The following is a 57,671-nucleotide window of genomic DNA, read 5'->3' on the forward strand; positions in this document are numbered from 1 at the left end:
CCTGGCCGCTCAGCGTCACCGCCGCCGATTGCAGCCAGTAGATGCCGATCGGCTTTTGGTAGCGCGACGCGTCCTGGAAGCGGATGTCGACATAGTCGCCGGTCTCCGTCATCTGCTTGGTCGCCTGGACGAAGCGCGGCTCGTCGCGGTCGAGCGGCGGCAAAGAGGCCAGTCCCGACGCCGTCATCATCAGGCTGAACAGGAAGAGAAAGATGTAGTTCCTGCTCATTTCGACACCGGACAGACTGAATTTGGCGGGACTGGTGGCTCAGTCGACCTTGGTCATCGCCGCCTTGCGCTCATTGGCGATGAGCCATAAATTTCTGACATAGATCACCATGCCCATGGCCTGGCCGGCGATGAACACCGGATCCTCACGCTGGATGGCGTAGACGAGCAGCAGCCCGCCGCCGAACAGCGAGAAGAACCAGAAAGCGATCGGCACGACGCTGCGCTTGGCCTTTTCCGAAGCGATCCACTGCACCAGGAAGCGCATGGTGAAGAAGAACTGGGCAACGAAGCCGAGCAGAACCCAGGCGTCGAACTGCTTGACGAAAACCTGGTGCAGCCAGGTCGCCAATTCCTGAAACACGTTAGCCATGCGTGATTTCCTCTACCTTTGGCATTCTGCGGCGCCGGCGCCGAAGCCACCAGACGCCGGCGAGATCGAGCGCGCCCTGCAGGCCGCGATCGAAGATGCCGTAATTCGACTTGCCGTGGCGGCGGGAGCGGTCGACGACGTCGCAATGGACGACGCGGTAGCCTTCCTGGATGACCAGCGCCGGAACGAAACGATGCGTGCCGTCGAAAAACGGCAGTTTGCGCAAAATATCGGTGTGGATGGCCTTCAGGCCGCAACCGGTGTCGCGGGTGTCGTCATGCAGGATCGCGCCGCGCAGCCAGTTGGCGAAACGCGATGCCAATTGCTTGATCTTGCTGTCGCGGCGCTTCAACCGCTGCCCCTGCGCGGCGCCGAAATCGGGCCCTGCCCGACGCAGCGCATCGACCAGCACGGGGATATATTGCGGGTCGTTCTGGCCGTCGCCGTCGATGGTGGCGACGATCGAGCCGCGCGCCGCCCAAGCGCCCGAGCGCACCGAAAGCGACTGGCCGGCGGATTTTTCGTGCCGAAGCTGCCGAAGCGGAAACGGACGTTTGGCGGCTTCAGCGGCAAGCACCGAAGCGGTGTCGTCAGTCGAACCGTCATTGACGACGATGATTTCGAAGTCGCGCCCGGTCATCGCCGCCTCGATCTCGTCGATCAGCAGCGGCAGGTTCGCCGCCTCGTTGCGGCAGGGAATGACGATGGATATCAATGCGTCCGGCATATCGCGTCGGGCTCTGTCACAAGATATGGCATTCGGTGGATGCCGTGCGGTGCCGTTCCAGCGGATCGAACCCGTTGGCGCGGCGCCTCATTACGCCAGCCGACAGGATGAAGCAAGCATGCGCGGCAGTGCAGAATAGGCTGTCCATGCCGGCGCAAAATCGGAAACCACTTTTGCTTGACGCGCTTGGATGCTAAACGCCCGCGTTCAGGCCATGCCGGGCCGTTCGGACCCGGCGCTTTCAGGAAGAAACAATGCCCGCCTTCAAGTCCGATTTCCTGCGCGTCATGAGCGAGCGCGGCTTCATCCACCAGATTTCGGATGAGACCGGGCTGGATCAACTTTTCGCGAAGGAAACCGTGACCGCCTATGTCGGCTACGACGCCACGGCGACCAGCCTGCACATCGGCAATCTGATATCGGCGACCATGCTCTACTGGATGCAGGAGACCGGCCACCGGCCGATCGCACTGATGGGCGGCGGCACCTCGATGATCGGCGACCCGTCCTTCCGTGACGACCAGCGCAGCCTTTTGACGCCCGAGGCGATCGCCACCAACATCGAAGGCATCAAGCGAATTTTTGGCCGCATCCTGCGCTTCGGCGACACTGGCAATGACGCCATCATGGTCAACAATGCCGACTGGCTGATGAAGCTCAACTATGTCGAGTTCCTGCGCGATGTCGGCCGCCACTTTTCGGTCAACCGGATGCTGACCTTCGACAGCGTCAGGCTGCGGCTCGAGCGCGAACAGTCGCTGTCCTTCCTCGAATTCAACTACATGATCCTGCAAGGCTATGATTTCGTCGAGCTCAGCCGCCGCCACGACTGCCGGCTGCAGATGGGCGGTTCGGACCAGTGGGGCAACATCATCAACGGCGTCGATCTCGGCCACCGCATGGGCACGCCGCAGCTTTATGCGCTGACCACGCCGCTGCTGACGACATCGTCGGGCGCCAAGATGGGCAAATCGGCCAAGGGCGCGGTGTGGCTGAACGGCGACCTCTTCTCGCCCTATGATTTCTGGCAGTACTGGCGCAACACCGAGGATGCCGACGTCGAGCGCTTCCTGAAGATCTTCACCCGGCTGCCGCTGTCGGAGATCGCGCGGCTGGCCGCCCTTGGCGGCTCGGAGATCAACGAGGCCAAGAAGGTGCTGGCCACCGAAACCACGGCCATCGTGCACGGCCCCGAGGCGGCGCTCGCGGCCGAGGAAACTGCGCGCAAGACATTCGAGGAAGGCGTGACGGCCGAAACGCTGCCGACCGTGGAAGTGGACGACGCCGCGCTGGAAGCCGGCATCGGCATCCTGTCGCTGCTGGTCAGCGCGGGCCTTGCCGGGTCAAACGGCGAGGCAAGGCGTCACATACAGGGTGGCGCCGTGCGCCTCAACGACCAGCCGGTGGCGGACGACCGGCGGATGGTGACGCCTCTTGATTTGAGTCCGGAAAACGTCGCAAAGCTTTCAGTGGGCAAGAAAAAACACGTTCTGGTGCGGCCGGTCTGACCCGTCTTCTGGGATCCTCAGCGATATTCGAAGATCGAGCGGAAAATGCCCGGCGCGATTACCGATAGCGGGTTGATGTCCAGCACCGGCTTGTTGGCGTTGCCCTTAAGCCGGTAGGTGACGCCGATCAGCCCGCGGTCGCGGCCATTGCCGAGCAGCGCGCCGACCAGCGGCAGTTCGCCAAAGATGCGGTTGAGGCCATAGGCCGGCATGAAGGTTCCGGTCATGTCCATATTGTTGTTCTGGTCGTAGAGCGTGCCTTGGAAGGTGGTGCCGATGCGCGGGCCGCGCAGCACGCCATTCGCCAATTTCAAATAGCCCGACCCCTTGTCGATCTCGGTAAAGCCGCGCTCGAACTTTACCCGCGAAGTGTCGATCTTGCCCTTGACCGCTTCGTTCAGGCTGCGGCTGTCGCCGGTTGGCGTGGTCGAGACGATCGAGGCGAGCTTCGGTTCATTGACGATGAAGAAGTTGCTCGAATCGACCTGTCCACGCATCGGGCCGTCGGCTGCGCCGCTGAGCGCCAGCGTGATCGATCCGCCTTCCATATGCTCGTAGATGTTGAGGAAGCGCAATATGGCGCCTGCGTCGGCCGACTTCATGGTGAGCGCGCGAGCACCATTGCCTGCCGTATTGCTGATGGTGATGGCGGCGCCGGAACTTGCCGCGGCGCTGACCTTGAGCCTGTTCACCCTGGAGCCGGCGGCACTGTAGTCGAGCTTCAAATTGGACAGGACCTCGTCATGGAACCCGGTTAGCGAATTGACGTCGGCGCTGACCGAAACCGCGTCCGTGCCGGTGGTTTTGGTGGCGGTATCGACATCGGAGGTGAACTGCTTGATCAGCGAGCGGGCATCGAGCGCGTTGCCGCTGACATCGACTGCGAAGCCCTTGCCCGACCGCTTCACCGTCACGGCGACATCGTCGCCCCGGTTCAAGGCGACTTTGCTGAAGCGGGCCGACGACAGCGCGCCCTTGACCAGGACGACATTGCCTTCGACCGAAAAGCTCTTTCCGTCGAGGTCGAAGTCGGACAGCGTCGTGGTATCGCCGGACTTGGTCATGGTAAAAGTGGCATTGGCGGCAATGCCCGGCCCCTTGCTCCAGCCTGCCCAGGGAATGTCCAGCCTGGCGCTCGTCAGGTCGACGTCGACGTTCTGGCTGCCGCCTTCGCCGCTCTTGTCGATTGCCACCTTGATGGTGCCGGAAATCAGCGGCGACAGGCCAGGCATGGCCATGGCGCGCGTCTTTTCGTCGAGCACAAGCGCCACCTTGCGGCTGCGCGGCGGCCCGTCATCCCTGAGCGGCTCGACCAGATCGAGCTCGGCTGGAATGCCGTTCAGCCGCGCCTTGGCAGAGATCACCGCCTTGTCGGGCCCGACTTCGATCGAGCCGTCGGCATCGGTCACCATCTGGCCTTCGAACGGCTTGGCGAGCGACAGGTCCTTGTAGTCGAGCGATACCAGCCAATCGAGCTTCGACGTGTCGACGCCGGATTGCAACGGAATGTCGGCCTTGACGTGGCCGGTCACCGTGCCCGACAGGTCGTCCGGCAAGATGCCGACATGGCGCATGGCGTTGATCGGTTCGTAGGAGGCAAGTTCGGCGATGGCCGGCGCCTCACCGGCGACGTCGATGTCGAGCGCGCCGATCACCGGCGGGTGGTTTGCCGCCTTTACCGACAGTGTGCCATTGCTTGCCGCCACGGTGCGGCCGCTCGGCATATAGACGCTGCCCGAGGACAGCGCGACGTCGACATCGTTGCCGTGGAAGGAAACGACGCCGACGGCATCGCGTATCGGCGGGATGCGGCCGGCGGTGTCGAAACGCGAGCCCTCGACCTGGAAGCGGCCGAACACCTCGTCGGCCGAAAGCGGCACGCCGTTGCCGAGACGCCCCGGCACGACCTGGAACTGCAGGCTGGCATCGACGACGCGGCCGCCAAACAGGTTCTGCAGCACCCACAGCCGCGCGTTCTTGGCCGAGAACCAGGGCCACAATTGCTTGACGTGCGAGACCGCCATGTCGTGGACGTTGAGCGACACCGAGATACCCGGCGGTCCGTTGTCGATGAAGGAAACCGCAGCGGTTCCCAGCACTTCGCTCCCCGATCCCGACCTGATGCCGATCTGGTCGGCGACAAGCTTGCGGCTCTTGACCTGATAGACGCCGGCGATGCGGGCGAAGAAATTCAGCGCCGGCTCGGGCGATTCCGAAGGCGCCAGCGTCGAGCCGTCGCTGGTCAGGTCGTAACGATAGGAAGGCTCCTCGCCGGCCGCGCCGGTCGACGGCTTTGGCCCGATCGAGCCGGCGAAATTGAACGCCGAGCGCCCGGTCTTTAGAACCAGCCTGCCGACATCGATCTTGTTGGAGCCGGAGACGAGGGCGGCGTCGACATCGACATCGGCCGGCAACAGCCCGCGTGTGCCGAGGTCGAGCACCGAGCCGGTTAGCGACAGCGAGCCCGTCAGCCGCGAATCGGTCTCGCCCGAGCCTTCGGATCCGGTGAGCTTCAAAGCAATCGCGCCGGTTTTCCCGCCGGCCCCCGGCGTTGTCTCCGCGACATCCGCCATGTCGATGACGGCGTTCAAGGCGGTGACGCGCATCGAGCTCGTATCGCGGGTGGCGGTGGCGGTGACGGTGAGCGCGCGGCCATCGACATCCGCCTCGGACGAGAACTCCATGCTGCCGGGGCCCGACTGCAGCACCGTGGCGTTGGCGATCGTGACCAGCTTGACCGATCCGGCCTCGGGCAGCTCGAACGCGACATTTCTAAGATCGATGCGGCGCATCGAATCCTCGCGCACGGCATCGAGTGCACGATTGACGTCACTGAAGACGGCGGCGGCCAGTTTTTCCGGATCGATGAGACCGTCTTGATTGCGCAGGCGCGCTGTCCAGTCACCACCCGACGGCATCGCCGCGGTGACGATATGAGCGTCGGAAATCCTGGCGCTGGTCAGCCGAACCTCGCCCGAAAGCAGCGGGACCAGCCGGATGCCGAAGCGGACGCGCCCGGCATCGGCCATCGGCTTTCCGTCGGCGGTCTCCACGCTGACATCCTTGACCTGCAGCGCAATGAAGCTCGATCCGTCAAGTGTCAGGCTGGCAGGACCGACGGCGACTTTGACGTCGAAACCGGCCAGTTTCTCGATCGCCGTTTCGGCTTCCAACCGCAGCCGTTCACTGCCGATGCCGGTGGCGCCGATGACGTAGACGGCGGCGGCGGCCAGCAGCACCAGGGCCGCAACGCCGGCAAACAGCCGCGCAAGGATGCGAAAGCCGCGGCCGATCCGTGCCTTGCCGAGCGGCGGCACGCGGCAAGCAGACGGGAAAGCCCCCAGGTCGGTGATCTCGTCACGCCTGAACCGGATTTTCTCGTGCTGCGGTTCTTCCTGATCCACGCAATTTTCCGTTGTGCGAATTCGATCGTGGACGAATCCCCGCCCGACACTATAACGACGCAGGCTAGAGCATGATGCCGAAAAGTGTGAGGCGGTTTTCTGGGACAAACGGTTTCCGTTTGTCCAGGCATCATGCTCTATCTCTTTGACTTAGGGCCGCGTAACCTCAAACAAGGGCATCGATATGGCTGATCTCGACGTTGGCGACGTTGCGCCGCAATTCGATCTTCCGCGCGACGGCGGCGGCTCACTCAGCCTTGCCTCGATGCGGGGGAAGCCTGTTGTACTTTATTTCTATCCGCAGGACGACACCACAAGTTGTACCAATGAGGCGATCAGCTTTTCGCAGCTGAAGCCGGAGTTCGAAAAGGCCGGCGCCGTGGTGATCGGCCTGTCGCCGGACAGCGTGAAGAAGCACGACAAGTTCAAAACCAAATACGATCTCACCGTCGACCTGGTTGCCGACGAGGAGCGCAAGGTGATCGAGGCCTACAATCTGTGGGTCGAGAAGACGATGTATGGCCGCAACTATATGGGCGTCGAGCGGGCGACGTTCCTGATCGGCAAGGACGGGCGGATCGCCGGGATCTGGCGCAAGGTCCGGGTGAAAGGCCATGCCGAAGCAGTGCTGGAGGCGGTGCGCGCGCTTTGAGGCGCCACCGATCTGGCCAACGCCGCGCAGTGCATTGGGGCATAAGACATATGCGGGTGGCTGACACCGTTGGTCACTAGCGCGCCCGCGACGGCAAAACTTTGTTAACCCTAATAATGTGTAATCGGGCTTCGTTGGTGTCGTAACGAAAGCTTGGTCCCGTGAACCTAACCGGTCAGTCAGCGGTCTTCGGCAGGCGCAAGGAGCCGCATACGGTCATCATTGCGCGGGGCAATGAAATACGACATTTCACCATCCGGCCGTGGCTCGTCGCCTTTCTCGGCTCGGCACTGGCGGCGATCGCCATCGGCTATCTCTTGGCGACCTCCTATCTCGTGCTGCGCGACGATCTGATCGGCGCCACCGCGGCCCGGCAGGCGCGCATGCAGCAGGCCTATGAGGATCGCATCTCGGCGCTTCGCGCGCAGGTCGACCGCATCACCAGCCGCCAGCTTCTCGACCAGAAACTGATGGAGACCAAGGTCAGCGAATTGATCGAGCGGCAGAGCCAGCTCAGCCAGCGCCATGGCCGCCTCGGCCCGATCCTCGAACGGGCGGAAAACGAGGTCGGCACGCCGGCCGCCGCGGATGTGGCGGCAAAACCCGACGAACATGCCGAACTGACTGGCGGCGAGCCACTCGCCTATTCGGTCGCCAGCCTTGGTTCGGGCGACACCAGGCCATTCTCGCTGTGGTCGACACGTTCCGATCCGCTGCCCAGCGAAACGGCTGCGGACCGCGCCGACAAATTGTTCGTCTCGATCAATGATTCACTGAAGGCTATCGAGAGCCAGCAACTCACCCGCATCGAAACCCTGGCCGACAACGCCTACAAGAACGCCGATGCCATCACCCAGGCGCTGGAAGCGGCCGGTCTGCCGGTCGACAGTGATTTCGGCAAAAACGAAAGCGATGTCGGCGGACCGCTGATCCCGCTTGACAGCTCGATGATGTTCGACAGCAAGGTCAAGGAACTGGACGAGGCGCTGGATACGCTCGACCAGTTGAAGAAAGAGGCGCGGCGGCTGCCGCTCGCCAACCCGGCGCCGGGCCACTCCGTCACCAGCCCGTTCGGCGTGCGCACTGACCCCATCCTCGGCACCGCTGCCCTGCACTCGGGCATGGATTTCCGCGCGCCGGTCGGCATGGCAGCCAAGGTCACGGCGGCCGGAATCGTTACCAAGGCCGGCTGGAACGGCGGCTATGGCCGCATGGTCGAGGTCGATCACGGCAACGGCTTTGCCACGCGCTACGGCCATCTGAGCGAGATCGACGTTGCCGTCGGCCAAAAACTCGCGGCCGGCGACATCATTGGCAAAACCGGCAGCAGCGGCCGTTCGACCGGCCCGCACCTGCACTACGAAGTCCGCCACAATGGCGAGGCCATCGACCCGCTGCGCTTCCTGACCGTCGGCAAGAAGGTCGAGCAGTATCTGTAGGGTCAAGCCAGGCGGCTGGTTGCACGCCCCCGCCTCCTTCACCCGTTGTACCATCCTGTTGTTTGGCAATCCGACATCGCGTGCTCCGGCGTCACGTTCTGGAGCCTGCGGCTGCCGCGCGCTTTGCCGATGCCGTTCTCATCGCTGAGGATTGCCTCGGCCACTGCCGTGATCGGCGCCATTGTCGGCGAATGGATCGGCTCCGACCAAGGACTTGGCGCGCTGATCATCCAGGCGTCCTTCAACTACCAGTCGGACCGCCTCTACGCGGCGATCGTGCTGTCATCGGGCCTGTCGATCGTCCTGTTTTGTCTTGTGGTGCTGATCGAGCGCCGGACGATCCAATATTGAGCAGATGCGTCAGGCGGGTCGCGGTGGCGTCCGTCGTGGCTGACCGGTCAGGATTTGACATGGATGTCTCGCGGGAATTTGGTCAGCGTCTCATGGCCGGTCTCGGTCACCAGAATGGTCTCGCTGATCTCGATGCCCCAGCCATCCATCCACATGCCAAGAATGGAGTGCAGGACGTTGCCGGGTTGCAGCGCGGTCTTGTCGCCGGGCCGCAGGCTGATCGTGTGCTCGCCCCAATCCGGGGGATAAGCGACGCCGATGGAGTAGCCGATGCGCGATTCCTTCTTCAGCCCGTAGCGCTGGATAACCTTGCGCCATGCGGCCTCGACCGCTTCGGCTGTGGTCCCCGGCCTGACCGCGTCGAGCACCGCATCCATGCCTTCGATCACCGCCTTTGCGGTGTCGGCGACACGGGCCGGCGTCTTGCCGAGCTGCATCGTTCGGGCGAGGCCTGCGGCATAGCGGCGGCAGACACCGGCAAGTTCGAGCGCAATCGTTTCGTCCTTGCCGAAGCGCCGATCGCTCCACATGATGTGCGGAGCCGATGCATTCTCGCCGCCGAGGATGGTCGGCGGCAGTGCCGTGATGTCGCCGGCGAAGTCTGGACTGCCGGCAATCTGCGCCGCCTGGATCGCGGCAATCGCATCGCATTCGCGCACGCCTGGCGCGATGACTTCGAAGGCCCGCGAAACCGCCGATTCGGCAAGTGTCGACGCCTTGCGCAGATAAGCAATTTCGGGCGCGGATTTGACGGCGCGGATCCAGTTCACCAGCAGATCGGCGTCGTGCCATTTCGCATTGGGCAGGCCGGCGACGAGCCGGGCATGCGCCTTCGGTGAGAAATAATAGGCTTCGAGCTCGATGCCGATATGTCTCGCGCCCCAGCCCTTGGCGACGATCCAGGCCGCCATCCAGTCCATCGGATGGCGATCGGCTCGCTGCACGTGGTCTTCGGGGAAGCCGACCACATTCTCCGGCTTCATCCAGGCCGTCAGCAAGCCGCCTGCCGCATCCATGGCGCGGCCGATCCAGACCGGCTCGGCCTCGTATTCGATCGGGACCAGCACGACCTGCGGCGTGTAGAACGACCAGCCGTCATAGCCGGTGATGTAATGCTGGTTGGCGACATCGTTGACGACCAGCAGTTCCAGCCCACGCGCCGCCATCTCGGCGCGGATCTTCTTGAGCCGCCGCTGGTACTCATCGCGCGCAAAAGGCAATTCGATCATCGGTTTTCCTGCTGGATTGTTGGCCGGCGAGCCCCGCGCCCGCCTGACGTCATTCACCATTGCGGTGGTTTCAGCCCGGCTGCAATCGGCCAGCGCGGCGCATGGGACAGGTCCTGCACCGCGTCCGGGAACCATTCCGAATTATTTTTGAATTCCATTTGACTGAATAAATTGCCTGTGCAAGTCTTGGTCTTCCTAAGGGGCGCGGGACATGGCACTGCGGGGAACCAATCAGGAGTTCGGACGGCCCTACAACCGGCGCATCGTGCTGGAGTCCATCCGTCTTCACGGTCCCATCGCCCGCGGCGACATTGCCGGCCGCGTTGGCCTCACCGTCCAGACCGTATCGACCATCGTTCGCGAACTCGAAGAGCACGGCTATGTGCTGTCGCTGCGCGAAGAGCCGCGCGGACGCGGGCTGCCGCCGGCGACGCTCAGGATCAACCCCGAGGGCGGCTATGCCGTCGGCGTCCACCTCACCCCGCTAGGGATCGACGCGGCGCTCATCAATCTCAGCGGCGATGTCATCGAGAGCATGCATCGCGAGGCGCCGCATGCGACGCCCAACCATGCCTTCGAGCTGATCGGCGCGATGGTGCCGGAGTTGACGGCGCTGCGGCCCGGCGGGCGCGTGCTCGGCATCGGCATGGCGCTGCCTGGACCGTTCGGCGTGGAGTCGATGAGCTTCGTCGGCCCGACGACCATGGCCGGCTGGAAGGATGTCGCGCTGCCGGAACGGCTGGCGGCGTCGACCGGGCTGCCGGCCTTCTTCGAAACCGACATGGCGGCGGCCGCCATGGGGGAACGGCTTTACGGTCTCGGCTCCGGTTATTCCGAATACTACTACCTCTATTTCGGCGTCGGCCTCGGCGGCGTCATCGTGCATGACGGCGCGGTGATGCGCGGCGCCTGGGGCAATGCCGGCGAAATCGGACACATCCCTGCCGTTCCCGGCGGCGAGCCTTGCCCATGCGGCAACAGCGGCTGCCTCGAACGGTATCTCTCGCTGGAAGCACGTCGCCGCCGCAACATCAGCGACGCCGCCTGGGTGGCCGAGATCGCGCCGATCTTCCGCAACGCCATCGTCACAATCGAGAATATATTCGACCCCGAAACCGTGATCCTCGGCGGGCTTGCGCCCACAGACCTGCTGGAAAAGCTGGTCAGCGCGGCCGGACAGTTCCCCAATTCGGTCTCGGCGCGGCGCGACCGCAAGACACCGCGCGTGACGGTGGCGACCGGCGGCAAGCATTCGGTGCTGCGGGGCGCTGCCGCATTAGCCGTTTCGGGCGTGCTGTCGCCGCGCTTCGGCCAGATGTTCATTGCCGAGCGCGAGCGCCGGTCCGACCTCATGCACAGCAAGGGAGTGGCGGCATGACCGAACCGCTGCTGGTACTCGAAAACGTCACCAAGAATTACGGCGCCATTCATGCGCTGAGGGGCATCAGCTTCTCGATCGGCAAGGGCGAAGTCGTGGCGCTGCTCGGCGACAACGGCGCCGGCAAGTCGACACTGGTCAAGATCATCGCCGGCGGCCTCGAGCCGAGCTCCGGCCGCATGCTGTTCGAGGGCAAGGAATTCCTGGCGAAAACGCCGGCCGAGGCCAAGGCTGCCGGCATCGAGACCGTCTACCAGGACCTGTCGCTCTGCACCAATGTCGACGTCGTCGCCAATTTCTTCATGGGCCGCGAAATCACCCGCAAGGTTCTCGGTGTCCCCATCCTCGACGAGCGCGCCATGGAGGCCGTGGTCGGCAAGGCGCTGGCAAGTGCCGGCACCCGCATCCCGTCGCTGCGCACCAATGTCGAGCATCTCTCGGGCGGCCAGCGCCAGGCCATCGAGCTCAACCGCTTCGTCCATTGGGGCGGCAAGCTGGTGCTGCTGGACGAGCCGTTCGCGGCACTCGGCGTCGAGCAGACCAGGCGCGGCCTCGAGATGATCCGCCAGGTGGCCAACCAGGGCATCGGCGTCGTCATCATCACCCACATCATGCAACAGGCCTTCCAGGTCGCCGACCGGATCGTGGTGATCCGGCAAGGCGTCGTGGCCGGCGATGTCGCACGCAACAAAACAAGTCCCGATGCGGTGATCAACATGATCACCGGTGAGACGCTTGCCGGTGCCGGACCGGCAGGTTGAGGGACAAAAGAGGGGTCCGGTATAAAAGAGGAGCGAACGACATGAAGCGAATACTGGTTCTTGTCTTCGGTATCCTGGCACTGGCTCTTGCCTCGCTCACGCCGGCAATGTCCCAGACCAAGGGCACCGTCTATTATATGGTCCCGACCCTGCTCGATGAATTCCAGACCGGCTCGGTGAGCGCGCTGGAGCTGTTCCTCAAGCAGGTCGGCTATGAGGTGAAAACACTCAACGCCGATAACAAGACTGACGCGCAGCAATCGCAGATGAACGACGTCATTGCGCTGAAGCCGGCGGCGATCATCCTGGCCGCCGTCGATTTCAACGCGCTGAAGCCGTCCATCGAAGCGGCGCGTGCAGCCGGCATCCCGGTGGTCGAGTTCGACCGCCAGATCACCTCGACCCCGTCCGATTTCACCTCGGTGGCGGGCACGGTCGAGATCGGCTACGTCGCCGCCGAGCAGGCGCAAAAGCTTCTGACCGCCAAGAACGGTTCTGTGAAGGGCAAGATCCTGCAGGTGCTCGGCGATCCCGGCGATCCCTACACGCTCGACATCCAGAAGGGTTTCGAGGAGAAGTTGAAGGCGTTTCCTGACGTCAAGATCATCTCGCTGCCGGCCATGCAATGGGAAGCCAGCAACGCCGGCACGATCGTTGCCGACCAGATGCTCGCCAACCCCGACATCGACCTGATCTTCAGCCATGCCGCGCACCTGTCGGTCGCAGCCGTCGCCTCGCTCGAGGCCGCCGGCAAGAAGCCGGGCGACGTCATGCTGATGAGCTCGAACGGCGCTCCGGTCGGTCTCGACCTGATCCGCAAGGGCTGGCTCAATGTCGAAGTCGAGCAGCCGCTCTACGCGCAGGCCGCGGCCGTGGCGATGTTCATGGACAAGATCGCCGGCAAGCAGGAAATCAAGCCTGGCGAGTATGACGTGCTCGGCTTGAAGTCGACCGTGACCAAGGAGAGCTGGGGCCCCAACATCAAGATCCCGGGCGCCGCCATCACCAAGGAAAACGTCGACAATCCGGCCTTCTGGGGCAACCAGAAGCCGCCGACGGACACGATCAAGTCTGTCGAATAGTCGCCTAGCGAAGCGCTCCGGGCCATTGCGGCCCGGAGCCTGCCCATTCACGACGCCGCGTCCCAGGACACCGTGGCGAACCTAAACCCGCGCCTGAACCCGACGAAATCGAGTTGATTTCTCAGCCTGATTTTCTCGGGGGCGCCAACCGGATCAGCCCATGAACCCGCGCAGCCGCAAAGCCCTGGAGTTCGTCCTCGACAACCTCGTCTGGTTCATGCTGATCTTTGTGCTGGTTGTCTTTTCCGTCTTCGTCCCCAACTACTTCCAGCTCGGCATCTTCGCCAACATCATCGAGGCCTCGAGCGTTCTCGGCGTGATGTCGATCGGCCTGTCGCTGGTCATCATTGCCGGCCATATGGACCTGTCGGTGGAATCGGTGGCCGCACTCAGCGCCATGGCGGTCGGCATCCTGTTCTGCTCATCGGGCATCGGCATGGGCATACAGCTCAATCCGCAATGGCTGATGGTTCCGGTTTCGCTGCTGGTTGCGCTGGCCGTCGGCGGCCTCATCGGCGCCTTCAACGGCTATCTCGTGGTCAAGGTGAAGATGAGCGCCTTTATCATTACGCTGGCGTCCTACATCTGGGTGCGCGGCCTGGTGCTGGTGATTTCCGGCGGCCGCTCGGCACAGGATCTGGCGCCGGCCATCCGCTGGTTCGGCATCCAGCGAATGGCCGGCCTGCCGCTGACCGCCTGGATCGCCGTCGCCTTTTTCGTCCTGTTCTCGCTGATCATGGCCAAGACGCCGTTCGGCCGCCACCTCGTGATGATCGGCGGCAACGAGACCGCGACCTTCCGCGCCGGCATCCGCGTCAACCGCAATCTGATCATCGCCTTCGTACTTGCCGGCGCCATTGCCGGCCTCGCCGGCTGGCTGCTCGCCATCCGCACCTCGGGCGCCACCGCCAATCTCGGCACCGGGCTGTTGTTCAACGCCTTTGCCGCGGTCGTCATCGGCGGCGTCAGCCTGAAAGGCGGTGTCGGCACCTTGCCCGGCGTCTATGCCGGCGTGCTGCTGCTCTCCTCCATCAACACGGCGATCAATCTGATGGGCCTGCCGGCGAATTTCACCCAGGTGATCCACGGCCTTTTGGTGCTCGCCGCCGTGCTGCTCGACGCCTTCAAGCAAACCATTCGCCAAAGACTGGCATAGGAGACGGCTGGCATGACAGGACGGCTCGAAAGCAAGGTCGCGCTGATCGTCGGCAGCGCGCGCGGCATCGGCAAGGGCATCGCCCAGCGCTTTGCCGAAGAAGGCGCAAGGCTGGTCCTGGCCGACAGCGAGGCCGAAGCCGGCCAGGCGACCGCGGACGAGCTCGGCGCGGATTTCATTCGCACCGACATCTCGCAAATGGCCGATGCAGAAGCTGCGGTGGCGCTGGCGCTGAGCCGCCATGGCCGCCTCGACATCATCGTGCAGAATGCCGGCATCTATCCCTGGCAGCTGATCGAAAACACCAGCCCGGACGACTGGGACCGGGTGATGGCGGTCAATCTGCGCGGCACGTTCAACGCCACGCTGGCGGCGCTGGCGCCGATGAAGGCGCAAGGTTACGGGCGCATGCTCTACACCTCGTCGATCACCGGTCCGCACGTCACCAGCCCCGGCCACGGCCACTATGCCGCCAGCAAGGCCGGCATCAACGGCTTCATCCGCTCGGCGGCGCTGGAATTTTCGGGCTACGGCATCACCGTCAACGGCGTCGAGCCCGGCAACATCCTGACCGAAGCGATCGAGCTGCATCGCGGCGCCGCCTACATCAAGAACATGGAGGATTCGATCCCGCTCGGACGCCTCGGCAGTCCGCGCGACGTCGCCAACGCCTTCCTGTTCCTCGCCTCCGACGATGCCAGCTACATCACCGGCACCACCATCGTCGTCGACGGCGGCCAGTTGCTGCCCGAAGGCAAGGATTTCCGGCTGCTGCCGCCGTGATCAGCCGGATTTCTTGTACAGCAGCAACTCAGGCCGGTACTCGAAGTGCATGGTGTCGTAGTGATACCAGCGCCCGCCCCAGATGAAGCCGTTTTTCTCGAAAAATTCCACGATTTCCAGCGGAATCCGGTTCTTGAAGGGAATGTGGGCCTTCGGGTTGGTTTTGTTCCTGTTGTTGTACCAATAGTCGGAGAAGCCGACATTGATATCGAAGGCCGCTCCGAACGAGTGAACGCTCAACCGGTCGGTGCCGGCGATCGGCCGCCAGACAAAGCCGCCGCCGGGCTTGAGCCCGTAACGGCTCAGCTCCGCGGGCATCGCCTCAAGCGCAGCGGAGACCTTGCCCAGCCGGTCGTTGATGCCGAAAATCCTGGTGACCTGCACGGTCTTCTTGCCGAGCTTCGGCAACCATTTGACGTTGGCGATGTGCTTGCCCACCTCGGCGGCACTTGCCCCGTAGAGCTTCTCGAAGAAAGGTTCGTTGCGGATGCGGCCGGGATCGAAATCCTCGGCCGGGACCAGCGCGCCCTCCGCTGCTCCGGGATAGACGTAGCGAAACATGTCTTCGATGTCAGGGCTCTCCAGCAGCGCGTCGGCGTCGCGCGCCTTGCCGTCGTCCCACACCATCGTGGTGCCGTCGGTCCAGGTCAGTACATTGCCCGAAATGGTGAAAAGTCCGGGATAGGCCTTGAGCAAGGCGGCCTTGGCCGCCGGCTGGTCGACGCCGTCGCCCGCATTCCCTGCATAGGCGAAGCGTCCAGTGCCGACGATTGCCAATGCGAACAGCAACCGCAGCATCAGGCGCCCTGGATGATCCATCATTGTCCTGCCTTCCCGGAGGGCTTTCGTTCATCGTGTATTTAACAAGGCTGCTGTACCATGCTGGTCGAATTGAACGGGAGACAAATCGTGTCAAAAACCTTCAATGCTTTGATCCGGATGACGTTTACATTCATCTGCCTGGTCGGCCTGGCCTCGTCCGTCTCTATTCTTTTTCCAGCCACCGCATCCGCCCAGCGGATGCAGCGATGCGCCGACGAAGGCGAAATCTGCCGCCTGCCCTACCCCTCGGAAGTGGTCTACGGCGCGCGCGGGCAGACCACTTCGCGCTTCATCGATCGTCGTGCCGTGCCGTGTACGAATCGCGTCTTTGGCGACCCGGCGCCCGGCCGCGACAAGGCTTGCTATATCGTGAGGCGCGGCGGCGGTGACGACTATGGCGACAACAACGACGATGACAATTACGGTGATGACGACTACGGCCAGGGCGGCGGCAGATGGGTGGCCTGCGCCTCGGAGGGGCGGTTCTGCGAGTTCCGTGGCCGCAAACTGGTGAGATACGGGGCGCGTGGCCAGTACGTCCAGGGCGTATTCAGGAACGGCGTCACATGCAGCGTCGACGCCTTTGGCGAGGATCCCATCCGCCGCGTGAAGAAGAACTGCTACGTCAAGCGATAGGTTGCACTGGGAAAGAAGTGCGGGTGCGGCTCGTTGCGGCCGCGCCCGGCATTCGAGATATGGTCGGCCAGATATGGTGGGCGATGACGGGCTCGAACCGCCGACATCTTCGCTGAGAACGCTATCGTCAACTCGACCGCTGTGAACCCTTATCGCGGCACGGTGACACGGCACCTACGCCGATATCGAAGCCGTATGCGAACAACGTCGACAAGTACACGCTTGCCCGCATCGGCGAGCCGAAACAGGAAGAAGTGGCGGAGCCGATCGCCTTTCTGTGCTCACCCAATGCGTGTCGCTCAAAAGCGGTTCCCCGGTTTTGAGAGAGCGACATTGCATAGACGCTCAAGATATTAAGCTTCCTGATGAACCTACCCGTGCAGGTGAACCCACCCTTCCAGAACACCCTGCCCTTCCGGATGAACCTGCTTTTCCGGATACGCCAAGTTAATCCGGTAAAGGCATTGTTCGCCTGGCGTTGCGGGCGTGGGCCGAACTTGCTCTGCAGCTGCCATCCAGACGGAAGACATTTGTGTATATTCCGCTTTGGCGACGCGCCGTAATGGCCTCTTGTACTTAGTCCACCGTGCGACGCGAAGGGCCGGTGCATGTGTCCTCTGGCGAGACGTGAAACGGACTGCATCCGCAGTAATGGCCAGTCTGTCGCCAGACTAGCTGCGAGGTCACCGCTCATGCTACTTTGAGGCCTTCTCGTTCATGTGGGAAGAGGCAGGCCTTGCTTGGCGACGTATTCATCAACTACCGGCGGCAGACCGATTCCGGCGTGGCGGGCCGCGTCTACGATAATCTGAACCGCGCGCTTCCTGATGCGTCCATCTTCATGGACGTCGACAAGCTCAACCCCGGCGATGACTTTGAGGTGGCGCTTGCCCGCAGTTTGGCCAGTTGCAAAATCATGCTGGCGATCGTGGGGCCGCAGTGGGCCGCGCTTACCGATGAGCAGGGCCAGGTTCGGCTGGAGTCCCCCGACGACTTCGTGCGCAAGGAGATCCGTACGGCACTCCAGGCTGGGGTGCGCGTCATCCCCGTGCTCGTCAACGGCGCCAGCATGCCAAAGAAAAGCGCCTTGCCACCCGATCTGCAGGACCTGGCCAAGCGTCAAGCCATGGAGGTCCGCCACGAGCGCTTCAACGACGATATGGCGGCGATTGCGTCGGCGATTGCGAAGCCAGCGGCGCGGCGGCCGAGGCTCTGGCTGCTGTACGGGCTGGCCGCGATGATCGCGCTCGGCATCGGCGGGACAACGGTGGCGTTGTGGCCGAGGCCCTCCCCTTTGCCGTCGCCTATCGAGCCCGCAGCGATCGAGGCCAAAGGATGCAAGGAAGGATTCGTCTGGCGATCGGCGATCTTCGGCGACAGCGTGTGCGTGAGTCCTGCCGACTACGGTGAGGTGCAGGCCCAGAATGCAAATGCCCGCAACAACCGTTCGCCGACAGGCGGACCTTACGGCGACAGCACCTGCCGCGACGGCTACGTCTGGCGTGAAGCGTTCGAGAGCGACTTGGTCTGCGTCACCCCTTTCGAACGCGACAAGGCCAGGAAGCAGAATGCCGACAACGCGTACAACCGGATATGAGACCGTAACTCCGGGCAAGCACCGATTTATCAAGAGCTTGAGTGGTGGGCGATGACGGGCTCGAACCGCCGACATCTTCGGTGTAAACGAAGAGAGCCCATCTCCTAGCAGGTCCCGCGCCTACCCGCATTTATTGTTTTTACTATATTTTTTTCCCAGCAGCTACCTTGTAGGCCTCCCGATTTCCCTTCATACCTGTTGCTAGTCTGTTGCTAGGGGAATGTATGCCTATCACGAAGACCGACGTGGACAAGCTTGCTCCCGGAACGCTCCTCTGGGATGCGGGAAAGGGCAGCATCCTCGGATTTGGAGTTCGCAAGCAGCGGCGCGACCCCGTTTTCGTACTTAAGTATTCGATGAACGGTCGCCAAAGATGGTACACCATTGGTCGGTTCGGGTCGCCCTGGACCGTTGACCTGGCGCGACTCGAGGCGAAGAAGCTTCTGGGACGGATTGCCTCTGGCGAGGATCCATCCGTTTGCCGCGAAGATGCCAAAGCTAATAGCGCAAACCCGACCATGGCCGAGCTCTGTGACCAATACATGTTGGCAGCCAAAGCTGGTGCCATTCTGACGAGGTTTAATAGGCCAAAAAAGGCCTCGACCCTCGGTATCGATGTCGGCCGGATCGAACGGCACATCAAACCGCTGATCGGGTCCACCCATGTAACGGATGTCGACGTCCGCGTTGTGAAGCGATTGATTCAAGATGTGACCGTGGGAAAGACGGCCGCGACCATTAAAACAAAATCGAGGGGTCGCGCTTTGGTCACTGGCGGTGCCGCCACCGCGGCACGTGTCGCCGATCTATTATCAGGGATCATGACTTGGGCTGTCGATGAGGGGCTCGTGGCGACCAACCCAGTGCACAAAGTTCGCAGATACCGGAGCGAGCCCCGACAAAGGTTTCTGAATGACGGTGAACTGGCTAAATTAGGAGCTAGGATCCGCGCCGGAGTGGATACCGGGAACAGACCCTTTCACCCCTATGCGCTCACCGTTATCCAACTACTTTGCCTGACCGGGTGTCGATCAAGCGAGATTGCGGCCTTGGAATGGGCAGAGGTAGACCTGGAACAGAAGTGCCTTCGGCTTGAAGATACCAAATCGGGCAGAAGCCTTCGAGCGATTGGCAACAATGCAGTCAAATTGCTAATTGCACATTCCAGGATCGAGGAACGATCCTTCGTATTCCCGGGGGCTAAGGGAACAACCCACTACCAGGGCCTAAACAAGGACGCGCCGCGACTTTTCCGATCAGCCGGTCTCCCAGACGTAACCTGCCACGTGTTGCGACACACGTTTGCATCAGTGGCTTCTGAGCTCGGCTACTCAGATGGCACCATTGCAGGCCTCCTCGGTCACAAGGGTCGAGGGGTCACATCTCGCTACATCCACAGGCCGGACGCCGCTTTGGCGTCTGCCGCGGAAACAGTGTCGCGCGACGTCTGGAGAAGAATGGAAATGTAAGCGAATTTGAGACTGCACCAACAGCGGCGATAGCGAGTTGCCTAACCGTAAATAGCTGATGATGCCCTTCCCTCCTATCCCGATTGGCACGGACACCTCTCAATTTTGCTGAAGGGAGTATAGACAGTCTAAACGCCGAAGCTGATAAGTTTAGGTCAGATCGAGCTTCAAGCGGCCTTCCACCTGAATTGTTGCCGGAGGCTCTCTGTGTGCAGTAAGTTCCTTTCGCGATTTCATTCTTGGGGGAGTGCAAGATGCCGGAGGAGATCACGAGCCTGCCCGAGGCTCCGCTGGCTCACGAGCCCGTGTCGCCTAAAGTGCCTCGGAAGCGCCTACGGTTTCTTGACACCAAGGGCATAACGGCGCCGAACGGCTTCATGTACCTGGACGGGTGCTTAGATCAGCTCGCCACCAAGCGGTTAGGTGCTCGATGGGATGTTATCGTGGGGTTGCGCTGTTTTCCATTCCAATACATCTCAAAACGGCGGAAGTTTTACAGATATAGCGTGAGCCGGGAACGTCCATACAAACGGATCGACCGCCAAATTGTTGTTCGGGGTCGTACTCAACGTAAGGAATTTCGTTCGGCTTCACGCGAGTACAAGAAACTTCTCAAGAAGCTTTCTAATGACATCCAGGCCGAAGCCTTTAAAGTCTCGATGATCTCACCAGACGGTGAGGTCACGCCCGTCCGGCACCTAGGCGTGTTCGCCGCCCAAGTGGTCCGCGCGTTTTACACCGGAACGATCAGGGTAAAGGAGAATGACAAGAGATTTAAGCGTTGGATCCTTGTCGATGAAAAATCCTTCACCCACTGGTTGGAAAACGGCGATGGTCCGAGGCATCAACCTCGAGGATCAGCTATCTTCAGGCCCTTGCTACCTGCCATCGCTGAACGTGCAGCACTGAAAAAATACTCACTTGTAAAACAAGCTTTCGGCATTTTGCTGGACGAGGTGAAAACAGCGTTCGAGCCTCATCTCGAACTCAATGACGCGGCCTTCAGGGCGCTCTGGAATGACGACAGTCTTGCGCCCGTACAGAGAGCGAAGGCCGGGGCCCCACCAAAGGCGGACAGGCAAGCGTTCCAAAAGGACCGGGCTGGGTTGAAAGCGTTTCTCATCGACAACATCAAGAAAATGCAGGCGTCGAAGCAGCTCTAAGCGACCGTGCTGTCAAGCCGCGCTACCGATTTGCGCGTAATTATTTTCAATAATTATGACCGGGACTGATTAGCGAATTGCTGCGTCGGTAAATAGGTCGTGTCCAAACGGAGCACGACCTATGGAAATCGATGACGAAACGCCTCCCCAGCGCTCTAGCGGGGCCCAGGATCCTGTACGCCTGCTCAACGAACACGATCTGGCCGCTCGCTGGAAGCTCTCGGTCAAGACCCTGAGAAATGCGAGAGTTTCCGGCGCCAATTTGTCAATTCCCTTTATCAAGATCGGACGGTCGGTGCGTTACCGGCTGTCTGACATCGAGGGATTTGAGGCCTCGAACACGCGCAAGAGCACGTCCGATTGCGGCTCGCGATAGCCGTCTCCTTCCCACTCAACCAACATCAAGGTGACGTGATGAAACCCTTCAACCACCGGGGGGATGACCCCCATTATTTTGAAACCAACTTTCCCCGCTTCCGAGTCACCCGCCTACAAGACGAGGTCGGGTCAAACTTCCGCCTCCCATCAAGCCAGGGAGGGCGTAATGGCTAAAGCCAAGCACCCTCTGCTCCGGCCGACAAAGTGGCGGCAGTACAACGACATGGATCATGCCGAAACCGATCATCAACTACGGCTACGCCGGCTTCGCGAACTTGGGAAGATCGACCCCGACGACCTACTCTTCGAATGCCGAAAGGGTCATTGCGGGTTCGGATCTAAGATCCCACCGCACAGAACGAGCTCACCGAACCCTTTCCCATGCTCGGCGATGTGTCGGGTGGCCCACATCAGACTGGAACGGAAGGAGGTGCCCTTCATATCGCATCTGCTGACGGCTTTTGACGCGCAACCACTGTTCGTGACAGTGGCCAGTCCATCCTACTGGTTGCGACCTGAGCACCTACCCAAGTTCAACGTGAGCGGCATCGTTCAATCGATAAAACGCGGACTGAAGAAGGCGGAGGAAGCGACAGGTCAAACCATAGTGGCCGTCGGTCGCGTGGACTTCGACCTCGGCAAGGCCCAGGACGGTAGGGTAATGGTCCGCCCCCACGTCCACCTAGTGGTAACAGGGTCGGATGAACGAACGCTCAAGAGCCACCTCCGTCAACGCTACGACAGCGAGGCATTCCCGACGTTAAAGCCGGTCGTCGTCAAGCAGATCAAGGATAGAGGTGCGCTTCATTACACGCTCAAATGCCGGTTAGGCGGTCTGCCCAACCAATGCGACGCGCCGCTGGATTTTGCTCACAACCGGCAACGACTAGGTGTCGGTTATGAAGCGCTCTTTGACGAGTTCTTGGCGAAACACAAAATCGGCGATCTGCTCATCCTATTTCGACTGCGCAGAAACGGGAGCGGGTTCGACCTCCTGTTTGATAAGACGACAGGACGCAGAAAGTAACCCGGATGACAGACCGTGGCGTACGGATGATCATTTCATGAGCCAGGATCGTAAAATACACCGTCGATCATCTACCTAACTGCACCAATCATAAATCACTCACGCCTACTCGGTCACTCGTTTGGATTTGGACACTAGGTAACTGTGTCCAAATCCGGTGAGGCAGGTGAGGCAGGTGAGGCAAAGCCGAGGAAAATTACCATGTCACCTACATCGAAAATCCGCCGGTACCGCGACGAGGACGGCACAGAGTGGTCCCTGATACGATTCAAGCGGTACGACCATCTCGAAGAGACTGCATTGCTGCCCAGGCAAAAAGCAATGAACCCCAAGGAGCTCAAGAACGCCCTGTTAGCTCGTGGTGCGACACTAGACGAAGCCAATCTCGATTTCGCGCGGTTGGAGGCCGAGCTACCTCCAGGCTGCGGAATTTTGGCGAGCCGGACCGGCTGGCACAATCGATCCTTTCTAATCAGCGCCAACCGATGCATCGGAGACGACGACGTCCTACTGAACCCAGCGCTGAAAGTAGGAAGCATTCTCGATGCGCCTTCCAGCGCGGGCACACTCGAGGGCTGGCGAGAACATGTAGCGAAACCGGCCCTGCGCTCCGATTACACAGCCTTCGCGATTTTGCACGCTCTTGCCGCTCCGCTTTTTCGGTTCTCGCGCTCAAGTCTTCAGGAAGGCGCCCTCTTCCATCTGTGGGCAAGCGGTTCGACAGGAAAGACGACCGCGCTGAAGGTGGGAGCATCAGTAGCTGGCCCTCAAGCACACTTACCTGACTGGGATGCCAGCACGAGAGCCTTGCAAGAACTCGCAGCTACTCGAAGCGGCCTTCAGCTAGTCCTAGATGACACTGAGAAAATCAAAGACGCCGCAAAATGGAGGGTCTTGGGCTCGACTGTTCATCAGCTTACGGGCGGTAAGGGAACGACCTATTCGCAGGCCGTACAGGATCGATTGCCGAACGTGAAGTTCGATGGGTGGGGTTTATCGACGGGTCCCCTTTCGATTGAAGCCGAATTCGCGGTTGGACGAAACATCCGCACCGATGGCGACAGAGCTCGAATGATCGACATTCCGGTGCCAGGAAAGGCCGAAGGTGGCATATGGTCGGCTGCCAACTATCCCGGAAAAAAGGCTCGGGCCAAGGCATCAGAAAGGCTTGCCAATCACGCCAAGGAGTATCATGGGGCAGCGCTGATCGAGTGGGTCACGTACTTGGTGGCCAACCAGGACACTCTCGAGGCATCGGTTACGGGCTACATCGACAAGTTCGTGGATCACGTCTGTCCGGACCAGGGCGGGGTTCAGCGACGGATCGCACAAAAGTTCGGTTTGATGTTTGCGGCCGGGAGGTTGGCCATCGAGGCTGGCATATTGCCTTGGATGCCCCGCGATTGCGGTCGGCTGTTGTCGAGGATTTATCGGTGTTCTCAGCAAGAAGCGCAGAATCCCGAAAAGCCCCAAGACGACCCAGCCACCGCCATATGGCAGGCCACGAGAGACAGGAACGTGCTTCCTCGGTTCGCAAACGGCGAAGACATAAAGATAGTTGAGTCATGCCCAGGTTTTATTGCCGGCCCGTCAGGCAAGAGGCGACTGTTCATGAGCACCGATGCGCTCTCCGTGCTATTCCCCGACACCCTCGCGTCAACCATCGATCAACTGACGAGCCTCGGGATCGCACTTAAAGGTGACGGCGGGAAGCGGACTCGTCAAATTCGAGTGTCAGTCGGCGGGCGCCAAAAGAAGGTTCGGTTTGTCGCCTTCAATCTGCGGTCATTGAAGAAGGCCGCTGTGGGATAATGGGGCCTTCTACTAGCTGGGCCTTACGCCGGGAGGCTCCTTGTCCGCTGCAGCCTCACCAATTTGGTTGTTGGTGCCTGCCTGCTGGTAATCCAACGGCTGCCTGATGTTGTCCGCAAGCCGCGAGACTATCCCCCGAATACCAGCTCCGGTATGATCGCTTCCCAGACATCCCGGTGTAGGAGCGCCCGATACTCTTCCTGGCTGTCGGACTTGCGCCAGCGCACAACGGCGCCGACCTCGCCGCGCAGGAAGCTGAGGCGCTCGGGTGGTGACCAGCTTTTGGCCATGCGCCCGAGGACTTGTCCCTGAGCATCATGTATTGTCCAAGTGGTGCCTTCGCTTATGATATGAAGGGGATCTCCTACTTTCGCCGCCGATATTGAGGCAATTGAAGGATGGCCCGTCCTTAGACGCCCCGCCCATGAAAGGTCCACGTTCTTGAGGTTCGGCACTTGGTATACCGCAGTCGGAAGCGCAGAATCTGTGACGCCTGGCGCGGTTCGGCGCAGCACATGCTTTGCGCCCTGCGTGATGAATGGGTGGTTCCCTTGAGCGATGACGGCGAGGCTGCGTCGCGCTCGGGTCATGGCGACATAGAACAGGCGGCGCGGCGCGTCGATGTCCTCGCCTTGCGAAGGCCTGTCCCACCCGCCATTCAGGATTACGACATGATCGAACTCCAGACCTTTGGACCGATGCGCCGTCAGAAGTAGCAGCGCGCGCTGATCGCTGCGAGCGTCATTGGCCCATTCGGCGAACCACTCTATAAGGTCCGGCACGGGCATGGTCTTGCTCGCAAGCTCTTTCGCTAGCGCGGCGATGCCTTCGGCGATCAGGTCCGTCCAGCGGTTGGATGGAACTGCGTTCAGCACATCGACCAGATCGCGGACGGCCAACATGCGGGCAGGATCGCGCCGCAGGAACTCGATGAACTGCTGCATCTCGCGCAGTCGCCAGATGCTAGGCAGGCTCTCGTTTGCCATCTCCACCGGAATGCCGAGCGCTTCGGCGCAAGCCCGAACCGGAGCTAGTCGCCGCCAGTCGCGCGCGATGATCGCGGCCCGGGCCCAGTTCCACTCCGGATCAAGACGCGAGAGCCGGATGAGTTCATCCACTGCGGCCATTGCCTGCGCCACATCGCCGGATGGACAGTCCAGCACCTGCACCCGCCCTTGGGCCACCGGATCGAGTGCCGCCATCTCGCCACCGGGCGGCGTCTTGCTGCGTTTGCGATCGATGGCAATGTCGTGAACGGATTTCATGCGGTCAGCGGCTGGCGCAATGATTGCGTTGGCCGCCGCGATGATATGTCGGGTCGAACGGTAGTTCTCGATCAGGAACTCCGGTCGTGCACTGTAGTCGGCCTCGAACTGGCGGATGAAGCGGATGGACGCCCCGGCGAAGGCGTAGATGTTCTGATCGTCATCGCCCACCGCAAAGAGGCTGAGTTGAACCTCCTTGTCGTCCAGTGAACGGCCTGCAACGGAAGTGATCAGTGCGTATTCCTCTGGGCCGATATCCTGGTACTCGTCCACCAGAATCCAGCGATAACCCTGGATCAGCGTTTCGCGTTGCGCTTCTGCCTCTAGCTTGCTTAGGCCTTCGCCGTTCAGCTGGCGCACAGCTTCCATGATGACTCCGTCAAAGTCGTGCGACTCGCTCGCCGCGCCAGCAAAGCTGGCACCGACCAGTCGCATAGCGAGGGCGTGGCAAGTGGAAATGGTCACCGCATTTGCATCATCACCGACCAGATGCCGCAGCCGGATGCGGATCTCAGCGGCGGCATGGCGGTTGTAGGTCAGCACGAGGATGCCGCGCGGATCCTCGCGGCGGACACGGATCAGGTAGCCGATGCGGTGCACTAGCACGCGCGTCTTGCCCGAACCCGGACCGGCCAGGACCAACACGCTGGTCTGTTCACGATGATCAGAGACGATCTTCTGTTGCACTGGATTGTCCAGTGACTCGACGATGGCCTGCCAAGAGGCGCCGGTCGTCTGTCGCCGGAGCTCGATGCCCTTTCCCGGCATCCAGCGGCGCAGGAAGGTGTCGCGCTCCAGTACGAAGTAGTCCTCGGAAAGTCGCAGCGCCTGATCCATCGCGGCAAGGCCCTTTTCGGCATAGGCCGCCATCACATGGGTCTGGATGGTCTGCTCGGCGTAGTGTTCCTCGAGGGGTTCAAAATCCTTGACGGTAAACTGACCGCCCGACGGGTTCAGATGAACTGTCATCGCTTGCCGGAACACCGTCAGGCCCTTACCCAGCGTCACCACCTCCTGCTCGTGCAGCCACAAAAGGGCGCGGTCCATCAGCTTCGTCATGTCCTGAATATTGCTACTACGGAGCACGGCGTCTCCGGTCAGGGTGGCGAGCAAATCGCCCATCGTGGTTTCGACCTGGATGTCTTTGCCGCGGCTGCCCTTGGGTAGCTTGCCCAGCAGGTGCGTTAGTAACAGTTCGGCGCCTTGCCGCCGCAGGCTTGCCGTCTGTTCCAATGCCTGCCAGGACCGTTGCAGCGTCACCATCAATGTGTTCCGCGAGGCCTTCCGTAGCCGCAGGTTGCCCCTGCCGCCGTCCTGATCGCGCCCGTCGCGGCCCATGCCGCGCAACAGCTTTTCCAAGATGTCGGGGCGCGCTGCACTGTGCCCGTGACTGCGGAGCGCCTGACAGGTTTCGGCCAGATGAAGGGGAATGCCCCCGGCACCTTCGGCATCAGGGGCGACCTCGCGCATCAGGGCGATCAGCGCGGTTTCAAGCTGTGCGGCCTGCGCCAGCCGGTGCTGCGAATGCCCCTCAACGGCGACATGGACAAAGACAGTGACCGCCACATCGTTGCGGGCGACCCCGAGCGTCTCGAGATCGGCCATGGCCTTGATCAGCATGCCGCCCGTCAATCCGCTGACCCCGGCCAGCTCATCGGTGGAAATGCCCTGATCGGAGGGCGCGTTCATCAGGTGCCGGGTGATATCCAGAAGCTGTTTGCGACGGGTACCGGTGATCGCCGCCCTGGCCAGGATCGCCTCGACTTCTTTCAGGTTGCGGATCCTTAGTGATGAGGGGAAGACCTGAACCCGGTTCTCCTCGCGGCTCAGAAGCGTTGCCTCTTCCAGCCAGGACACCGCGGTTTTCACCCTTGTGTCGTCGGTGGCGCTGTCGCGCTCGAACTCCTGATCGCGTTCGGCTCGCACGACTTCGCCCGAGGTTGCGACCACCGTGCCGGTCTTCTTCATCCGGTTGTCCAACCGCCGGAGAGCCTTGAGGATTGCGCCGATTTCGTGCCGGGCAAGCCGCGAGCGGGCCGAGAGCGAGAACTGGCGCTCGACATCCTCGGAGGCGAAGAGCAGGACGCAATTGGCATGCGCGCGATCGCGGCCGGCCCGGCCGGCTTCCTGAAGGTAATTCTCCAATGAGCCGGGAATATCGCCATGGACCACCAGCCGGATATCGGGTTTGTCGATTCCCATCCCGAACGCGTTGGTCGCTGCGATGATCCGCAGTTCGCCGATGCGGAAGCGTTCCTGAATGTCGCGCTTTTCCTCGGGCGTCAGACCGGCATGGAACCGTTCCGCCGTGAGACCCTGCTGTTTGAGGAAATCGGCAACGCGTTGCGTCTCGCTGCGGGTGGCACAGTAGACCACCGCACCAGAAGCCCCGTCTTGTGGCAGCTTGGCCTCGATCACATCGAGGATGTCGGCCAGCTTGGTGCCGCGCTGCGTCGGCCGAACCTCGAAGCTGAGATTAGTGCGCACCGCGCCGCCATCCAGTAACACCAGTTCGCGGTTCAGACGTGACTGGAAGTGGCCCCGGATGTCGCGCACCACTTCGGGTTTGGCGGTGGCAGTCAAGAGGAGCACCGGGGCGGGCGCTTCATCGCCCGAGGACTCCTTGATGAAGCGACTGACATATCGGTAGTCGGGGCGGAAATCGTGGCCCCATTTCGACACACAATGCGCCTCATCCAGCACCCACAGCCCGATCTCACGCTGTGCCAGAACCGACCGTACCGAGTTGCTGCGCAATTGCTCGGGCGATATCAGAAGCATCGCCGTCTCTCCCATGCGCACTCGGTCCAGCGCGTCCTGCCGCTCGGGCATCGAGAGCATTCCATTCACCGTGACGGCCGAGGAAATTCCTGCCCGCGCCATGCCCTGCACCTGATCGGCCATCAGCGCGACCAGCGGCGAGATCACCACGGTCAGCGCACCGGTCTTGTCGAACTTCGAGAGGGCGGGGATTTGATAGCAGACCGATTTGCCGGTGCCGGTCGGGAGAATGCCAAGTATGCTCGCCCCACCCATAGCCTCATCGACGATCCGCTCCTGCAAAGGGCGACCCATGTCGTCCACCGGCTGCGCGCGAAAAGCGTCAAACCCGAACCAGCGCGACAACGCGCGGACTGGATCGTTTCTCTCGCCGCACCAGGCGCAACCCGGGATTTTACAATTGCTGTCGCGCAGATGCCGTACGATGAGCGCAGCCTCTGGGAATTGCGCCCGCACCCAGGGCGGCATGACAGAGTCCCCGCCCGCGACCAAAATCCAGGACAAAGCATAGGCCATGGGCCATCCGAGGTGCGGGCTTGAGAGGCGGTTGAGCGTCTGCTCTATCCGCCTCTCGCAGGCCCGCCCTGCTAGCAGCCGGGAAATCGCCTCTCTCGCCGTAGAAGAACCGGGCGCAGGAGATCCCCGAACTTCGTGGAACACTGCGTCGAAACCGCCCGAGTTTTCCATTCTGGTGGTAAGGAAATGAAAGGCTGCCGCGGCATCGGGCTGGGCCGCGTTCTGATGCGTCAAAGCCGCAAGTTGATTTCGCAGTACCTGAAACACCAGTCGCGCATCCATTTCCGGATCGTTGACGTGGCCCGCTTGCAGGCGCCCGTCGTGATAGTGCTTGACCAGGTAGTGGTAGGGATTGCGCGGAAACGCGAGCGGATTGAGCCATAAGGTGTCAATCGGCGATTGAAAGATATTCGCAAGCCCAGGTCGCACCGCGACCAGATGAGGTAAGTCGTGCCGAATTATGTTGTGACCGAGCACATGCGCGGCGTCACCTGATTCTGCTTCCAGACGATCAAGGCCCGCCACGAGATCGCGTTTCTTTGCCAGGATCGGGGATCGAGCATTATCGCGCACCGCCGCAAAAGCGATGATGGTAGCGGTGGCAGGATCCACTTCCAGATCGACGGAAATGCAACATTGCAGGAAAGGTTGGAAAGGCTCAGTCATACTGCAACGATGTTGTTACACATAAAATGATCAGGGATCATGGTCGCGGCCTCGACGAAAAGGGTCAACGTTCAACTTAGGCCACAAGACCGTTGCCAGAGAACCACCCATGCAGCCCAATTCTATAACGCGACACTTACGCGCGGAAATTTTTGACAGCTTCTGATTATTTGTCACAGCAGTAATGGTGCACTGAGTTCATCGCGCAGCGGCTACCACTCGAGAAACAACAACTGCGCAAATTCCGCAACTGGCGCCTAAGGCCACGGCGCTTCGATCGCAAGAGGTGCCGCGACGGGCTGAAGACGCGCGCTCACGTGAGGAATCGCTCGCTTGCAGCAGAGCCGACGTCGCGAAATTCCCTCGAGACGTCCATCAGTGTGAAATGGGTATTTTACACTGAGGGAACCAAACGGCTGGGTTCACAGCCCCACCCTCACCGCCATCAGCCATTGCATAAAATGGCGTCTTCTATTTTCAACATAACCGCCAACATAAACTTGTAGGAAGCAGGGCTTTGTCCCAAGTGTAGCGGGAACAGCCTTTCCGAGCTTGGATTTCCGAGGACCCTCTTCCTGCAGATTCCACTTTCGTAGGCGTCTCGGATCCAAGGCAGGAACACTGGCTCCCCTCAATCAACAAGCTTGTATGAAGCCAACGGGTACGTCCATCCGTCCGACATCGCTCCGAGGACGGCGCCGATGATGGCGTGCGGCAGCGTGTCCGATTGGTATTTGTGCACGGCCTCTCCGGCTGGCGAAAACAAGGCAACCCTGTAGTCGGTGCCCCATTCCCCATCGACTTCGGTTATGGTCATGTGGAGATGTGAGAGGAAGATGCTACTCTTGAATTGAATGGCATCTTCGATGGTCGTCGTATAATTGGGGATTGGATCGAGTCTCGGGTGCTCCACAAAACTACCGTCGTCGGAGGTATACCCGTAAGATCCTACGACGAACTCGATCCTTCCGTTCTCATCTTCGCAATCAACCTCCATGGTCGAGGTCTCGCTAGCCCAGTCTTCGAAGGGCATGTCCTCGAAGACGAAGATATCCGGGTTGCGCCGGAGTTGTTCTTCCCGCTCCATCAAGTCGGACTTGGTGCGCATGGCTTTGCGCACCGTTCGCGCGTCAACGAGCCGGAATAGGTCGACATCGAACTCGCGGATTGAGCAGTCGGCCCCCAGGCGCGGGAGGCGATCGAGTAAGGTTGCTATTGTTGATCTGGCAATAGTGCGCATTCTAGTGTCCATGGTGTTCTCCGCCTCTTAACTGTAAGAACTCGCAAGCGACCTCAATTCAGGCTTTCCAGCGAGTTTTTTGCACTCTGTGTGCCTGGTTTCCCCAATTTTCGATCCCCGCTTTAGGTTGGACTAACAAGAGCATGGCAACTGCATCATTCGCCAATTGGAACATCCAACGGCAACCACCTAATAAACCTCAAGCGCGCATGATGATCGAGCGCATTGCGGCGCTTTCTCCCGACGTCGTATGTCTCACAGAGGCATTTGAGGGCTCGACCAAGGACCTTGGAGGATTCGAAATCTCCGTTAGAGGCGTACTTTGGTCCCAAGAATTGGCCCTTGAGCGAAAAGTCGTTTTGTGGAGCCGAGAGCCATGGGTGGACGCCGATCTCTCAGGAAATGAGGCGGTGCAAAGCGGCGGTTTCGTTTCTGCTGTCACCACAACCGCACTGGGAGAAGTCCGCGTGGTTGGCGTCTGCGTTCCCTATCATCTCGCTTCGCCTGTGGACGTGGCGTCAAAGTGTCCCGCATGGTCGCAGCAAATCAAATATCTGATGGGTCTCAAATCAAAAATTTCCTCAAGACCCCAAACCATGCCGATGATCTTGATGGGTGATTTCAACCAATACGTTCCGCGCATTTGGGGATCCAAAGCCGCCAGTTCGGCACTTATAGAAGCCATCTGTGATCTGTCGATATGTACGAGCGGCCAGGTAAAAGAATTGAACCGTCCAACGATCGACCACATCGCTTTAAGCCCAGAACTTTTTGCAACTTCAGTCATCGGTGTCGATGAGCATGATGAGACCGGCAAGAAACTAAGTGATCACTTCGGCGTTTGCGCGCATGTGCAGATTCGGCCGCAGATTGCTGTCTTATGAGGGGAAAGGTCGTGTGTAGCGAGTGAGCGGGACGTCGGTGCTCGGCGCTTTGCGGTGTGGTTTGACTTTCGCCGGCAACCCATTTCGCGCCAACATCTCCCTAGGGCGATCAAATGCGGCTGTCGCGTACCTCGTTCCTTGCCACATGAAGCGCGTCAGCCACTCGCTCCAACTCTGAAAATTTGAAGTAACGACGGCCCGCTCCTGCGTGACAGACAACGTGTGGCTCGGTGCTGGAGCGAGGATCCGCATTTGCGCCGCATAGCCCGTGCGCAAGGCAGTTTCGGACATCGATAAGAGGCTGGATGTCTATACGGACCCGCTGGTAAGCTTCTGGTTCAACTTCGCGCCAGTGGATCCACAATGAACCCTCAGACAACCGGCGATCTGGATCGATCGCCTTGATACGCGCGCGGACTTCTTCTTCCAGCCATCCCCAATGCAGCAGCACATATGCGACTGCGGCCATCAGATCGCGCATGTTCGGTTGAGGAGCCGGACCGTCAACCATATTTTTCGCTCGACGCGTATTGTCCCGCTGGCGAGAGGCCGCGAATTGGTACGGCAGCCAGAATTTTACCGACCTGGCATGGGGGCTTCGTCACAGCGCGATTTCCTTCATAGCTTTCCGCAATATGACATCCATTGCCTCCCCCAACCCAGTTCTCAAGCAGTCTGGTTAGTCAACGCCCGAGTAGCTTATCATCCGACCGTCCTGGTCGAGATCGATGAACGCTCGCTTTCCACGTCGGCCAACAGCCATGAAGACAAGGCGGTCCGGGTGGGCCTCCAGAAAGCGCAATGATTGGCCACCAGCATCATAGTGAGTGATGTCGTCCCCATCGGTTTCCTGAAAGCCGTTTTCCTTCAGGAATCGCTCGTTGAATTTGGCAACGGCAATCGCCTTCAGTCGTCTCGGCCGCTGAAAAACCCCAACCAAGACACCGATCCCGGCGATGATCGCGGTCACCACGAACCCGCCGAGCACCGCAAGAGGAAGGGGACTGTCGGCATTGCCATCGTTGACCAAAACGAGGACCCCGAACAACAAGAGAGCGGCGGCACAAAAGCCCACCACGATCAAAATGAGACTTCCAAGAACGGTCAGGAAGATCGTTCCAAATATCCCTCGATCATGTCCTCGGACGAGACCCCGTCCGCCGACGAACGGGCAAAAAACTGTTGCCAAAACGAGCGCGATCAATTCGACGTTCTTCTTAGTTTTATTGTAGATGTCCCTGCCGAACGCGAAACCGAAACCGGCGACGGCTGTCCCGCCAATCCCCGCCGCTACCAACGCCAGTCTTGAACGTCCATTCAAATTCATGTGCTAGCCCCCCTTGCCTTTAACTAAGCTGAATGAAGTCCGCATCAAAGAAAACACGAACCACAAGGCGCCAGCGAACCAACCTATCGCCGCAATCAAAACCGATACGACCAAATAAACCAGTTCCCCAAGCCTGATCGCGCCTTTGCCTAGCATTTTCAGGACTGCAGAGGTTTTCTCACCCATACGCTTTGCTAACGATCGGAACCGGGATAGGTCCTCGGCGTCGTCGGCATATTCCAGCGCTCGAAATGTCGCCTTTATTCCTCCGCTCGACGCTATTCCGGTTGCAGAACTCGCCAGTAAACCGACCTCCTCTACCACCTCTTTGCGAACCGCGCCGCTGAAGGCCTCTTTTGCAGCCTTGATGTCGACAGGTATCATTTCGGAGATCAGTTTTCTGAATCCTGAGAAGTCGCCCTTCGCGACGCGATGCCAATCGATCTCGCTGAATGCCGCGCGAGCGGCCGCTACCGTAGGAGTTTTGAATGAGGGTAGTGAGGTCCGGGAAAGTCCTCGTTTCAAGCCTTCAACGTCAACCAGACGAGCGGATATGGCTCCGAGGCGCGTGCGCAGCGCTTTCGACAGCTTCCCGGCCTTATTGGCGTTTTTAAAAAGGGAGAACCCGATATCGATCGGTCCGGAACCTGGGACATTCGTCGCTAGTCCGACCAGGGAAAGACCAAGCGTGAGCTTGTCGTAGTCTTCTCTACGGATAAGATGGTTGCCTTGAATAACTGCATCGCGGATATCGCCGACACCGAAGTAATCGGCCGCCAACACCCCTCCGATAGAGGCTGGAGTCGTCACTTGTCCGGTAATCGCGCCTTCCAGGAAATCCTTGCTGTTTCGCAGTCCGAATTCAAAATGGCTTTCGTGTGCCCGGTCCACCAGATCCGGCGGCAATTGGATCCCATTGTCCTGGGCGAGCTTCACAAGGCTGTTAGCCTCGGAGACATCCCCCTCTTCCAGCGCTTGTTCGATGGATACCTCATAGTCGTTAGTGGAAAGACGACTCAGGCGATATTGTGAGATCGCGAACGGATCCCAAAAATCAATGGCCAGCTCCAGGGCGGCAAATTGGTTCGAGGATAAGAAGGCAACAAGTGTTGCAGTCAGCACTGCCCCACTGATTGCCTGTCGACCCAGACGGATCATACGGAACATTCACTTCGCACCTGCGCCAGAGTATCTTTTCAAACATCTCAACATTCCCGTCGCGAAAGGCGTGGACGAACCCCCTCAGTGTAAAACTGGAAATATCCACTGAACGGCCGGTATCTCGCCCTAGTTTGTGGCGCCCTTTGAAAGCTTCTTCGTCTTCGGAACCCGCCCGCCGGCTCCGACCACTAGGTATACCTTCCAATTTTTCGGCGTGTCGACATTAGTGAGCTCGGCCTCCACTTGGTCCTGCGTCAGATAGTTTCCGGTCATGTAGATCAGGCCGACGAAAAACGAATAGCCGCTGTTCGCATAGCCCTTCATGTCCTCGTAGAGACCGCCAACTGACAATGCCGCCTTCGCCTTGTCGTCAACGAACTTGATCTCGATTGCGGTGCCAACCGAGTCAATCCCAAAGTCAGGAAAATAGATTTTCGTCTGCCTAGGGACTGGGGCTTCGCGAACTACATCGGGAAAGGCCAGACGGAGAATCGGCAGCAGATGATCCTGAACATCCTTCTCCCGTTTAGGATGGTTGCCGGTCCCTTCGATGAAGTGCGGTAATTGTCGTAGCATCCTTACCAGGACGCGCCGCTGCTCTCGTACCTCCGAAGGAGTTTCAACCAGCGGAACAACCAAGTCGAGGCGAGAACTGAGCAGATCCACGACCTCGTTGTAAGGACCTAAGTATTCGTCATAATAGCTGACCTGCCCGAGCCTGTCAGCGACGGCTTCGAATTCCGCTTCGAGCGCCTTCAGCAATTCATCCAGGTCTAGCAATTCAAACACGATTCTGATAGCAGCACGCGCGCGGATTGTGTTTGCCTTCAATATCTCGGATGCGTCCTCAAGGTATTGATCACGCTGATAGTCCTGGAGGTACTCGTCCGCCTCCGCGTACGCATTGATCTGCAAACGACATTCCTGAAGCCGGGATTGAGCGGCAGCGAGGGCCTTCATGACGAGCGGCAGTTTGGTTTCCATGGAAAAAGCCGATCCGGGATCGAAGTTGCACAACGTCGCGGCGCGTTCTCCGCTGCAGCGACAAATCTGGTCCAAGGATAGGGAACATTGGCGCGACGTATACGCTAGCATGCGTGGCCAAGTAGCACAGCCGAGGCGTTCCAGAGAGACTTTTTCACGTCTCGGATGAGCTCCTAGTGTGCTGTTTCTAGACCTCCTTAGTGTGAAAACTGGGCTTTACACTGAGAGACTCCTCAGTCCTGACCGACGGAAGGATTGCCCTCTTCAGGGTGTCGGTTGCCAAACCATCTTCATGTCCCCCCGAAGTACCGCGCTTACAAGCCAGATTCTTCTCCCCCATGTGTTGAGTCAAAGAAACGCCGACAGTAGTGGTAGGCCAGCCGATCTTGATAACTTAATATGTTGTCTTGGACCGTCACGATTTCGCAGGCTTCAGTCCCGCCGTTAGCTGGTCCCCTCAACCCACGCCCCACCATTTGCATGTATCTCACCGGGCTGAACACGGGGCGCGAGATCAGAATCATGTCGGCCTTCGGAGCGTCAAAACCCGTCGTGAGCACACTGTGGTTGCACATTACGCGCAACTCTTCGGAACGAAACCGCCGGACAAAGTGCTGCCGCGCGAGGCGGTCTGTTTCGCCGCTGACCGCAGCGGCTGGGCAACCGGCGAGATGGAGGCGTGCGGCAATGTATTGCGCGTGCGCCACCGAGTTCGCGAAAAGCAAGATCGATTTGGCCGGATTCTTCAAAACCGCGTCGATGATGAGCTGATTCCGCTCCGGGTCGATGCCGATCCGCTTGATCAAATCTTCCGGCAATTCGCCATACTGCTCGAAGTGGCGGACGTCGGTTTCAGAAAGCGGGATCGGCTTTCCATAGTCGATCGGAGCATATCTTAGTTTGGCGAGCACTCCACGCTCGCGGAGTTTGCCGTAGAGCGTTGCCTGTTCTCGCGGAAACCAGCGCTGGTCGAAGCGCGCCGCGAGCCTGGCCGACTCGTCGTCATCATGGCCCCGCCACGGCGTGGCGCTGAGGCCGATAACCGGCGGTTCCGTAGTTCGGGCGATCTCGCCGCCGGTTTGAACGTCTAGCCATCGAAGGAGCTTGCTGTAGCTGGGAGCAATCGCATGATGACATTCGTCGATCACCACCACGCCCGGTTCGGCCAGCCAGTCCAGTCCGGAAAAATCAAATCGAGCGTTCAGCGTTTGAATGCTCGCGATGACCACCACCGCCTCATCGGCTTCCGGAGGCGACGGATTCGTCTGTCCTCCCCAGAGACGGACAATGCGGAGATCCTCGCCGCGCGTGCCAACGTTCACCCAAAGCTGGCGAAAGCATTGCACTGCCTGTTCACACAGTTCGTCGGTCTGAGCGATCCACAATGCCGTGCGACGGCCGTCGCTATTCAGAATTAGCCGGACGATTGCCTCGGCGGCGACACGCGTTTTGCCACCGCCGGTGGGAAGGCTGATCACAGCCCGGCGACGGCCCTTGCTCGAATTAAAAAGCGTACGCACGCCCTCCAGGATCTCATCTTGGAAGTCGTGGAGTAGAGGCAGTTCCAGCGGCCCGCTCACGGTTAATTCAGCGTCGCGCTTGCCTCTGTTGCTAGCCGCGAACTCTGCTGGGAAGCCGGTCTCGATCACAAACAGGCGGGCAGGTTCGCCACCCCAACGGGGCGGTGGGTTGAGCCCTTCTGCAGTAAGAACTTCCTGCAGGCGTGAAAGGATTGTCGGACCGTGGACCGCTAAAGCCAGATCGGCGAGTTGAATAGGGGTCAGCTTGAGCCCCCCCACGGCCTGGAGCGCGGCGTTCGGCAGGATCGACCGAAGGGCCAGAGCGGAATTGCCGACGGCCTCGAGCAGTCGTTCAGGGACGGTAGCGGCGCCTCGGACGCGCCTGCGCGCCGCCGTCGTCCGTCTGTCCACCAGCAAGGCCAAGAGTCTTTCGGCGTCACCTTCAATCAGTTCCGCGCCTTGGAGCAGGCGCAGAATCGCGTCGAAACGTTCCTGCCAGCCAAGGTCTGTAAAGCGATTGCGATCGATGAGGATCAAGCCAGAGGCATCGCGGGCCACAATAGACTCGACCTTGCGATGCGCGGCGATCTCCATCAAACTCTTAACCCACACAGCATAAACGCCGCCAAGCCTGGATTTCCCGAGGATAGCAGTTTGCAATTCCGGGAACATATCGAGTATCGGGATTGGGACACCCTCTTGCTCCGAGAAGGTCACGGCGACGCTGTCTTTGAGCATCGCCGCGCCAGCCTTGGTCCAAAGTGCCGTCGCCTTTGACGACAGAAGAACGACTCTGCCGTCTTCTTCGGTTCGGATGTGAGTAGGGTCGTCTGTGACGAATGTATCGGCGAGCGCGCGCGGGCCAGCTGCGGTGGGAACTCGGTCGGGCACAAAGCCGTCTTTCGCGGCCATTTCCCATACGGAGAGAAATCTGTCGAAGCCCGTCAAAGCGCTTACCAATCGCTTGGAAACGCGCCGCCACAACTCAAGCCTTTCGGGCTCGGACAATATGCCGGTATCCCACTTAATAGAGGACGCGAGATCGGTCGGCACCGCCATCATTTCTCGGAAATCGACGACAGCGGAAAATTCGGGAAACCCAGCATCGGCAAGGACTATCGCCAGGTCTTTGTCTATCGACTTAAGCGGAAGAACGTAGTCCTCCAAAGTGACGCGGCCATATCGGTTCAACAGGAAAAGCGCGGGGTGCGGGGCGGTAAACCTGTCGTACTTGTCGCGCGTCAGGTGCCCGTAAACGAGAGGTTCATACGGCTCCTTGTGTGCAGAGATGCTTCCGATCAGATCAAGAGTTTGCTTTGCGGCCAATAATGGCGGCAGCGATGGAAGGAGGCGCCAACCGACCGGCATGGCAATACGGTTTCGTTCAAGGATGCCGAGCTTCGCCCGCTGAGGCCCACTTGGCATCTTCCTCCAACCTACGTTTTCGACGAGGTCGAGGTAAGGTTCAAGATGTGGCCAGTTAAGTCCTCCGGGTTCACCCAATTCGTCTGCTGAGGATGGCGGGAAAATGTCCAACCAGCCTTCTGGCAAATGCGTTCTGTGCCCTCCATGAAAATCCAGATCCAGCAACAAATGCGGATCGAGGCCATGCGCATTCGCCGGTTGCAAAGCGATCAAGTCATCGCGCTTAGACCAGCCGCCCCCGTAGTTGCGGAAGAAGAACTCCGTAGCCGACCTTTCGTCGAAAAATGCACGACAGTGTCGCTCCGGCGCGCGAGCGACATTGGACCAGAAATTCGCCCAGCCGCTGTCGCAGTCGGCCGCAGACAGTGAAGCCCCTAGCAACCTTTCCCAAGAGTCCTCTTTCATCTCCAGAATTTCGAAGACAGACGTCAGGACCGTCCGGACGTCTTTGTATTGTAGAAGTTCCGGCAAGACATTCTGATAGCCTGCGGGCGCGCTGTCTGCGGGGCAGATGATTGCTTTATTGGCTGCAACTAGACGGCCACCAGTCGCGGGAATGATGGCAGCAGACCTAATTTCATACGAGTGGAGGGGCAGCCTGGCGACTAGATCGCCGACGAAAGAGAGCAAGCGACGGCCGCGCTCCACGTCAGCGGATGCGAGGGCTTCGAGCCATTTCTGCTTCGAGGCCGCGGCGAGCGGGTTCAATCCGCCTGTCGCCTTTTTCGCGACTTCGGCTGCAAACGTATTGAGCAACGAAGCCCGGTGGCTGTTTGCTTGGCAGCTTTGATGGACGAACAGGCCGCGCGCGTCCTGATCAGCCAGTTCAGTCCATGCTGCGAGCGCTTTCCCGTCATCGAATGGATGGCGTTGCAAGTCTCTGGCGCTTCGCAGTCGACCGTTCGCATCCGGGATGATGTCTCTGTCGACCACCAATCGCCACAGCGCATTGACCAGAGAGGCCGCTATTTCGTCCTGGCGGTCAAGCTTGCGCGGCAACGCGCTTACGGGCGCACCGGGATCATCGGCCGTCGAAAGCGCCGGCATGCTGTCGGCGATCAACCGAGCGGCTTCGGCCATGAGCATTGTGTTCCACTCACCGCGAACCAGATTGGTGCGATCGCTGTTCAGCTTCCAGGGCGCATTCAAAATTCCTGAAGTCAGCGTGGCCGTTTCGGTGGGAAAGAACGCCCAGAACCGTCCTGCTCGCGGAATCGGTGAAAGTGGAACCGCCCACGCCAAAGGCACCTCGTCGCGCGCTTGGATGTGGGTGGCGTCCTCGCGGGCTTCTGGATCGCTGATCGCGGCGGTAGTTTCGAACAACTTCCAGTGGGCCTCGCTGCTGCCATCGGTTACGACCACGTTCTCGCCATCGACGGTTCGGGTTATTTCGCGCGTGGCGCCCCCTTCGACATCAAGTGTAAGACGAATGTTCGCCGGGAGAAACAGCACGAACTCGGACGGGAATTTCACGAATTCCTCCGCCAGCCGATGGAATGTCGCGGCTTCTGAGATCGCGGCCGATACGACTGTTGTCGCCCACTCAAGACCTTTTGGATTCGGCTCTTCGATTACCTCTGCAAGCCTCATGCCTGGGGCGCGAGCCTTAGGATCAAGGCCAAGATGACTTCTGATGCGGGCGCGGCACGCCTCTGGGTCGAAGCGCAGGCCGATCGACCGGCTGACAAGATCGACGCGACCGCCGAGCTTCAGAAGTGATTTGAAGCCGATGCCGAAGCGACCGATTTGCCCGCCGCGTTTCGACGAGCTCCGGGCGTTGAGTAGAGCGACAATTCCGTCCCGGTCCAGAGGCGCGCCCGTGTTGGCGGCGACAAGCGCATTGGGCCTGACCTCGACATGAATGCGACCGGCGCCTTCGCCGCCTTCCAAAATCGCGTCAGCGGCGTTCTGGACGAGCTCGAACAATTGGCGGTAAGCGTAGCCGCCAGATAATACGTCATTTTCGGTCTCATAGTGTTCGACAGCGTCTCTGGGCTGAGCCGAGTAAGCGCGCAGCCGAGCCTCACACTCATCGGTAACAAACTTCGCCAGCGAACGAAACGGTTCCCCGCTCCCCGCCGTTGAAACCGTTGTACTCAAAGCGTTCATTTGTCCCCCTTGCCGACCGACCGTCACTCGGAATGCCGACTACGCAGTAAATTTAGCGATGACTCCAGCAGCCTCCTTGCTAAGGTGTGGGCCTTCCTCGGTGGTAAGAAGCTGGCCGGGAAACCATCGTTCGTACCAAGCGCTCTTACGTTTCCATTCTTCGGCATAGTCGGAGAGGTCCAGGCGACCCAGGTGCTCCCAGAAAAACGTTTGTCCGCGCCAAGTGACAGTAAAATCGGGAAGCCTGACCGTCCCGTCACCAGCAAAAAGTGGTTGTTCGTACCGGGAGGGAATCTTCCGCTCATTCAGTAGGTTCGCGATGATTACCTCGGATTTCGAGCGAAGCATGTCGCCGCTCAAGGCCTCATGGATCTTACCGGCCTCGTACCACCCGCGTCGATCAATGAGCGCGGTCTTCACTACATGCGGCGTAAAGAGGGAGGAGTTAATCTGCGGGGTTTGAGCGTTTTCCCGACGCCGCGCATCCAGCAGGCTGTTGACGTCACGCTCGATCAACAGGGTGCAATGGCGGCTGGCGCGTGTCAGAGCCGTGTAGACCAATTCTGCTGACACCGGGCGTTTTCCGCTGGAGGGTATGATGACGAAAGTGTGTGCGAACTCGCTTCCCTGTGCTTTGTGAATCGACACAGCGTAGGCCAGTTCCAGGTTTTCCTCCACGCTCTCGCTGCGCTTGTATTTGCCGCCATGTGGCACGTCTTTCCCGTAACCGACGGTAATTCCAGGCTTTCGCGTGAACTGCACGGCAAAGCGCTTTAGCCTGGGTCCGAAACCGGACTTGAGCGTGTTCCAGATTTTGTTGTCGAAGCCAAACGCGCGAACAACACCGATCTCGCCGTTGAAGACTTCGACTTTGACGTTTTCGCGCTTGGCGGAATCATAGGCCCAGATCGGATTGGACTTTGGTCGGTTACGAAACTGGATGACCTTATCGAACATCGTGATACCGTCGATCGCGCCGATCTTGGCGATCACGGCGTCGGCAATCCGCTTCTGGCACGCTTCGTTCAGCGCCTCGACACCGTGCATCTCGCCACGGTGCGGCGTGAGAATCTGGTAAGCGGTCGGATCGCCCTCGAGCGCTTCCCGCCAGATCTGGTAGGGCAACCGCCCATTCGAGCCAGCTGCACCACTCATCTTCGCTTCAACCGCATCGATCAAAGTCGAGGCAAGCTTTATTGGATCATCCCAAAAGATGACGTCCAGATCGCGATCGACCGCGCCGCCAGCGTGTATCTTCTCGATCAGCACCTCCTGGTCTGGTCGCGTCGGCAAATCCGCGCGGCCATCGGCCTTGTCCTCGTCGTCGACGACAAAAAGCTCCGACAGCGCGATGATTGCGCTTCCTTTTCCCTCGACCTTGTTCAGAAGCTGACGCAGATTGCGCTTCAGCCGCCCGAGATTATCCGGATAGTGCGAAGCCAGCCACTGGATCACATCCGCGAAAATCCTGCCGCGGCCGATGGGTGGAAGTTGTCCTGCGTCACCGACGAGAATCAAGCGGCGGACCTGTTGCCAGTCAACCGCTCGGAATAGAGCCGCGGCAAGCTCCAGATCGAGCATCGAGGCCTCGTCGAGGATGAGAGTTCCGACAGAAGCGCGCTTTCCACCACTGCGTTTGAACGTAAGGTTATCGTTTAGCCAACCATTAGAGGCTAGAAATGAATGCACTGTCACCGTGTTTACGCCGCTCAGGGACGCTTTCTCGAAAACCTCCCTTGCCCTATCCGCCGCTTTACCAGTAGGCGCCAGTACGAGTATATTTGCGCCTTCGCCTTCCGAGCGCCTTACGGCTCGGGCAAGCGCTTCTATCACCGTTGTCTTTCCCGTGCCTGCGGGGCCGGTGACGACTGCGAGCGGACAGCGAAAGAGGCGTTGGCAAAGTTCCGCCTGCTCGCTCACAGCATTCCGATAATCCTGGCCCCCCTTCGTCGCGAGAATCGTTTCATCCTTGCGAACCCACGCCAACCAATCGGCTTCCGTGACCGGACGACGCAAATCGATGTGAGGTCGGGATGCCAAGTCACCGAGAGTAGTAGCGACGCGACGTTCGTCCTCGTGGACAGACTTCAGATAGACTGCCTGAGCCCGTTCGATGGTGTCGAGCGTCAAGGCGCCGGATAGGAACTCCGCATCGACTTCAAAGTATCGTTCACTAAATTGGGCTTGCTTCCACCCCGGAAGGCGCCCCATGCGCTGGGCGATCTCGATTATGAGATCTTTAGCGAAACGGAACGTGTGTTTTGGTTCCGACCGCAGATGCTCCACGCAAAGCGCACGAAACCGGCGTTCGTCGTTGAAATCCATTCCGGCTAGCGGCTGGCCGCCCACCTCGGGGGAAGGCAAAACGCCCCGGTCGATTACACTCCAGGCGATGCCGCTGCCATCACTTGCATCGCAATACATCTCCGACAGCAGATAGGGATTGGCGACAATCTCATCGGCTGAGACCGGCAGGCCAGCCGCTGAGCGGTCGTCGGAACAGATGGATTTCATGTTTGCCGCAGTAAGGTCGAAGCGCGGAAGCACGTCACGAAGGAGTTTGCGCGCCCCGTCGGGAAGTAACTTCCAGTTGCGAGAAATACGTCTCCGCTCAGTCTCGTCCAGAAGAGCAACCAGGCTGGTCCCGTGACCCGTTTCGATGGTTTCAAACGCCGCAGCATGAGCGATGTCGTGCCCGTCTCGGGTGCAGAGAGCCTTCACTCCATCGATGAGAGCCCCGGCGCCCGCGGCCTCCAACGCCCTCAGCAGCCCAGGATACAGACCGCGATGCGTCCAAAGCTCCGCAATGGCCTTCAGCAGCCAGTTTTCGCGGACGCTCCAGTCCTCGCTGTTGTCGCCGAGTTGCTTCAGGAAGCGCACCTTGGCCAGGAATTGCTCGAGCAAACCAATCGCTTCATCATCAGATACGTGCTTGGATCCGTATTTGCAGATGAACGGATTCTCGGGAAAGACCGCGATTTCGGCCAGAAGCTCGAGATCGTTGAGATATCTATGGTAGGGAAGCCGGACACCTTCCTCCGGATATGCGGACGTGACATCACGAGCCCATACCATTCCTCCGGCGTACTTCGTCGCGGTCTCCGGCTTGACGTTGGTGTAGATCAGCTCCTCGCCGACCTTGCGGATGCGGGAAACGCCGATCAGGACGTAGCGAGGCGCTTCATCTTCGGAAAGGGGATTGGAGTAATTTGCGTAGTAGAAGATGAGATTGCTTCCGCAATCTTCCGCAATCGGCTTCAGAAACTTCAGAGTCAGTTCGCGGCGCTTGTCATTGTCGAGGAACCCGGATGCCCTGACCTCGTCGCTATACATTGCCTCGTATGGCCATATGCTCACCGTTGCTGGCGATAGCGTCCATTCCCGGCGTTCCGCCCCGCCGAAGAAAAAGTCAGGCGGATTGGAAGCTGCGGGGGCCTCCCCTAGTCCAAACGCGTTGTAGCTATAGCAGCACGGGGGAACGTAGCCTTCGATGGTATTCGCTTGTTCGCCCTTATGCAGTTGCTCTATTTCGAGGAGGCGCTCACGGGCGATTACGTCGCCGGGAAAGGATTTGCATCCGACGCAATAGGTGTTGAGCTCCGGCTCCTTGCAAATCGTGCCGTTCCAGCCGTCATTGTGCCAAGCGAGCCTGGCGGTTACATGTATTGGCACTGCTTCCCCCTATTTGCTTTCAGCCAGATTTTGGCCGACCTCCCGAGGCGAGCGGCGCCGCTTTCACACTGGCGCCGCCGTCTCGTGTCACATTGACGCTCGGATGAACGCCTCGGCCCCATCCAACGCGTTTCTCGCCTTCGTAAGCGCGGCGATCAGAACGGCGGTTTGCCTGCCCGACAGATAGGGTCCTTGTGGTGGAAGGAGCTGGGTGGGCGCCGGTTCGACATGCGGAAACGTTCGTCCGGATGCTACTTCGCCGATCCTCCCACCATTGACGCCAAACCAGGCGGCTATGTCATGCTGGCGGTCGCCTCGGGCGATCATTCCTTTCACAATGGCGACATCGTCGTCGGTGAGGGAGATGCCACTTGGTTGCGCACGTTGACCCATCGCACCCTCCTCACGCCGCCTGTGCCTGCTCGCGGAGAAATGCCTTCTCGAACTCACTGAAGGCAATCTTGTAGGAGGTCTCGTTCTTGCCGACTTTTTGCGGATCATAGCCGGACATTTCAAGAACGAGCTTGTAGGCCCCGGCGATCTCGTCCAGATGGCGGTCGATGAATTTTGTCGGGTCTGTCGCCCACTCGACCTTTCCGTCCTTGGATCGCAAGAGTGCCTTAAGGCCATACACTAGCGGCATAATCATCCCGTCGGGGTAGCGATACTTGACCGGCTGTTCGGTGAAATGCGTTTCCGGCTGGCTTCGCATGTATTTGCCGCTTTTGTCGGCTTTCTTGGCCAGATCGAAAATGCGGACGATCTTCATTCGTCCAAAATCACCCCAACGGTTGTAGGCCTTTGGGAACTCCGCGTAGATCTTATCATAGAGTACTGGCAGGTCGCCGAGGATCGTAATGGCACTCCCAACAGCGGTGTTATGAAGTTCGTGAATGGGGCCGCCCTGTGGTCTTGACACACTGTCGTCGTCCATCAGGTCATCGAACAATTTCGCGCACTCGCCCTTGTTGCGATAGATGTTCTGAGGCAGCGGCGCTTTGACCTTGGCAGGTAATTCGACCATTGAGAGCGGTATCCAAGCGAGCGCAATGATATCGCGCACTTTCACATCCCCGCCGGCCATATTCTTCTTCCACTCGATGCGACCTGCCACCGACGCCGGCAACGATTTTTTGATCTCCTCGTAGAAACCCTTCTGATTAGCCTTCGTTTCGAGCGTAAGCTCTGCGTTGTTGTTTCGCGCCGCACAGATTTCAAGCAACGACGAGGTGAATTCGGCAATCACACCTTCGTCGTCGATTGCTGCTGGCACCAGAATCTCGACCGGGACCAGGAAGTCCAACTCCTCACGAATGTCGCCGATCGCCGCGCGGTTTGCTGTCCATGCGATCTTGAAATCGTCCCAGAGCTTGATCTTCCTCAATGCTTTCTCGTCATCCAGAACGCGCGACAAAATGTACGTACCAATCGCCAACATGTTGTGGCCGCCATCGAGGATGCCTTCAATCGCAGTAGAGTTGAACAGTAGCTGATACCGGTTGCGCTGCAGCGGCTCGTATTCCGCCGATCCTATTAGGATACCTTTCGTTTTGAAGGGAAAGATATCTGGGTCATCCTCGATACTTTGGATGATTGCCTGCGTGATGGCTCCGGCTTTTGCGGAACGCGGATTGGCGTCGAGGTCGGCGGCATCGAATAGGCCGAGCATGTTTTTAGCGCGCACGAAGCCTACCAGCCGCCTAACCGGCCCATGGACCTGTTCCGCAACGTCTTCGAATTTCAGAATGATCTTATCGGGGTTCATTTCGGTATCTCCACGTGTTGGAGAGACCAATTCCAGGTGCAGGATCACGTCGAGTGACGGCACGCGAGAAGATCCCAATTCGGGACTTTCTTCTTCGAGTATCGTCGCCATCCGGCGACACCACAAACCAGAACCGTTCTCAGGTTCATCTTTCAGCTCCCTTTTCGGAGAGCAGCTTCCGTGTGACACGGAACGCATCCACGAGTCAATGGGAAGGAAGAATTGCCCCCACAAAACTTGGCGTTACTTCTATTTTGCTTGATGGTCCCGCAGACACCCCCGTGATCTTGGGGGCCACGACCAATCGACCAATCGCTGCCTGCGGTCGCGACTGCCACAAGCTGTGACCAGTTTCCGCCGTGACATTGGTAACATTGCGCGCAACGCCGGTTCGTCACGTCGAGGTATCCTTCGAGCGTCTGTTTCGACATGCCGCCGGTTCTCACGGCATAGGAGCGCTTTATAGAGGTCGGCTCCGAGCCAGTCCTCGAGCACCTTGTAGGCGCGATCGTTGTTGCGTGAGCCGTGGTGGGCCGCAGTAAAGATGCATGGCCGACAGGTTTGAGATGATTGGGAAAATCTGCAACCGGCTTGTCGATACAGAAGCGTGGCGTGAAATCGGCGACAAATATCACACTCGGCTCGGCCTCAGTTTCGACACGCTGGAAGACAAGAGACGATACGTTTTGTTCGGTCAGCTTGAGGGCATAGAACAGCGCAAGATTGTCCTCCTCGCGCTGCACTTGCTTTTGTTCGACCGTGTTCAGCGGCTCCAACAGGCCTGGGACACCGCCGCTTGGCACTGCCTGATCGTTCTCGAACGGCATAGAATCGATCCAACGGACCGGAATCTCTTGTGAAACAGCAACGGTCGCAATCGCCTAAATTGTTTCAGCGGTCTTTACCACGCTTGCCAAAAATGTGTTGGCTATCTGGAATTGCTCCATAAGTTGATGCTCGGCGCCGTCGGAAAATAGCCAATGATCTAGATTGCCACCCGAAATGGTTCGTGCGCTCAGAGGAATGGAAACGAAATCGCTCTCCTCAAGACTTGCCCTGACACTCTGCATCCCTTGAAGGGTAAGGCCAAGCGAAAGGGCCGTCGCTGCCTCACGCGAAAGGTCGCCAGAACCTTGAGCAATATCCGCTTTCAAAAGGCTGTCCCGCCGCTCTTGTAATCGGCTACGACCGGCCTTCCGAAGAGATTGCTCGACTAACTGCAAATCCCGTTCGCCGCTAAGCACAAAAGAACGGATGTCTGCCGCTGGCGATGATTTAACTATCAGAAGCTCCTTTGCAGCCTGCGTCGCCCCATCGCGAAGCCGTCCGACCAGCCGATCTGGATTTATAAGAACATCAGGCAGCGCCGGCGACCAGAGCGCCGGCAGCCAGAACTCACCGATCTCGTTGCCTTCGGAAACCCAAGTCTCGACGAATGTCGGAAATCCGCCGGCGTGGTCGATGTCGCTATGGCTGCAGACGGCGACGTCGATAAGCTTTCCCACGGCAGGACAGCTGCTGCGCAGGGCGCGGTAAAGTTCGTTATGCGGCCATGTGTCTTGCTCTGGCCGCCATCGAAAAGAACGACGTAGGCGCGGCCCTCATGCTCAGTTTCCAGCAAAAACGACTCGCCATTAGTCAGCGGCAAAGCAGTGAGTCGCGACGCCATGTGCTCCCCCTATGATTTGGCCAAGATGAGCCTACAACCCTTGGCATTCAATGGTGACCATAGAAAAATCCTGGCTGTGGAAGTGATTACTAGGGATATTGTCTCCCGCATGCCTTCGCAACTTCTCGCACAGCCGCGATCGCGGCCTTCACATCGGCCGTCGGAACAGGAATGGCAACGTCATGAGAGTAGGGATTTAGCACAAACCGCTTGTGGGGTTTTAAACCCTTCAGCGCCTTGAACAGTGTAGGATCGGACTGAGATTGGTTCATTGCAACCTCCAGCATCTTATGGAGATTGGGTCTCTGCTGGTCTTCATCCACGTACGGGAACTTGATCCGGTGCTCTATACAGTAGCGCTTAAGGACCAATTCGCACGCCGACCTCGCATAGTTGCACGCGGCGGCGGGATGGTTCTCGTCGATGAAATTTTCGGCCTGGCGTAAGGTGGCTTCGGCCAAATCATTCGCGATGGGTCGGACAAAGGGGACCAGCAGTCCATCGCCGTCAACGCGATCGTAGATCTCGACCGCCTTCCAGCGCTCGACGGAAAGCTGTTCCCGCGCCAACTGAAACCAGTAGCGATCATGCGTCAGCAGGATGATCTGCCAATCGTTGAACAAAGACGTGATGGCCTCGAGAACCGGTCGGCGATGGGACGCATCGAGGCTGATCAACAAATCGTCCAGCACCAGCAATTTCAGACGATCCTTGCCTGGCGGAACACATGCGAGCCTGGACGCCAGATAAATTGCCATGGCAAGCGCAGATTGACGGGCTTCATTGAGAAAGCTTTGGGGCGCCGTCGGTCGAAAAGTGCGGAAGCGTACGATTGGCGTCAACACCTGATTCTCAAGCGCCCTCGGCTCCTGCTTGGTTTCTTCCTGATAACGGACAGGCGCAAAATTCAGTCCAACGAGGTGGAGGTCATCCGCCGCGAGTACGCTCAATAGCCTACTCAGCAGCGGCTTCACCTGAGCCTCCAAAGCGTCCAGCGCTTGGCGCATGCCTTCGTTGAAACGGTCGCAAGCCCCTTCCACGTTTCGGATGTAATGTTGCGGCCGACGCGGACCGCCTCTGACAATCACTCGAGCTTCAAATGCAGTTTGAAGCTCTCGCCAAAGCTCAGCAATACTGCGTTTAGACCCACCTTGAATTGTGGCTTCAAAATCAGCCAGCAGATGCGTGGTGGCGAGTTTGAACAGATTGGGCGGCGTGTCAGGACCCTTCTCGTTATAGTTCATTTCGCGCAGACGATTATGGGTAAGGAAGGCAGAGCGGCGAGCTATGTCTCGTACTTGCGCCGATGGATGACCCGCAGCGGTCCAGTTTAAAACGCTTCCGTCGGTTAAAGTCACCCGTACACTGGGAGCTGCCGGATCGGTGAAAACGTTGTGAAGCTTTACTATGTCCGGCGGATCTACAGAGAACAGCCCACGAAGGGCACGATAGATGGAAGACTTGCCCGACCCGTTCTCGCCGAACACCAGCAGATTGCAGCCGTCGTCGCCAAGGCCAAAGATACCAGGACAGACGGCGGGAAAGGCTCGAAAATCCGAGATCTCGATTTTCTTTATCCGTGGGGACCGCCTAGCCCTGTCAAAGATCAACTTGAGCAGCGATAAACGCGCACTCTCAAATCCGCTATTAGCCTGGCTTATGGCTCCGTTTGGCATCGTCCCCCCAACGTGTCACCGACATTCAATTTCCAGCTATCGCCATCCCCTTACGGAGGCCGGCATGACCAGGCTTGGTGCGTTGATTCCGGCCGCCGGATTGGACATGCGCAATCGGTAGCCCTTGGCGATCCAGGCCGGGAGGTCGGCCAAGTTGGCGATGCGGACATAATTCTTTTCGAACTTATCTGGACTGACCACGTAATTTCCGTCGTCGTGGCAGTGCGGGAACAGCAATTCGCCTTTGTTCGCGCCGCGCGCGACCGTTGCATGAAGGCCAGTTGGTACAAACGTAGGTGGCAAATAAAATATCCTTACAGTTTGATGTGGGGTAACTTGACTACCTGCCCTCGATGATGCGCACCGCCCCTATCGACTGCAATTCGAACAGAGTCGCATAGAGCGGATGGGCGGTAACGGTCAGCGCGGGGCTCCACGCTTCAGCCTCGCGCGCGAGCGCATCGCCGCTCAGACCTATGAGCGCGGGAAGGCCGGCATGCTGAGCCGCGCCGAAGGCCGAAATCTTTCGTACGGAAAACTCTTCTGGCAAGAAGAGTTCGTAGACGAAAGCGTTGATGAGGGATTCGAAACGCGCGCGAGGTTTGGCGCCGGCGAGGATGGCGTCGACCACGACGGTGATCAGCGCCTCTTGTTTGGGTGCAGGGGCGGGGATTGGCACGTGCTGCATCACTTCAGAAAAGGCGCGTAGATAGCCGCCGCGAATGGCGCTAGATGTCTGGCGGTAGAACCACTCGACGGCCAAGCTGTTCAGGATTCCGGTAAGCCAGCGTTTGGAGGTCGGAATGAAGTAGCAAGTGTTGCCGGCGAACCGGCCATCTGCGTCAAAGGCAAAACTTTGATGCTCATAGATATCGGGATACACTATCTTGGGTTGGCTAAATTCACGCCAATAGTTGGCTGCCCACCTTTGAAGCGCGTACCACTCATAACGGACGCCTGTTTCCGCTACATTGCGCGCTGACAATTGTGGTTTGAATGACAGGAGGTGTGCGTAAATTGCCGGAAATCTGCTACGAAATTCAGCTTCCGCCTTCGCCGAGGGACCTTGGATTGTTGGATCGTCTTGCAGTGGGAAATGCCATGGGATAAAAATCAGCCACTTGTCGGCTGGCTCGACCTGCCATCGCTTTACATCGCGACCGCGCAGAAACGGCTTGATGATGTCAGCACTATTCGGATCCGCGGCGATCAGTTCGGCGCGCTTGGCGCCATCAATGACAAAGGCTTCGTTCAGGCCAGTCAGGATGCCACGGTAAAACCGCCCGCCGCACCATTCGCCAAGAGGTGTCCCTGCAGAACGGAGACGAGCCAAGAGTTCGCGCTTGTCCTGCCGCTCGAACTGCCAGCCGCTCGATAGCAGCGACGCCTGCGGCATGGAGAAGGCGTCCTTGACGAAGCGATCGGGAAACCCCTCAGGAGCATCGCCCGGCGACCAGTTTAGCGCCCGGAAAGTCTCGGACGAAGCTGGTGTCTGGCGCACTTTGCGCCGCTTCGCAACGACGATGGTTGGATAAGCGATCGCCTCGAAAACCTCCGCATCACCGAAATCAATGACGGAGAGGAGCCGAGTCTCCTCCGAAATCCATTTGCGCAGCTTCGCACCATAGCCGGCTCGATACCATTTGTTAGATGTGATGAAAGCCATCGCGCCGCCCGGCTTCAGCATGCGCACCGCGCGCTCGTAAAAATAGATGTAGATATCCGCAGTGCCGGTGAATGTGTCGTAGTCGGCTTTAAGCCTTGACTTGAGGTTGGCGCTCTCGCCTTCTATTCGGAAGCTCTCGATCTTCTCCTGACGCACATAGGGTGGGTTGGCGAAAACGATGTCGAAACAGCCTTCAGTGCCATCGTTGAAGCCGAACATCCATTCCGCATCGAAGAAGGCGGCGGCGGCGTTGGCGTCGAATGGATCCCAGGCCACAACGGCTCGGGCATCCTCTGCCGGAAACCCTCCGCCCTCCATCAGGATCTCGCGCTGGCGCTCCCGCAACTCCTTTATTCGCTTCTGCGCGTCTTTCTTGGCGCGCCGGTTGTGGGCGGAGAACAGGCTTGCGTTTGCCTCACGCCGTTGCGCTTCAATTTCTTTCAGACGGACGTCGCGGAGCTGCAGCTGGTTTGAATGCAGCGGCCGTAGCGTATTTGCAGCGACGAATTTCATTTCCAGGTTAGGCAGCGGGGTGACGCCACGATTCCTGGAGCCGTTCTCGACTTTCTGCTCGACCGCGAGAGCAATGAAGCAGCGCAGCTTGGCGATCTGCACGGCGATCGGCTGGATATCCACGCCATGCAGACAGCCCTCGATCAGATAGAGCTTCCGAGCATAGTCGGCATGGTGGCCGCTCGGCCAGGTAGCATCAAATTCAGCCAGCCGCGCCTTGGCATTCGCGACGTCCCTTGGCCTCGTTGTCAGATCTTTCGATCTCTCGGCTGCCGCCAGCATATCCTCCAAGGATCTCCGATTGGCCGCCTTCCAGCGCGACCCCTCCGGATCCAGTCTGCTCAACACGTGAACGAGCTTCTGCAATAGCCCAAGCGGGAAAGCGCCGGAGCCAACAGCAGGATCTATGGCGCGGCAGCGCTCAATGGCGAGGATCAGTTCATTCGTCTCGCTCTCGGAGAAGTCACCGATCTCGGGTTGTTCCGCATAGCTCAAGAGCTTTCGTAGGCGGGCTTCTCGATCGTTGGAATTTCGCTTCTCTGAGGCAGTCGTCGAGACCAGCGCCAATTCTCCTACCGCTGGTCCGAGATCGAAGCCGGGAGCACGTGGTCTGATGCCGGCTTCGCGCTCAGGGAGAACGGGTGCGAGGTAGACGATTAGCGCTTCGTCGACCATGAAGTCGACAACCTCGCGCGGCGTATAGAAGCTGCCCGATTTGTTACGCGCCGACGTCTGCGTGTCTTCATTGTACGAGGCAAGCAGGTTCTCAAACACCTTGCCAAGCAACTCAGGATCGAGAGCTGCTTCCTCCTCGAGTGGCGTGTTCTCCTCGACCGTGAATTTGTAGTCGTCGAAGAGATCGATCAGCCCCTTGACGTCGCGTCTTGCCTGTTTGTTGTAGAACTTTCTGAGATCAGCATCCTCCTGGCCGCCGAAGAAAAGCGCGTTCGGCAGACGCGGCTGACGCTCGGGCTCCTCGGAGAAGCCGTCGACACGCAGGACGAGCCCACGCGAGCCTTCACGTCGCGCACGGCCCGCGCGTGGATCGTCGGCATCGATCTCGACATCGAGGCAGTCGAACAACCCGCCATTGAGAAAGGGCACCTCGCCGAACATCAGCTTCGCTGAATCGGGGTCCGCGAAGGCTGCCTTGTTGCGGTACTTGTTGTGAACGAGATAGGCGTCGGTCTTACCGGCAGCGTCGCGTGGCAACCAGTCACGCTCGTCCTGCTCGGTGTTCAGACAGGCGAAAAACAAGTTCTGCAGAACGGACGTGTAGTAGGAATGACCGTCGCGCACATCCGAAGGGCTTTCCTTTAAGAGTGAACGTAGCTCAGTTCCATCGAAAAACTCTTCGCGGACGAGACCCTTCTGCTTGATGAACCAGACGAACATTAGCCGGGTCAGCAGACGGATTATTCCGGTTTCTCGGTCGCCTGCCTCGTTTCCCTGACCGGGCGGAAATTGAACGACGCCAGGCGTGCTGGCCCAGGCGAACCAGTCAGCGAGATCGCGATAGAAACGCTTGTTGAGTTCGGACGCCGATAGCACCTTCAACCAGGAATCGTAGAGCGACCTGAAATCGACCGGCGAAGGACGCAGGCTTGAGAGAGTGAGGTCGGCAAGGATCTGTATGTGGGCGCGGTGTGGCTTGTGGAGGTCAATGTCCTTAACCAGGCTGATCCTCCCGCCGACGACATCGCGATTTGAATCGCGCTTGTTTGGACGGCGATCTATCACAGCTAGCGTGGCGGTTCCTCCTTGACGGAACAGCACAATCGCGGGCATGGCGAAGCCTCTATTGAGCTCGCGGGTGATGCCGACAAGGTCTCTTCGGCCCCAAGCCTGATCATCAAGGTCCAGTGCCAGGAAAACGAAACTATCAATCTGTCGTTGCTGGTAGGTCTTATCCGTTTGGGGATCGCTGCCGCGCGATAACGACGGCAGTTCGTCGCCTGTTAGCTGAAACACCAGGTCGAGAGAGCGCCAGCGCTCAATCGTCTCGAATTTCGCGCGTTCGATTCCCAGCGCGTCAAGCAATGAGCCTGGATCGCCTGCGGTCTCCAGCGTCTTGGGGCTGGAATAGCCGAGTGCGCTGAGAAGTGCCTTGCCGGCTTCGCGCAGGTTTCCTTTCGCAAGCCGCTCGACCGCCGAGCGGACCTCGACGAGACGTTCCGTGGGATGGTTCATGCTGCGCTTCCGTCTCCCGGCCGGACGATCAGCCACGTAATCAGCTCGTACTCGGACACGCTACGTGGCTGGGCGCCGGCGTCGTCGAGCTTTCCGCCGCGCCCCATCGCCAAGCCCGCCGCCGCTTTGGCCGCATAAACGCGCCCAATGTCGGCGACCGCGCGGGCCGAGAGCGTATCATAGCGCTCCAGCTTCGCGCCTTGTTCGGTCTCATCATCGAACGTGTTGCAAAGCGCCTCGAACGGTTCCGAGCGACCGGAACAGAGCGCAGCCAGTGCGGTCAGGATCGACTTTGGCTGCGTAAAGCCGTGGCGGATGCCGCCATCGTCGCGGATATAGACGAGATAGAATGGATCGAGAGGATTGACCTTCACTTCGCCGGCCTCGCCCTTTCGCCTGAGGCAGAAAATGACGCCCGGTTCGAAATGACCGCCTTCCACCTTGACCGGGGTGAGCGCATGCAAGCCCAAAGGCGCGTCGCGCAGTTCTTCAGCGTTCTTTCGCGCGTAGGCCAGCAGATCGGCGCGGAATTCATCGAGCGTGAACTCGGCGAGGCTGACACCCTCGCCAGCTTCCTCTAGATCGAAGACTTCCGTCTGGAGGCGCCGTAGCTGTTCGTCGCGCCAATGGAGTTCGCCGGCCGCCGCTTCCCGCGCTTCGGCCAGCAAATTGTCCTCTCCGGTCGCCGACAGGTCGACGAGAGCCATTCTCGCCTCGACCCTGTCCTTGAGGTTCAAATATCGATTGAGATCTTCTGTCGGCCAGAAATTCACCATCTGAATGGTATCAGTCTGCGAGCCTATGCGATCGATGCGCCCGAAGCGCTGAATCAGGCGCACCGGGTTCCAGTGGATGTCGACATTGACCAGCATGTCGGCATCCTGGAGGTTCTGTCCTTCGGAAATGCAATCCGTGGCGATCAGCAGATCGATCTCGCCTTCCGGCATTGCGCGCATTGCAGCGCGCTTCTTCGAGCGCGGCGCGAAGTTCGCCAATACGTCCTGAAAGCGCGCCTTGCCGATCGTCGCCTTGCATCCGCTGCCCGTGACGAGCCCGGTTTGAACGCCATGGGAGCGGGCAATCGGCTCCAACTCGCCATAGAGATAGCGGGCGGTGTCGGCGAAGGCCGTGAACAGAATGATCTTGCGGTTGCGCGATCCGTCGCGGTTCATCGTCGGGTCGGTCGCTTTCTTCTCGACAAGCTCCCTAAGCATCGCCAGCTTCGCGTCGCGTTCCGGAACGACTTGAGCGGCTGCCGCGGCAAGCCGCGCGACACGTTCGCGATCTTGGCGTAGGGCAGCTTCCCACACATCGGTTTCGATATGACGCAGATCGTACTTTAGTCGCCCGCCGACTTCGAAGGCGGACGCGAGGTCCTCATCGCCTTCGATCTCATCGTCGAATTCGGTCTCTTCCACCGAAACGGCCGGTCTTAAATGACGAAACGCGTCGATTTCCGCCAGCCGCCGGTCGATGCGCGCCACGATGCGCTCCATGGTGCTGCCGAAGGAACTGACGGAACTTTCCAGGCGCTTCAGAAAGCCAACCTTCATCATGGCAATGAGGTATTTCTCTCGGTTCGCCTGGTCAAAACCGGCGGTTCGGCGGTCGCGTTCATTGTAGCGTTGTCGATGCTGTGGCATCACGAACTCGAATGGGTTGTAGAGCGCGAGATTCAGTTGTCCGATCTCACGGTCGATATCGTCGAAGCTCGGAAAGAACCCGCTGAGATCCACGCCGGGGAACCGCGAGAGCGGGGGCAGCCGAACGGGAAAGCGGCCGATTTCTTCCAGCGTATCGGCGTAATGCCGCTCGATATGCCTGCGCGACCGCGCGATGGACACCCCGTCGAGTAGACTGGTCAGCGCAGGCGGAAGCTTTGCCATCAAGCTGGCGGCATCACGCCCCCCGGACTTGGTCCAATCGGCGAAGCGGCGACGCGCATCTCCGATTAGCGCGGACAGGTTCGGGGCTCCCAATGCGAGGAAGGCGTCGGACTTGCCCTTTGCGATTAGATCGAGCTGCGCCTTCAGATCTGTGAGATCGTTGTTGACCGGAGTAGCAGACAACATCAGCACGCGCGTGGGCACGCCCGAGCGGATCACTTCATCGATCAGGTGTTGATAGCGGCCACCCGCCGCGTTCCTGAAGGCATGCGATTCGTCGATAACAACCAGGTCGTAGGCTGCCCAATTGATGCGCGAAAGATCAATGTTGCCGACATGCCCCCGCTCGCGCGTCAGATCGGTGTGCGAAAGGACCGTGTAGTTGAACTTATCGTCTCTTAGCGGGTTCAGGTCGGAGTTGTTACCCGCAAGGTATTCGGTCCAGTTCTCGCGCAATTTCTTAGGACATAGGACCAGAACGCGCTGATTGCGCGATTCGTGATACTTGATCACAGCTAGGGCGGTGAGCGTTTTTCCAAGGCCTACGGAATCTGCCAGAATGCATCCGCCGTGACGATCCAGCTTGCCCAGAACGGCGCGCACGCCGTCCCGCTGAAACTGGTAAAGCATCTGCCAGATCGCCGTATCGGAAAATGCAATGGAACCAAGGCGTTCTTCCTCGATCGCCTGATCATCCAGAAACTCCTCGAACAGGTGGAACAGAGTCTTATGGTAGATGAATTCGGGACTATTATGCCGATACATCTGCTCTAGGCGTCGAAGGACCTCGTCCTTCACGTCGACGGTAAGGGCATCGTCGGTCCAAATTTCATCAAACCAGGCCAGCAGATCCTTGCGATCGCGGTCTCCGTCCACCACGAGATTGAGCTCGATGTTTGGCCGCTCGATAAGCCCAAGGCCTTTGAGCGTAAAATTTGAACTGCCGACCATAGCGTGCTCTCGCGCGCCATCATGTACATGGATCAGTTTTCCATGGAGCAACCCGGCGCGCCGAACCGAACGAACGTCGACTTTTGAACGGATCCAATCGGCGCAGTTGCTAGCGACGGCTCGCTGGCGCAACTGCTCCGTCAACACCAAGCTGTCTTCAGCAAGCGCGAAAGCTGGCGGACTTAGTGATTCGGATTCGATACTTGAAAGAAAGCGCGGTTCGCCGAACAGGAAGCGCATCGAATGAATTGGCTTAAGCGTCGCGCTCAGCCGCCAAAACGTCGCGCTCGTGAAGTAAGCAGAGACAATACTCAGTCTGCTGCTTGTCGTCACGATATCGGTCAAGAACTCGGATGCCGGTCCTCGTGATCTGTTATCCTTGATGCCGGACTGGTGCTTCGCCAAGTTCGCCCCCTATGGTGACTATCGACTAACACCGCGCCCTCCCTGCTGGAAGCCCCAATTGCGCTGAAGGCCTGCGCCACAGTGGCTAGCTAATGGATTTGTCCCGGCCTCCCCTGTGTCGATCAGAGACGGTTTCATCTGGCCCCAGATGCCTTTGGCAACCGTCACGAGAAATGCGTTCTGAGTTAGCGTAGCAGATCATCTCAGGGTAAAAATGACGATGTGCGCTGAGGGCCCCTATCGGCGTAATCCGCTGCCCGGGTTGTTCCACGTACACTCTGTGCGTTCCCGAGAACGGTCTCAGTGTGAAATTGGGTTTTCACACTGAGCCCCTCTGCTCCGATGGTTAGGTTGATCTGACGCAAGCGATGTCCGATGACCGGACCCGCGCGGACATGTTATCGCTGGGCTTGCGAGCCCACCTACTCCAGCTGCATCCAACAGGGCTTGATCCACTAGTAAGGATTGCTCACGCAAGGCAAGGGGAATGCACTACTAAAAATCTCGGACTACTTCTCGCTAAGCCCATCCGATGCATCGTCTGAACGCACTCGAAAACAGGAGTTCGATCGCCACAGACCCAGCCCGAGATGAAACAGATCAATCTGATCAGCAAAAGGCAAGGCGCGTAATTTTTCGAGGTTCAGGCGCCTGGCCCTCGGGTTAAAATCGATGAGGGCGATGACAGCTCTTACATCTTCAATCTTGTCAGATATGGCAAGACGTTGGATTTTCACTTGCGCGCCTGTGCTCAGCCCGGACAGTAAACCAAGCCGAGCCTTTTGACGCAGTTGGTTCTCAAGGTGACGGACGAAATCTGGCAGAGTTGTTCGCATATCGTTGAAGTAGCGTGCAATCTGGTCTGCCACGTCCTCGATTCCGCCTTTGAGGCCATATTTGACTTCAATAAGTGCTGGAGCGAGGCGATCTCCCGAGCCACGCCGGTCTCCCGGCCAATAAACACCGACTACGTCGGTCCGCCCTTTTCCCTCTTCGCTTATCCCTTGGCGATCCACCGCGATGTAGTCAGTGTTGAGCGTTTCTAGATTGTTTGCCCGGACCAGGAGCTGCTCGTACTCGATTTCTTTGCCCCGAGCGCCATGCTCAGCAATTCTCTGCTTGATGAAGGGCACAATGTCTCTGCAGAAGCTTGCTACTGCGTCGGCACTAGAGAACGTCAGCCACTTTTGAGGCCAGAACTTTTCATGGGACTCAAAGCGATAGGATCCGCTCTGCGGCCGGATACTGACTAGTCGCTGACCCTTGCAGTAAATATCAAGGAGGTCCCGTCTTATCTCGGCAATCAGATCCCGGTCGCGCTGAACAAGGTCGAGGAATGGCCTAAGCGGGCCGGCCAGGAGATCGTTCTCAAAAGACTTGCCAAGGAGACGCGGCGGGCGGATGGCAGTTGTCAAGTTTGTAGCC

The 57,671-nt window shown here is 59.3% G+C and carries 39 protein-coding genes and 1 pseudogene (1 of these 40 running past the window's edge); 18 read left to right on the forward strand and 22 right to left on the reverse strand.

Annotated features, from left to right (window positions below; all coding sequences use genetic code 11):
* The 3 genes in view from ACYG9Y_RS13155 to ACYG9Y_RS13165 are tightly spaced (at most 39 nt apart) and all read right to left on the reverse strand, a layout consistent with a single transcriptional unit that may run on beyond the window.
* Nucleotides 1-229: the 5' portion of an ArnT family glycosyltransferase gene (locus tag ACYG9Y_RS13155; RefSeq protein WP_023739401.1), read on the reverse strand. The gene continues 1,415 nt to the left of window position 1, outside the view; 229 of the gene's 1,644 nt are visible here — the first part of the coding sequence; its start codon is at nt 227-229; the stop codon falls past the left edge of the window.
* Nucleotides 230-268: 39 nt separating this feature from the next.
* Complete coding sequence (locus tag ACYG9Y_RS13160; protein WP_023669132.1) at nt 269-601, reverse strand: lipid-A-disaccharide synthase N-terminal domain-containing protein; 333 nt, start codon at nt 599-601, stop codon at nt 269-271.
* Nucleotides 594-1,328, reverse strand: a complete 735-nt coding sequence (locus tag ACYG9Y_RS13165) for a glycosyltransferase family 2 protein (RefSeq protein WP_023739402.1) — start codon at nt 1,326-1,328, stop codon at nt 594-596. The genes ACYG9Y_RS13160 and ACYG9Y_RS13165 overlap by 8 nt, the downstream gene beginning before the upstream one ends.
* Nucleotides 1,329-1,582: 254 nt before the next feature.
* Here ACYG9Y_RS13165 and tyrS point away from each other — a divergent pair, with 254 nt between their 5' ends.
* Nucleotides 1,583-2,836: a tyrosine--tRNA ligase gene (gene tyrS / locus ACYG9Y_RS13170; protein ID WP_023739403.1), complete on the forward strand. Its 1,254-nt coding sequence runs from the start codon at nt 1,583-1,585 to the stop codon at nt 2,834-2,836.
* A 17-nt stretch (nt 2,837-2,853) separates the two neighbouring features.
* Here tyrS and ACYG9Y_RS13175 read toward each other — a convergent pair whose 3' ends face one another.
* A complete protein-coding gene (locus tag ACYG9Y_RS13175; protein ID WP_023739404.1) occupies nt 2,854-6,240 on the reverse strand; it encodes a YhdP family protein in 3,387 nt (1,128 codons plus the stop codon).
* 184 nt (nt 6,241-6,424) lie between these two features.
* Here ACYG9Y_RS13175 and ACYG9Y_RS13180 point away from each other — a divergent pair, with 184 nt between their 5' ends.
* The 3 genes and pseudogenes from ACYG9Y_RS13180 to ACYG9Y_RS13190 all read left to right on the forward strand — a co-directional run.
* Nucleotides 6,425-6,892 carry a peroxiredoxin gene (locus ACYG9Y_RS13180; RefSeq protein ID WP_023697549.1) on the forward strand — a complete coding sequence of 156 codons (468 nt, stop codon included), beginning with the start codon at nt 6,425-6,427 and terminating at the stop codon, nt 6,890-6,892.
* A 161-nt stretch (nt 6,893-7,053) separates the two neighbouring features.
* Nucleotides 7,054-8,331 carry a M23 family metallopeptidase gene (locus ACYG9Y_RS13185; RefSeq protein WP_023739405.1) on the forward strand — a complete coding sequence of 426 codons (1,278 nt, stop codon included), beginning with the start codon at nt 7,054-7,056 and terminating at the stop codon, nt 8,329-8,331.
* Between the two features lie 93 nt (nt 8,332-8,424).
* Nucleotides 8,425-8,682, forward strand: a pseudogene (locus ACYG9Y_RS13190) (ABC transporter permease); the annotation flags it as partial.
* 47 nt (nt 8,683-8,729) lie between these two features.
* Here ACYG9Y_RS13190 and ACYG9Y_RS13195 read toward each other — a convergent pair.
* Nucleotides 8,730-9,911 (reverse strand): M24 family metallopeptidase, encoded by a 1,182-nt coding sequence (locus ACYG9Y_RS13195; RefSeq protein ID WP_023739407.1) that lies wholly within the window; start codon nt 9,909-9,911, stop codon nt 8,730-8,732.
* A 211-nt stretch (nt 9,912-10,122) separates the two neighbouring features.
* Between ACYG9Y_RS13195 and ACYG9Y_RS13200 the strand changes: the two genes are divergently transcribed.
* The 5 genes from ACYG9Y_RS13200 to ACYG9Y_RS13220 all read left to right on the forward strand — a co-directional run bounded on the left by ACYG9Y_RS13200 (nt 10,123) and on the right by ACYG9Y_RS13220 (nt 15,071).
* Nucleotides 10,123-11,289 (forward strand): ROK family transcriptional regulator, encoded by a 1,167-nt coding sequence (locus tag ACYG9Y_RS13200; protein WP_023739408.1) that lies wholly within the window; start codon nt 10,123-10,125, stop codon nt 11,287-11,289.
* Nucleotides 11,286-12,050 (forward strand): ATP-binding cassette domain-containing protein, encoded by a 765-nt coding sequence (locus ACYG9Y_RS13205; protein ID WP_023669142.1) that lies wholly within the window; start codon nt 11,286-11,288, stop codon nt 12,048-12,050. Before ACYG9Y_RS13200 ends, ACYG9Y_RS13205 begins: the two co-directional genes overlap by 4 nt.
* Nucleotides 12,051-12,091: 41 nt before the next feature.
* Entirely contained in the window at nt 12,092-13,132 is a 1,041-nt protein-coding gene (locus ACYG9Y_RS13210; RefSeq protein ID WP_023684845.1) for a sugar ABC transporter substrate-binding protein, read from the forward strand.
* A gap of 160 nt (nt 13,133-13,292) precedes the next feature.
* A complete protein-coding gene (locus ACYG9Y_RS13215; RefSeq protein ID WP_023739409.1) occupies nt 13,293-14,288 on the forward strand; it encodes an ABC transporter permease in 996 nt (331 codons plus the stop codon).
* 12 nt (nt 14,289-14,300) lie between these two features.
* On the forward strand, nt 14,301-15,071 hold the full coding sequence (locus tag ACYG9Y_RS13220; RefSeq protein WP_023739410.1) for an SDR family oxidoreductase: 771 nt from the start codon (nt 14,301-14,303) through the stop codon (nt 15,069-15,071).
* Here ACYG9Y_RS13220 and ACYG9Y_RS13225 read toward each other — a convergent pair whose 3' ends face one another.
* A complete protein-coding gene (locus tag ACYG9Y_RS13225) occupies nt 15,072-15,893 on the reverse strand; it encodes a M15 family metallopeptidase (RefSeq protein ID WP_156929815.1) in 822 nt (273 codons plus the stop codon).
* Nucleotides 15,894-15,950: 57 nt separating this feature from the next.
* Between ACYG9Y_RS13225 and ACYG9Y_RS13230 the strand changes: the two genes are divergently transcribed.
* From ACYG9Y_RS13230 to ACYG9Y_RS13260, 7 genes are all read left to right on the forward strand, one after another.
* Nucleotides 15,951-16,529: a hypothetical protein gene (locus ACYG9Y_RS13230; protein ID WP_460223127.1), complete on the forward strand. Its 579-nt coding sequence runs from the start codon at nt 15,951-15,953 to the stop codon at nt 16,527-16,529.
* Nucleotides 16,530-17,265: 736 nt separating this feature from the next.
* Nucleotides 17,266-18,126: a toll/interleukin-1 receptor domain-containing protein gene (locus tag ACYG9Y_RS13235; RefSeq protein WP_023739412.1), complete on the forward strand. Its 861-nt coding sequence runs from the start codon at nt 17,266-17,268 to the stop codon at nt 18,124-18,126.
* A gap of 224 nt (nt 18,127-18,350) precedes the next feature.
* Nucleotides 18,351-19,595, forward strand: coding sequence for a tyrosine-type recombinase/integrase (locus ACYG9Y_RS13240; protein WP_023739413.1), 1,245 nt, complete (start codon nt 18,351-18,353; stop codon nt 19,593-19,595).
* A 254-nt stretch (nt 19,596-19,849) separates the two neighbouring features.
* A complete protein-coding gene (locus ACYG9Y_RS13245; protein WP_023739414.1) occupies nt 19,850-20,758 on the forward strand; it encodes a hypothetical protein in 909 nt (302 codons plus the stop codon).
* Between the two features lie 121 nt (nt 20,759-20,879).
* Entirely contained in the window at nt 20,880-21,134 is a 255-nt protein-coding gene (locus ACYG9Y_RS13250) for a helix-turn-helix transcriptional regulator (protein ID WP_156929816.1), read from the forward strand.
* 168 nt (nt 21,135-21,302) lie between these two features.
* Nucleotides 21,303-22,163, forward strand: a complete 861-nt coding sequence (locus ACYG9Y_RS13255; protein ID WP_023749370.1) for a hypothetical protein — start codon at nt 21,303-21,305, stop codon at nt 22,161-22,163.
* 144 nt (nt 22,164-22,307) lie between these two features.
* Nucleotides 22,308-23,975 carry a DUF927 domain-containing protein gene (locus ACYG9Y_RS13260; protein ID WP_348524250.1) on the forward strand — a complete coding sequence of 556 codons (1,668 nt, stop codon included), beginning with the start codon at nt 22,308-22,310 and terminating at the stop codon, nt 23,973-23,975.
* A gap of 128 nt (nt 23,976-24,103) precedes the next feature.
* Here ACYG9Y_RS13260 and ACYG9Y_RS13265 read toward each other — a convergent pair whose 3' ends face one another.
* Nucleotides 24,104-29,203, reverse strand: coding sequence for a RecQ family ATP-dependent DNA helicase (locus tag ACYG9Y_RS13265; protein WP_023739418.1), 5,100 nt, complete (start codon nt 29,201-29,203; stop codon nt 24,104-24,106).
* A gap of 631 nt (nt 29,204-29,834) precedes the next feature.
* Nucleotides 29,835-30,443 (reverse strand): hypothetical protein, encoded by a 609-nt coding sequence (locus ACYG9Y_RS13270; RefSeq protein ID WP_156929817.1) that lies wholly within the window; start codon nt 30,441-30,443, stop codon nt 29,835-29,837.
* A 143-nt stretch (nt 30,444-30,586) separates the two neighbouring features.
* Between ACYG9Y_RS13270 and ACYG9Y_RS13275 the strand changes: the two genes are divergently transcribed.
* The gene (locus ACYG9Y_RS13275; RefSeq protein ID WP_460223128.1) at nt 30,587-31,327 is read left to right on the forward strand and encodes an endonuclease/exonuclease/phosphatase family protein; all 741 of its coding nucleotides are present in this window, start codon (nt 30,587-30,589) and stop codon (nt 31,325-31,327) included.
* 109 nt (nt 31,328-31,436) lie between these two features.
* Here the strand turns inward: ACYG9Y_RS13275 and ACYG9Y_RS13280 are convergent, their stop codons facing one another.
* From ACYG9Y_RS13280 to ACYG9Y_RS13315, 8 genes are all read right to left on the reverse strand, one after another.
* Nucleotides 31,437-31,838: a hypothetical protein gene (locus ACYG9Y_RS13280; RefSeq protein ID WP_156929818.1), complete on the reverse strand. Its 402-nt coding sequence runs from the start codon at nt 31,836-31,838 to the stop codon at nt 31,437-31,439.
* Nucleotides 31,839-32,006: 168 nt separating this feature from the next.
* Nucleotides 32,007-32,654 carry a hypothetical protein gene (locus ACYG9Y_RS13285; protein ID WP_156929819.1) on the reverse strand — a complete coding sequence of 216 codons (648 nt, stop codon included), beginning with the start codon at nt 32,652-32,654 and terminating at the stop codon, nt 32,007-32,009.
* 3 nt (nt 32,655-32,657) lie between these two features.
* A complete protein-coding gene (locus ACYG9Y_RS13290) occupies nt 32,658-33,821 on the reverse strand; it encodes a hypothetical protein (RefSeq protein WP_023739422.1) in 1,164 nt (387 codons plus the stop codon).
* Nucleotides 33,822-33,941: 120 nt separating this feature from the next.
* Nucleotides 33,942-34,799 carry a PD-(D/E)XK nuclease domain-containing protein gene (locus ACYG9Y_RS13295; RefSeq protein ID WP_460223129.1) on the reverse strand — a complete coding sequence of 286 codons (858 nt, stop codon included), beginning with the start codon at nt 34,797-34,799 and terminating at the stop codon, nt 33,942-33,944.
* 314 nt (nt 34,800-35,113) lie between these two features.
* Nucleotides 35,114-39,853 carry a DEAD/DEAH box helicase family protein gene (locus tag ACYG9Y_RS13300; protein ID WP_023739424.1) on the reverse strand — a complete coding sequence of 1,580 codons (4,740 nt, stop codon included), beginning with the start codon at nt 39,851-39,853 and terminating at the stop codon, nt 35,114-35,116.
* Between the two features lie 39 nt (nt 39,854-39,892).
* Nucleotides 39,893-43,525, reverse strand: a complete 3,633-nt coding sequence (locus ACYG9Y_RS13305) for an ATP-dependent DNA helicase (RefSeq protein WP_023739425.1) — start codon at nt 43,523-43,525, stop codon at nt 39,893-39,895.
* 87 nt (nt 43,526-43,612) lie between these two features.
* The gene (locus ACYG9Y_RS13310; RefSeq protein WP_023739426.1) at nt 43,613-43,918 is read right to left on the reverse strand and encodes a hypothetical protein; all 306 of its coding nucleotides are present in this window, start codon (nt 43,916-43,918) and stop codon (nt 43,613-43,615) included.
* A gap of 10 nt (nt 43,919-43,928) precedes the next feature.
* Complete coding sequence (locus tag ACYG9Y_RS13315) at nt 43,929-45,401, reverse strand: hypothetical protein (RefSeq protein ID WP_460223130.1); 1,473 nt, start codon at nt 45,399-45,401, stop codon at nt 43,929-43,931.
* A gap of 437 nt (nt 45,402-45,838) precedes the next feature.
* Between ACYG9Y_RS13315 and ACYG9Y_RS13320 the strand changes: the two genes are divergently transcribed.
* Nucleotides 45,839-46,150: a hypothetical protein gene (locus ACYG9Y_RS13320; protein ID WP_023739428.1), complete on the forward strand. Its 312-nt coding sequence runs from the start codon at nt 45,839-45,841 to the stop codon at nt 46,148-46,150.
* Between the two features lie 21 nt (nt 46,151-46,171).
* Here ACYG9Y_RS13320 and ACYG9Y_RS13325 read toward each other — a convergent pair whose 3' ends face one another.
* The 6 genes from ACYG9Y_RS13325 to ACYG9Y_RS13350 form a co-directional block, all read right to left on the reverse strand.
* Nucleotides 46,172-46,795, reverse strand: coding sequence for a hypothetical protein (locus tag ACYG9Y_RS13325; RefSeq protein WP_023739429.1), 624 nt, complete (start codon nt 46,793-46,795; stop codon nt 46,172-46,174).
* 253 nt (nt 46,796-47,048) lie between these two features.
* A complete protein-coding gene (locus ACYG9Y_RS13330) occupies nt 47,049-48,635 on the reverse strand; it encodes an OLD family protein (RefSeq protein WP_023739430.1) in 1,587 nt (528 codons plus the stop codon).
* A gap of 36 nt (nt 48,636-48,671) precedes the next feature.
* A complete protein-coding gene (locus tag ACYG9Y_RS13335) occupies nt 48,672-48,938 on the reverse strand; it encodes a hypothetical protein (RefSeq protein ID WP_156929820.1) in 267 nt (88 codons plus the stop codon).
* Between the two features lie 37 nt (nt 48,939-48,975).
* Nucleotides 48,976-53,004: an Eco57I restriction-modification methylase domain-containing protein gene (locus tag ACYG9Y_RS13340; protein WP_023739432.1), complete on the reverse strand. Its 4,029-nt coding sequence runs from the start codon at nt 53,002-53,004 to the stop codon at nt 48,976-48,978.
* A complete protein-coding gene (locus ACYG9Y_RS13345; RefSeq protein WP_023739433.1) occupies nt 53,001-56,186 on the reverse strand; it encodes an SNF2-related protein in 3,186 nt (1,061 codons plus the stop codon). Before ACYG9Y_RS13345 ends, ACYG9Y_RS13340 begins: the two co-directional genes overlap by 4 nt.
* A gap of 569 nt (nt 56,187-56,755) precedes the next feature.
* Nucleotides 56,756-57,661, reverse strand: coding sequence for a hypothetical protein (locus ACYG9Y_RS13350; RefSeq protein ID WP_023739434.1), 906 nt, complete (start codon nt 57,659-57,661; stop codon nt 56,756-56,758).
* Nucleotides 57,662-57,671: the final 10 nt, after the last annotated feature.

This window comes from Mesorhizobium sp. W050, from assembly GCF_054719535.1.

Excerpts from the sequence above, each read along its gene's own strand:
- ACYG9Y_RS13160 (WP_023669132.1), bottom strand. The coding sequence starts at position 601 with ATGGCTAACGTGTTTCAGGAATTGGCGACCTGGCTGCACCAGGTTTTC.
- ACYG9Y_RS13165 (WP_023739402.1), bottom strand. The coding sequence starts at position 1,328 with ATGCCGGACGCATTGATATCCATCGTCATTCCCTGCCGCAACGAGGCG.
- tyrS (WP_023739403.1), top strand. The coding sequence starts at position 1,583 with ATGCCCGCCTTCAAGTCCGATTTCCTGCGCGTCATGAGCGAGCGCGGC.
- ACYG9Y_RS13180 (WP_023697549.1), top strand. The coding sequence starts at position 6,425 with ATGGCTGATCTCGACGTTGGCGACGTTGCGCCGCAATTCGATCTTCCG.
- ACYG9Y_RS13195 (WP_023739407.1), bottom strand. The coding sequence starts at position 9,911 with ATGATCGAATTGCCTTTTGCGCGCGATGAGTACCAGCGGCGGCTCAAG.
- ACYG9Y_RS13200 (WP_023739408.1), top strand. The coding sequence starts at position 10,123 with ATGGCACTGCGGGGAACCAATCAGGAGTTCGGACGGCCCTACAACCGG.
- ACYG9Y_RS13205 (WP_023669142.1), top strand. The coding sequence starts at position 11,286 with ATGACCGAACCGCTGCTGGTACTCGAAAACGTCACCAAGAATTACGGC.
- ACYG9Y_RS13210 (WP_023684845.1), top strand. The coding sequence starts at position 12,092 with ATGAAGCGAATACTGGTTCTTGTCTTCGGTATCCTGGCACTGGCTCTT.
- ACYG9Y_RS13215 (WP_023739409.1), top strand. The coding sequence starts at position 13,293 with ATGAACCCGCGCAGCCGCAAAGCCCTGGAGTTCGTCCTCGACAACCTC.
- ACYG9Y_RS13220 (WP_023739410.1), top strand. The coding sequence starts at position 14,301 with ATGACAGGACGGCTCGAAAGCAAGGTCGCGCTGATCGTCGGCAGCGCG.
- ACYG9Y_RS13225 (WP_156929815.1), bottom strand. The coding sequence starts at position 15,893 with ATGATGGATCATCCAGGGCGCCTGATGCTGCGGTTGCTGTTCGCATTG.
- ACYG9Y_RS13230 (WP_460223127.1), top strand. The coding sequence starts at position 15,951 with ATGCTGGTCGAATTGAACGGGAGACAAATCGTGTCAAAAACCTTCAAT.
- ACYG9Y_RS13240 (WP_023739413.1), top strand. The coding sequence starts at position 18,351 with ATGCCTATCACGAAGACCGACGTGGACAAGCTTGCTCCCGGAACGCTC.
- ACYG9Y_RS13245 (WP_023739414.1), top strand. The coding sequence starts at position 19,850 with ATGCCGGAGGAGATCACGAGCCTGCCCGAGGCTCCGCTGGCTCACGAG.
- ACYG9Y_RS13250 (WP_156929816.1), top strand. The coding sequence starts at position 20,880 with ATGGAAATCGATGACGAAACGCCTCCCCAGCGCTCTAGCGGGGCCCAG.
- ACYG9Y_RS13255 (WP_023749370.1), top strand. The coding sequence starts at position 21,303 with ATGGCTAAAGCCAAGCACCCTCTGCTCCGGCCGACAAAGTGGCGGCAG.
- ACYG9Y_RS13265 (WP_023739418.1), bottom strand. The coding sequence starts at position 29,203 with ATGACTGAGCCTTTCCAACCTTTCCTGCAATGTTGCATTTCCGTCGAT.
- ACYG9Y_RS13270 (WP_156929817.1), bottom strand. The coding sequence starts at position 30,443 with ATGCGCACTATTGCCAGATCAACAATAGCAACCTTACTCGATCGCCTC.
- ACYG9Y_RS13275 (WP_460223128.1), top strand. The coding sequence starts at position 30,587 with ATGGCAACTGCATCATTCGCCAATTGGAACATCCAACGGCAACCACCT.
- ACYG9Y_RS13280 (WP_156929818.1), bottom strand. The coding sequence starts at position 31,838 with ATGGTTGACGGTCCGGCTCCTCAACCGAACATGCGCGATCTGATGGCC.
- ACYG9Y_RS13285 (WP_156929819.1), bottom strand. The coding sequence starts at position 32,654 with ATGAATTTGAATGGACGTTCAAGACTGGCGTTGGTAGCGGCGGGGATT.
- ACYG9Y_RS13290 (WP_023739422.1), bottom strand. The coding sequence starts at position 33,821 with ATGTTCCGTATGATCCGTCTGGGTCGACAGGCAATCAGTGGGGCAGTG.
- ACYG9Y_RS13295 (WP_460223129.1), bottom strand. The coding sequence starts at position 34,799 with ATGGAAACCAAACTGCCGCTCGTCATGAAGGCCCTCGCTGCCGCTCAA.
- ACYG9Y_RS13300 (WP_023739424.1), bottom strand. The coding sequence starts at position 39,853 with ATGAACGCTTTGAGTACAACGGTTTCAACGGCGGGGAGCGGGGAACCG.
- ACYG9Y_RS13310 (WP_023739426.1), bottom strand. The coding sequence starts at position 43,918 with ATGGGTCAACGTGCGCAACCAAGTGGCATCTCCCTCACCGACGACGAT.
- ACYG9Y_RS13315 (WP_460223130.1), bottom strand. The coding sequence starts at position 45,401 with ATGGCGACGATACTCGAAGAAGAAAGTCCCGAATTGGGATCTTCTCGC.
- ACYG9Y_RS13320 (WP_023739428.1), top strand. The coding sequence starts at position 45,839 with ATGGCCGACAGGTTTGAGATGATTGGGAAAATCTGCAACCGGCTTGTC.
- ACYG9Y_RS13330 (WP_023739430.1), bottom strand. The coding sequence starts at position 48,635 with ATGCCAAACGGAGCCATAAGCCAGGCTAATAGCGGATTTGAGAGTGCG.
- ACYG9Y_RS13340 (WP_023739432.1), bottom strand. The coding sequence starts at position 53,004 with ATGAACCATCCCACGGAACGTCTCGTCGAGGTCCGCTCGGCGGTCGAG.